Source organism: Haloarcula sp. Atlit-47R (genome assembly GCF_003665985.1).
GTDB lineage: Archaea > Halobacteriota > Halobacteria > Halobacteriales > Haloarculaceae > Haloarcula > Haloarcula taiwanensis.
On the sequence record NZ_QPLQ01000006.1, the window covers coordinates 1 to 57,671 of the forward strand.

Consider the following 57,671-nt stretch of genomic DNA (forward strand, 5'->3'; position numbering starts at 1 on the left):
CCTCCTTCCGTCGGTAGATCAGTGTCGTCTCGTGCCACTCATTCTTCCCGAGATGGAGTTTCCTACCAGTCTCGTATCGGTCCTGACCCCGTTGGAGCAGTCGCTTTGCCTGGGCTCTCTCGCTGGTCTGCATCCGCTTGGGCACGACATACGACAGTCCACGCTGGCTGAGCATCTCCAGAATGTGTTGGCTGTCGAACTCCCGATCCATCAGTACGTTATCGATGTGAACGGCGTCTTGGGCTGAATCCAGCAAATCCTCAACGATCTCTTTCCGTGATTCGCCTCTTCGTACAGGACGAGCATCCAGTACGATTGGGACAGCGTTCCCGACCAGCTGGACTGTCGCCCACTGGTAGGCGTACTCGTCGGTTTTCTCCTTCGTACCGATGATTTCGTCCTTGTGACCAGTACGATCCCCAGTAAACGGGTCGGCTTCCGTAATATCGATAGCGATGATCCCCGCTCGGAAGAACTCCTCCGTCCCTGCGACTTCAGCCAGTAATCGGTTCACGGCCCGTCGGTACATCTCCCGGATCTGTTCAATCGACAAGTCGCGGATGTGCTCGCGATGGGCGTGACCCAGCGGCGTTCGATCCCGGCTCGACTCGTGAACAAAACTGCGAGCCCCCTCGTTAGCAGCCAACCGTTCCCGAAGTCCAAGATACGTCTGCAAGTCCCAGTAAGCGTTCTCGTGGATTTCACAGCCGTTGTCACGATTCAGTGAGAACGCTGGGAAAGCGATGTGGCTGATGTGGTCCGTAATCGATGCCGCTTCATCGAGGAGAGCTTGATTATCTGGGTCTAATTCCTTTTGTTCATCACCGTGAAATGGAAGCTGACGTTCTGGCTCGCGTGGGACAGTAACACCCGCATTCTGGGCTTTGATCAGAATCGTCCGTGCAGATGATTCAATTGTCTCACGAAGCTCTGTAGTGAATCGTTCATGCCAGCTTCGCCACAGCGTCGACTGGTCTGGGACTGTCTCCAAGCCTAGTTGTTCACGGAGGTCTGGATGGTGAGTGAGGTACGTGAGGAGTGCCGTTTCGTGGGTCCAGCCGTGAAGTTCTTTGAGTAGGAACAATCGAAACAGTTGGGCCATCTCGTACCGGGTTGCTCCAGAGTACCGGTCGTGTGGTCCAAACTCGACATACGCTACTGGGTAGTGAGACACGAACTCGTCAACGGAGTGGTGGTCCTCATGGTCGAACCATGTGGACGCAACGGTCCAGATGTCTTCTTCCAGGCCGGCGAGGGAACTCCGGTCATAGAGTGGTGTCGAATCATACGCTGGCCATTCAGCGTATGACTGCTGTGCGATTCGTCGAAAGACAGTGCGTCGTGAATCACAACTCGCAACCACGCGATAGACTGGCCACGATACGCCCAAAAATTCGTCTGACTGGTAATAAAGAAAACAGATAGACTTCTCAATGTCGCTAATCAGTATGAGTGAGCATTAGTCAGTACAGAAGGCGAGTTCAGCAACTCACTGCTCTTCGTTTCATCAATGAGAGAGTGTTTTGCCGATAGGACTGGACTGCGAATCGTTCACCAATCTACTATCGCACTCACTCTAAACTTCACGGGAGATGGCGACCAGCATGGGATCTCCGTTGACCTTCCCTCCAGCGATCACTCGTTCTGGCATGACGAGCGGGCGGTCGTCCATCCGGTTGCCGACCGGCCCACTCCACCGTCGGTCGCCGGTGGCCGCGTCGAGCGCCACAAGGTCGCCGCCCTCGGTACCAACGACGACATCGTTGACGCCGACTCCGGGCGGCCCAGGCGCATCCGGCAGCTCCGTCTGCCATCGCTCGCTCCCGTTGGACAGGTCAACTGCAAGTACACCGGCGGGCGCATCGTCGCGACGGCGTGTGTGACCGTCGAAAGATATGAAAGCGGTCCCGTCAGCGACTGCGAGGCCGGATGTCTCGCTCGGTGTGGAGGCACGCCAGCGGTGAGTCCCGTCGGCTGGATCGACAGCGATAACCGACCCAGCAGCTGCGACGACTAGTTCGCCATCGGTCGCGAGCGCCGGTTCAAGCGAGCCGTGACCACGCCAGTCGTTAGTACCTATGGCCCAGCGGACGGACCCGTCCGAGTCGAGGCCAGCGAACCTACCGATCTCGTCAACTGCGACGCCGCCCTCCCCGACGGAGATAATGTCGCTCACCGAGTGGGTAGTTCCGTTGGGGTTCAGCCAGGGCTCGGGTGTCGTCTCCCACTTCCGCCTGCCATCCCCGGTGTCGATCAGGACAATGGGTGGTTCATATGTGCCGTATTCGTGATAGCCTCCAATGACCGTCCCGTCGCCGAACGCGGCATACGGGCTGAACCAACCATCAACGCGTCGAATCCACGCTCTTGTGCCGCTTGGGTGGTACGCAGCCCGCCGGTCCGGACCCGCGACGACGGCCACACCGTCTGCAATAACCGGACAATTGGTCGACTGCTCGAAGTCCGTTGTACGCCACTGACGGTCCCCCGTTGAAGCATCGAGTGCGTACAGCCGGTTCGATCCCATCGCGAGTACCTCGCTCGAACGATTTACGATAGGGCTCGAAAGAAATCTCTCCCCCTCAAGCACCGTCCGCCACTCTGTCTGGGGCCCACGGAGTCGCCGATCGATGGCTCCGAGACATCCTGCGGCCCCAATGCTCGACATAGCCGCGGCTCCCGCAAGTGCGAGATAGCGGCGTCTACTTGCCGACGTGTTGGACGGCGGATCAGAGGGCATTCACTCCACCGTCAGCTATGTCGAATAATAGGTCTTGTCCCGTCGGTGGTGCTTCCGATTTCTGCACTGTCGCTTTCATGTATTCGGTTTAGCTGACGGTGTCATTGGATACATCGACGAGCAGACTCGTGAGTACTGGCTGAATGAGGCCGAGCATGCATTGTGACGAATACAGGGAAGGTACGTAAGCTCACTTTTGTGAAGTCCACAAGACAGATACTCCCTTGACCTGGAGTTCAGTTATGCCCCGTGATACTATCGTTTCATGGAAAACATTTGTTCTATTCCTCCTCTTTCCGCCTCTTGCCATCATCGCTATTGTACTGTTCCCTCTGACGCTACTCGTCCTATTCTGGCTCTATAATAGGGGAAAGACCCAAGCATTACGTGAAAGAACCCCTTCCGAGCCGGGGTCATCTGTTGATAACTAAGCATCCAGATTGAACAGTTATTCCAGCCAAGATTCCTCTGAATCTCATTTCGTATGCATTGAGAGGACCAGTCTCAACTACTGCGGCAGGGTGGAAGTTGAGACTACAACGGGTTTAGCGGGACTCTGATGCGTGGTTTCGGGCGAATTTTCGAGGCGAAGCTGCTTCGGATCTACTCTCGATAGTCTTCTGGTGTCGTACTACCAACTAGACCAGTGAATTTTCAAGATCCCCGACAGCGTTGCCACTCATGAATCCGTATTGCCCCGGTCAGAGTATCTCTCTATCCGATCCCGGTCTCCTTCTTCAGCAGCGTGAGCGTATTGTCGGCCGTCACAATGGGTGAGTGTTCGTACTCACCCGTCAACTCGACTTGGACGAGCAAATCGACCGCTCGCCAAATCGAGTACAAGAGACACGCGAATGCGAAGTAGAAGAACCGCAGTCCGAAATCCTTCGAGGTGGTCGCAGCCATGAACCGCTTTATCGACCGGTAGCCGCTCTCGATCTCCCACCGATACCCGTACTCTGTGAGGTGACCGCTCCCGCAATTCGTCATGAACACCGAGTACTGCCGGTGGTCGTCATGCTCGGAGTCTTCTTTCCGACGGTAGATCAGCGTCGTCTCGTGCCAGTCGTTCTTGCCGAGGTGGAGTTTCCGGTCGGTCTCGTAGCGGTCTTGATCACGTCGAAGCAATCGCTTGGCCTGGGCTTTCTCGCTGGTCTGCATCCGCTTGGGAACGACGTAGGAGAGCCCGCACTGGCTGATCATCTCCAAGACGTGCTGGCTATCGAACTCCCTGTCCATCAGCACGTTATCGACGTGGACCAACTCTTCAGCCGAATCGAGCAAGTCCTCGACGATTTCCAGTCGTGTCTCCCCCTTTCGGACGGGGCGGGCATCGAGTACCAGCGGGACGGCGTTGCCGACTAACTGGACGGACGCCCACTGGTAAGCATACTCGTCGGTCTTCTCCTTTGTCCCGATGATCTCGTCCTCGTGGCCCGTGCGGTTACCTGTGAACGGGTCAGCTTCGGTAATGTCGATCGCGACGATTCCGGCTCGAAAGAACTGCTCTGTCTCGGCAACTTCGTTCAGGAGCCGAGTGATAGCCTGCCGGTACATCTCTCGCACTTGGTCAATCGAGAGGTCCCGAATCTGCTCCCGATGGGCGTGCCCCAGCGGCGTCCGATCCCGAGTCGACTCGTAGACGAAACTGCGAGCTCCCTCGTTCGCAGCCAGCCGTTCGCGAAGTCCGAGATATGTCTGCAGGCCCCAGTAGGCGTTCTCGTGGATCTCACAGCCCTCGCCACGGTCCAGCGAGAATGCGGGGAAAACGACGCGGCTGACGTGATCGCTGATCTTCGCTGCCTCTTCCAAAACAGTCTGGTCGTCCGGATCGGTCGCCTCAGACTCGTCGTCATGGTACTGGAGCTTCCGTTCCGGGTCACGAGGTACCGCAATACCGGCGTTCTGTGCGTTGATGAGGAGCGTCCGAGCCATTCTCTCGACTGTCTCACGAAGATCAGCGCTGAAGCGCTTGTTCCAACTGCGCCAGAGTGTCGACTGATCGGGAACGGAGTCGAACCCGAGCGAGCGACGGGTACCTGAGTGCTGCCGAAGATACTCGACGAGCGCTGTTTCGTGGTCCCAGCCGTACACCTCTTTCAGCAGGAACGCTCTGAAGAGCTGTGGCATCTCATATCGGGTCGGACCGGAGTACTGGTCGTGGGGATTGAACTCCACGTAGGAAAGTGGATACTGACAGACGAACCCCTCGACCAAGTCGTGGGCGTTGTGCTCGAACCAGATTCCCGAGACGGTCCGGAAATCCTCAATGAGCGCCGTCAGTGAACTCTGGTCGTACAGTGGCGTCGAGTCGTAGGCCGGCCAGTCGAGATACTGTGTTGTCGCTATCGAACGGAAGACATCGCGCCGAGAGACGGCAGTCGGTGCCATCGGGGACACGTCTGCCGTTCTCGGCCAATGATATGACGTTCTCTCCGACGCTCCCGTGGAGACTCAGGCCTCCTCAGTTTCGGGATCGTTCACAGACAGCAATCCAGTCGCCATCAGCCGCCGAGTGATCGCGACCAGCCCGTTGTCGAATCCGCGGCCAAAGACGCCCTGTTCGTGCTCACGACCGTCCGCTCTCGTTTCGGTGAACGAACTCACCAAAATCGCCTCACGGTCGGCTAGTAACAGCCGACTGATTTCGGTATCGTCATCTGGAAGCGGCGACCGGCTCAGCCAGTCCAATCCTGAGACGAATACTTCGACACCAGGCAGGGAATCCTGAATCGTGGCCTGGAGGCCTTCATCGACTGTCCCAATGATGACGTTCACATCGCGTTCCTGAGCCGACTGCAGCTGTTCGGCCAGCTGGTCGGTGAAAATACTCTCGTGGCCGACCACGAGGATCAACTCCTCTGTCGCTCCCTCGATCAACTGCCGCGTCCGGCTCGTAATGCCTTGGTCGCCGGAGATGGACCACACCTCGTGGGTAGCCTCTGTTGACTCTTCCTCGTCGGTCGGTTCAAGCCCGCTCAGGGCACTCCGGAGTGACTCGGCCCGATCGACGTACTCTGACTGGAGGGTGTTGACGGCCTCGTCGATAGAGACCGCTCGAAATATCTGCGGGTTCGAGTGCTGGGTTTCTACCAGCCCCTTTGATTCCAGTACGCGAATCGCGTCATAGACGCGCGTTCGGGGCACATCGGAGGTCTCACTAATGTCCTTGGCCGTTCCGCGCTGGCGGCGTGCGAGCGCGACGAACGACTTGGCTTCGTACTCTTTGAGCCCGAGTTGTTGGAGCAATTCGATCGCTTGGTCATGATTTGAAACATCTTCCATTGGTCCCAACCTCGACCGCTACCTTCTGGTTCGTGCCCCGGATGTTTAGTACGTCGCACTGAGATCTACCGGTGTCACCCAAATTATCACAGAACGACTCCAACTTTGAGGGATTTGAGCGCCTTGAAAACAATACTACTCAGACATTCACCCACTTAATCACAATACTTCTTTGTACGGGTAGCACGGAGAGTAGAGTGGCGTGTAGGCACAGATTTGGTCCCAACCTCTCTGTCACTACACGTCAGAAGCCACCATACACGGTGGTTTTCACGAGATTGGTGACGATTAATGTCCGGCGACTCATCCAACCAAGCACGATCCACGGCTGTCAAACAGCTCAAAGCGCTCGGCCTCAGTACCTACGCCGCCCGGACATTCGTCGCCCTAGTCAGTCTCGGCGAAGGGACTGCGCAGGACGTGAGTGAAGTCGCCGATGTCCCCCGAACACGCGTCTACGACGCAACTGACGAGCTCCAGGACCGCGGTCTTGTCGACGTGAAACAGTCGAGTCCCCAGCGATATTGGGCCATCTCGACAGAGACGGCCGGCCGTCACTTCGAACAGGAATACGACCACCGCGTGACGGTCCTGACAGACGCGCTCGACCAGCTTGCATCAGTGAATCGCAGTACTGAACAGCAGGGCGTCTGGACGGTAACCGGCCGGGACACCGTGACCGAACGCGTCGTGGATTTCATCTCGTCCGCTGATGATGAGGTCGTTTTCATGACTATCGGGGAACTGCTGACCGACGAGGTCGCTGAATGCCTCTCAACCGCCAACGACCATGGGGTCTCGATTCGGCTCGCAGAGATGTCACAATCCGTCGAATCCCGACTCGAACAGGACGTACCTGACGCGCAACTGTTCGAATCGGTGTGGGACTGGTCGGATACCCCTGCTGGTCGCCTCCTTATGGTCGACCAGGAAAAGACGCTCGTGAGTGTGCTTGTCGACGGCAACGGTGAACACCCACCCGAACCGCGTGACGAAACTGCTATCTGGGGCGCAGGTCAGACCAATAGCCTTGTCGTAGTGCTGAAAGCGCTGTTCACCTGGCAGCTCGACAACAATCGCGACTCGCAAAATAAGTAGTAACTCAGATACTCACAACAATCCTATACGGACCCGAGTTCAACATACGGGACCAGAAGCAATGGTAGTTGCCTCCGCTGTCGCTTCTTGCATAACAACTGGTGATCGCTAATGGATGACGACACGAACAGAGTCGAAGACTCGGAGACCTCCGACCAGACCGACAGCACAGATGCGAAACCCCCGACAGTTCGTCATAACTGGACGGAGTCGGATCAGCCCAGTGTGATGGTGGTCGAAGCAGTTGCTGCAGCCACCGACCGGCCCACGACGGAGCTCCCACCGCTGCAGAAAACTCTCGATGCGGATACACTCGACGCACTTCTCAACGGACAGTCCTCGTCAGCAACGGTCTCCTTCCGGTACGCTGACACCGCCGTCTCGGTGAGCGGAAACGGAAGCATAGAAGTCCACGTCGATGGAGGGCCCAGAGAGGAAGACGACTGATAGGTTCTGCGGCCTATCGAGCGAATGAGCGATCAGGAGAGCGTCGGCGAAGTCTCTTCTCGGTGATCGTCGATGACCGCGAGCAGAGCGAGAACATCTTGGAACTCTCGGCCGCGATGCACAGTCCCCTGGTCGGTGTCGTACTCGATCACGTTCGCTTCCTGTAACTTCGGCAGGTGAATGTGGTGAAGCTCGATACCTCGATGTTCTACAGAACCGTTACCGTCCGGTTGGAGTGAATCCGCCCCTCGCAGGTGCTGTGTGAGTTGGTCGACAGTCGTCCCGTCGGGTGTGTCAGCCACCTGGCGGAGGATCTGTTGTCGCTGTTGGTTGGTCAGCAGCTCTAGTGCTGTCTCGGTCGCTATCCGCTGTTCTGAGTTGGTCATGAGTAGTCCCACCATGTCCAGTCGGGACATCGGCTCGCAAGAACATGGACTAGATACTTCACGGACCTAGCGGATACCCGTGTCGTTAACCCGGATCCTCAAAGTACACAGAAGATTCGAGATGTAACTGGCTCACTTTTGAGGAACAGATAATCTCAAAACCGTATGCATTGAGATTGCCAGTCTCAACTTCTGCGGCAGGTTTGGACCACAAGTTCCGAATGTAGAAATCTACAAACCACCAACTGTCCAACAGTATTTGAGACATCACTGGCTCAGAGGAGGCTCAATAGCTCCGCCGAGGCCTCTTTGGTCAGAATGTTGTAGTATTATCGAGAGGACCGATACTAATTGGGCATACAATCACGTGTCTGAAGCATCGAAAAATGTAATTACAAGTCATTACACGTCATAACATATAACTCCCTGCGCGGCGAACGACTCTCTATGAGCGGCTCAAGCTACGATGAAACGATTCAGTTCCGTGCAGGAGCCGAAAAAGAGGCTGCGGAGCTCCTTGATGAGATTCATATCGGCGGCGTCAATGTGAGCGAACTTGCCCGGACAGGGTTAATCGAGATGCTCCGCCGGTCTCTGGACGAGCAAGATGAGATCGCGGTCTACGAACGATACAGCCGTGGTGAGATCGATGAAGGCGTAGCTCGGGTTCTCCTCGGTGAGAAAATCGACCAGATGGAAGCGGAGAAAGAGGCATTCGAGTCGGCGATGGAGCGGGACACCTCAACATTCCTCGCTGATAGCGATGGCGAGTGAACCTCGCCACCCGCTCCTGGCCGATACGAGTTCCCTGATTGCCGTTGCGAACACCGACCAATGGGACGTACTGGCGGAGTCGCTCGCTCTCACAACCACGAATGTCTGCAAGCACGAACTGCACAACCACGTCAACTCGAACACGTACGCACCGGAAGGAAGCCGTGAACAGTATCTGAAACGAGGCAGCCAGCGCGTGCTCGATCACTTAGACGATTCCTCGTCGTGGTCATGTGTGAGTGTCGTTCCGCGCCCACACGGGCCGGATGCGGGTGAGGAATCACTGAAGCAGGAACTGTCCGAACACGGTGACTCTTATCAGGTCGTCTCGCTGCTTGATGGAGCTGCCCGTCGATCGATTCGCCGGTTGGCTAACAACCACGGATACGACGTTGATATTGTGGGTCCGCCGTATCTGCTCTACGTTCTCCTCGATAATGACCTCATTTCGAAAGCCGAGTTCTGTGAGGCGACAGGCCAGATGATTCGAACCGAGGGCTGGACTGGATACGAAGTCATTAAGAATGCGTGGAGCAGCATTCCCGTGGATTGTTCTGCATTCCTTGATGGCGATATCCTTCCACCGTGAAGTACTGTAACGCTCAGTACAGACAAGATACTTACCGGTTCACGATACAGAACGCCCTATGAACCGGCGCAAATTCCTCGGCCTTCTCGGTGCATCTGCTCTTGCTACGTCGGGTTGTCTCGGTTCTGGTATGGCTGACGATGCGGTGGTTAGAACCGTACCTGCTTCTCAATCTCACGATGACACAGCGGTTCAGTATGACACTCTCTCAGAAAATGAACAGGAGATCGTCCAGAAAGCTGTTGAGGAAGAGTTTTATCACGCCTGTCCTGAGCTTCCGGATGCTATCCATTCGTTCGCCAACCGATTTGAAGACTCTGCTTATCTGAGGTATCAGGATACGACCTACGCGCTGTGGATTCGGATCACCGATATGGTATTCGCTTCAACTGCATCGCCTCCGGAAAATGACCCTTCCTGTGGCTTTCTCTGAGTCTACCCAGAGTCAGCTACTGCTCAATACGCAGGCTCACTGAGCAGCCAATTCAATCTGAGCCTTCTGAATGAAAACTATGGTCATACCAAATGCATTGAGACAACCGGTCTCAACTACTGCCGAGACTTGCTTGTTGAAATCCATCGAGTAGGTTCTCAGGATCAAATTGCTTGACTGCGCGGAGGCGGGTGTCCCCGTGGGGACCGTACTCTTTGCCTTGGCGGAACTTGAACCGGGCCGCGCCCTGTGGAGTACCATAGCCGACCATCCCGATGAACGTCTGAAGCTCGAAAAATTGCGTGTCCTCATACGTCGCGTTCTGAGCTCTCTCAGAGTCGAACGGACCGAAGCCGTGCTCACGAGCGAGACGGGGTGTACGGTAGATTTCTTCGTCAGAAAATTCGGTAGTGTCCTCAGCCGAGTCAGTAGTCTCTTCTGATGACTGACTGACTGACTTCCTCCAGTGGCCGGACTTCGGGAACTGAGAGGCTCTCGTTGTGAATCTCCTTGACTAAGCAGTGTGCACTGGCAGTGACATACTCACGACCATCGTCATCAAAGCGATTGCGCCACGTTCGAGAGATGACTGACTCGTTAGGAATTTGATCGAGGCCGAATACGTCAGCAAGTTCTAGATGGCGTGTGAGAGACCGATAGCTGTCGCCAGTGACTTCCAAATAAACAAAGAGTTAGCATCCCGTGAAGCGAGTAGGGAGCAGGATGCCACTCTGAGTATCCATTGTCACGAGTTTTGGGTTGAAGTCTGAGATCGGTGAGTGCTGTACAGAAATTGTGCCCTCACGTAGACGTTGTAGAGTTCGAGGGCAGCGACAAATGCGTCGGTCAACCGTTGGCCACGTTGCTGCATCGATTTGTCTTACCAGTAGATATTCAAACTGCTATTCGTCTGGTTGGTCGTCGAGTATCTCGACAGTACCCTGCGTGCCGTCGACGCGGATGCGCTGACCATCCGTGATACGGTCGGTAGCCTCCAGCACCGAAACTACGGCAGGGAGACCGTATTCGCGGGCGACGAGCGCCCCGTGGGTCAACCGACCTCCGACCTCAGTGACGACCCCGCCCGCGGTTGCGAACAACGGCGTCCAGGCGGGGTCCGAGGACGGACAGACGAGGATGTCGCCGGACTGGAGGTTTGCGTTCGCCGGGTCGTGGACGATTCGGGCTGTGCCCTCGATGATGCCCGAGGAGACGCCCGTTCCGACCAGCGTGTTCGCACCGACGTCCCTGCGCTCGGCGCGGGGAATCTCTCCTTCACTGGTGATGAGGGGTGGCACGTCAATCCGCTTGTGACGCTCGTGGTCCTGTCGACGCACGTCGATATCCGGCAGGTCACCGGATGGATCGTCGATGAGCGCGAGCAGCTCATCCCTGCGGAGGAACCACACGTCGTCGGCTTCGGTTAGCACGCCTTCGGCCACGAGATGTTCGCCTACCCGCTGGAGGGCTTCGTGCCACGCCGCGAACAGGTGTGCCGAGGCGTGCTTTGGTTCATCGCGCAGGTGGATGTGACTCCGGTAGGTCCGAATGAGGTGGCTTGTGAGCGGCCATCGGACTGGGCTGAAGAGCCCACGCCGCGCGTTCGCCTGCAGTTCGTCGATTGCGTCCTGTGCCTGTCGCTTCCGCTCGTGCAGACGCTCGCGATGGGCCCCTTTTTGTTCTCCGATGAGGTTCCCGCGGATGATACCGAGCGGGGTGGCGGGGTCGTCGCGCCACCGGGGGCGACTCGGGTCGAACTCGCCCGCCGCGCGGTGACCGAAGTCGTCGAGAAACGCTTCGAATCCTTCGACGAACGGTCCACTTCCCTCGATTTCGCGAATCTTTTCGTACGGCTGTTCGTCGAGTATCGCTTGCTCGACTGCCGGGGTCTCTCGTGCGATATCCGCAAGGTCACCGAGTGCAAGCGTCATGCGTGTGCCCACTTCCTGTTCGGCTCCTCTCGCGGCCGCGTCGACGAGCGTGGCATCCACACCGGTGAGAACCCGTTTGAGCAGTCCGCCAGCGACCGGGCCGACGATAACCCGCACCGACTTCGGCGACATCTCGAAGAGGAACTCGGCCGGGAACCCCGCGAACACGTTCTCGACTAATTCGTTCGGGCCTTCGGCGTCGAGGACCTGCGCTTCCTGTGCCTTCGCCCACGCATTGAATTCGGCCACGTACTCTTCAGTGCCAGCGGCACCGCGGAAGAAGGGGAGCAACCCCTCTCGAACCATCCCTGGAGTCATCCCCACGACGAGTGGAAGCGCGCCGGCGAGCTTGCGGAGGACGGTTGGCAGGCTCGAAACGAAGAACTCACCGCCGAACTCCTCGCGTCGCTCGTCGAGGAGCCGGACAGTGCCCTCGGCGGCAGACTCGCTCATCACGCTGATGGACTCGACGATGCCGTCGCGTGCCACGCCGAACCCGAGGATTGGTGTGATATCGAGATACACCCGTCCTTCCGTTCTGGTGACCCATGCGCGGTCACCGCCGGTGTAGTCGTTGAACATCCCTCCGTAGACGGTTTCCCAGATGTCGAGCGCCAGCGGTGGCATTGGGTCGGTCATCACCTGTGCGTGACCCATACTCACGTAGACGTGTAACCGGTCGTCGTCGGGACGCGGTTCCGGGAGTGAGACCAAGGAGGTGATGGGCCGGGACTGCAGGATCACGAACTCACCATCCGCGAGTGCCCACTCGATGTCCTGTGGCTCGCCGAACAGCGTCTCGATTCGAGTGCCGATGTCGACGAGCGTGCGAAGTTGTGCATCGGAGAGCACCTGTTCGGGCCGCCGGTCCTTGTTCGTCTCCTCGGTTTCCGTTCCGTCGTCGGTGAGGCGTCGTTCGGTCGCTTTCTCACCGATGTCGTAGTCGAGTATCTCACCCGTCGCCTTGTCGATGCGGGCATTGTCCGTGGTCACCTCACCCGAAACGACCGTCTCACCGAGACCGTAGGTCGCCTCCACGGATGCGACGCCCCGCTTCCCGCTGTCGGGGTCGGCGGTGAACAGGACACCCGCAGCGTCGGCGTCAGCCATCTCTTGGACGACGACCGCCATCTCAACCGCTGAATGAGAGATACCGTTGCGGGCACGGTAGGCGACTGCACGGTCAGTGAAGAGGCTCGCCATACACTCGCGAACGGCGTCGAGGACATCGTTCGTGGACACACCGAGAGATGTGTCGTGTTGGCCCGCGAAACTCGCACTTGGCAGGTCTTCGGCGGTCGCCGACGACCGCACGGCGTATGAGGTATCGGCGGTAAGCACGTTGGCGATCGACCGTTCGATCTCCTCGGAGAACTCCTGCTCACGAACGAGCGAGCGAATCTCCTCGGCCGTCGCCGTGGGGGCCTCGGTGTCGGTTTCGTCGAGCGCCTCCAACTCGGCGATGGCGTCGCGGAGTTCCGATATGTCGATCAGCGAGCGATACGCCTCGGTTGTGACGACAAATCCCGGCGGAACCGGCAAGCCGGCCCCGACGAGTTCGCCCAAGTTCGCGCCTTTTCCGCCCGCAAGCGCGAGGTCATCCCGCCCGAGTTCACCGAAGCGTTTCGTGTACGTAGTTGGGATTCCTGTTGTCATTGATTTAGTTGCTTCCGGTTTCCTCGTCGAGTATCTCGACGGTGCCCCGCGAGCCGTCGATTCGAATCCACTGGCCGGTTTTGATTTTCTCGGTCGCGTTCGGGACGGAAACGACGGCGGGAAGCCCGTACTCGCGGGCGACGAGCGCGCCGTGGCTGACGCGACCACCGACCTCGACGACCATTCCTGCGGCGTTGAGGAACAACGGCGTCCACCCCGGGTCGGCCGAGGGCGCAACGAGAATTTCGCCGCCCTCGACGGTGGCTTCGGTCGGGTCGTGGACCACTCTCGCGGGCCCTTCGACGATCCCCGTCGAAACGCCGGTGCCGAGAAGCGCTCCATCGGGAACGTCCGTCCGATCAATCGCTCCACGGGGCGTCTCACCCTCGCTCGTGAGCAGCGGCGGTTCGTCGAGCGTGTCGTAGAAAGCGACCTCTCGCCGCCGAGCCTCGATATCGACGTCGATGGGGTCGCCGTCGAGCGCGGCGAACAGTTCCTCCTTGCGCAAGAACCAGACGTCCTCGGGACGGTCCAGAACGCCCTCGGTCGCGAGATGACGCCCGCTGTCGAGCAAGGCCTCACGCCAGCTGGCGAAGCCCTCTGCGGCGTAGTGTTTGGGGTACTCACGGGTGTAGATCGTGTCCCGGTAGGTCTCGATGATCTTCCGAGCGACGCGTCTCCTGACCGGCCCGAGGAGTCCGTGATCAGCCCGTGCTTCGAGTTCGTCGGCGGCACGTTCCGCCTCGACGGCTAACTCGCGTACTCGCTCGCGATGCTCGCCAGCGACCTCGTTCGTCAGGTTCGCCCGGACCGTACTGAGCAGCGTCGCCGGGTTCTCGCGCCAGCGCGGTCGGCTCAAGTCGAGTTCGCCCGTCGCCCGATGGCCGAAGTCCTCCAAGAAAGCCTCGAAGGCCGCTTCGAACTCCTCGCCCCCTTCGACGGCGGCGATCTCTTCGAGCGAGGCTCCGTTCCGGAGGGCGTCAGCGACAGCGGGGTGTTCGCGGGCGATGTCCGCGATGTCGCCCAACCCGAGGTTGATTCGAGTCACGACGTCGCGTTCGAAGCCCCTCCCCACCTTGTTCACTGTCTCGGGGTCGTCGGCAAACGTCCGGTTCATCCAGGTGTCGATACCGAAAGCGAGGTACAGCGGCATAGCCCTCGGATACGCTGCGACCATGAAGGACTTGATGTCCCCGAACGTGAACACCGCCCGAGCGCGCTCCGCGGGCGAGTTCGCCGTCGTCACTCCGTCCGGGACGAACGACTCCGCAAAGACGCCCCACGTTTCGTCGAGGTCCTCGACCGTCGGCGGTCCCTGAAACGCGTCGAGTGCTCCGACGGCGAACGCCGGGGCGACCGCAACCGCGAGGCCGCTGACCCGTCGCGTCGTGCCGGCGACCACCGGTAGCGAGGAAAGCGAGAGTCCCTCGCGCTCGAACTCCTCGGGGCGGCGTTCGACCAACTCGCGCAGTCCCGCTGCCGCCGGTTCGCTTACCGCGCCGATTACTCCGAGCAGCGGATCGCGCAGCCGCTTGACCCGGAGTGCGGGGGTGAGGTCGATGTAGATCCGACCGCCGGCGGTCACCACTGGCGTCGGCCAGAACGGACCGAAGCCGAACTGAGAGATGACGCTGTTCATCCAGGTCTTCCAGAAGTCCTGCACCAACTGCGGCATCGCTTCAGACATCGCCTGCATATGGCCCATACTCAGGTAGACGTGCAGGCGGTCGTCCGCCGGCATCGGGTCGGGTAACGGGAACAGCGAGGTGATGGGCCGGGATTGCACTATCTGGAACCCATCGTCCGAAAGTGCCCACTCGATATCCTGTGGCTCGCCGAACAGCGCCTCGATACGGGTGCCGAGGTCGACGAGCGTTCGAAGCTGTGAGTCCGAGAGGACACGACATCCACGACGTTCGGCGCTCGTGCTCGTGGCGTCGGTTCCCGACTCCGCGGCCACGCGCAGTTCGGTCGCCTTCTCACCGACATCGTAGTCGAGCACCTCGCCGGTCTCCTTGTTGACGCGGGCGTTGTCGGCGCTCACCTCGCCGGAGACAACCGTGTCGCCCAGTCCGAAGGTTGCGTCGACCGAGGCGATTTTTCGGCTGTTCGTGTCGGGGTCGGCGGTGAACAACACGCCCGCCGCGTCGGCGTCGACCATCTCCTGAACGACGACCGCCATCTCGACTGTCGAGTGGGCGATGTCGTTGCGGGCACGGTAGGCGACGGCGCGGTCGGTGAACAGGCTCGCCATGCAGTCGCGAATCCTGTCGACGACGTCGTCGGCGGGGACGCCCAGATGAGTGTCGTGTTGGCCGGCGAACGACGCCGTCGGGAGGTCCTCAGCCGTCGCCGACGAACGCACGGCGTAGGTCGTGTCGGCGTCGCTATCGAGCGCATCGGTAATCGCGTGTTCGGCCGGCTCGTCGAACGCGCGATTCTGGATGAGGGTCCGGATTTCGGCCGCTGTCGTCGTCAGTACGTCGGCATCGGTGGCGTCGAGCGAATCAAGTCGCTCGATCAGCTCCTGGATTTCTGTGTCGTCCGTGAGTGCTCGGTACGCGGCGGTCGTCACGACGAACCCCGGCGAGACGGGCAGTCCTGCGTGAACGAGGACGCCGAGATTCGCGCCTTTGCCGCCGGCGAGTGCGGGGTCATTTCTTCCGATCTCCTCGAACCACTGTACGTAACTCTGTATCTGGTGTAGCGTCATCGGGTACTCCGTTCGTCTCTGGTCGACTGGGGCTGTTCTTCGTCTGCCCGCGTCTCGGATGCGTCCGGGATCGGTTTCGAATCGATAGTCAATCCCGAGGCGACGCTCTCGACGAGCGTGTCGCGGACAGCGGGGTAGAGGTCGTCGCCGAACTCCTCCCGGTACAACGCGACGAACGCGGCGGCGTTGACGGCCCCAGTGATCGCTCTGGGGTCACCGTTGATGAGCTGTCCGTCCGCTTGCCACGTCCGGACGTACGGGAGGAGATACCCGAGCTCTTGTTCGCGTTGTTCGGCCAGTTCGTCATCGGAGAACTCCTGAACCAATCGCTCCCAGTCGTCCTCGACGACGAGCTGCTGAATGAGTGGGTTCGTCTCGATCTCCTCGATAGTGAGTCGGAGATACGCGGTAATCCCTTCCTGTGGACCCGACGCGTCGGCGAGCAGATCGTCGACACGGTCGGCGAACGCCGCCTGCTCTCGGGTGAGAATCTCGAGGTAGAGACGCTCTTTCGAGTCGAAGAACTGATAGAACGTCCCGTTGGCGATGCCGACGAGATCGGTGAGGTCCGAGATGGTCGTCTTCTTCAGGCCGTAACGAGCGAACAGCTTCCGGCCGGTATCGAGTAGTTCGCTCCGGATGTAGGCCCGTTTCTCGTCGCTGAAGCCGGCCATCACTTCTGTTCCGGCCCCGTTTCGGGACTTTCGCGCACGTCGCCGTAGTACTTCGTCAGGTCGTCGGTCTGAATCGCTGGCATGGGCATTCTTACTGAACGTTCGTTTAGAAACGATATGAATTTATCGTTCGTTCATTCATCCGTTTTTCACAAGGGGATATCCGGCTCTTTCGGTCGATTCCAGATTCATTTGCAATGGGACGCTACGGCGAGTTCGTTCGATGCCCTCTGAAAGCCGTCAGAGATTTCGATGCTATACCGTTGTGTTGCCCCCCGCTTCGTCAGCGCCTTCCTCGGCTTCGCGGTGCTGACGGCGCTGACCGCCCCCGTCGGCGCGTCGCCCACCTGACGCTCGCGGCTTCTCTGGCCGCTGGCGGTCGGCACGCTCGTCTTCCTCGTCGTCGTCCTCGGGACGCGGACCCTGGAGAAGTTCGTCGGGACCTTCTGAGTCCGTCCTGCAGTCGTACCGTCGGGTCCCGAGTGTTGCTGTCGGGGCGACTACCCGTCCGCGTCTGTAGTGAGACGCTTCATCGTCGGGTGGACGCTCAGCACGTGCATCAGGATAGCGCCGAAACAGAGCAACATTCCGCCAGCGGCAAAGAGCACGGAGACGAGAAGCTGGGAGGCGGCGAGGATCCCGGTGTCAACATACCTGGTCAACAGAAAGACCGTGACCGCGATACCCATCACCGTCGAGAGGACACCGGGGATCCCGACCACCAGCAGCGGTCGGCCGTACTCGACGGTCCAGGCGATGTTCCGGACTAGGTCGTAGCCGTGTGAGAGCGAGCCCTGGGTGCTCGAGTTCTCGACGTCGTAGTATATCGTCGTCGGGACCTCAACGACGGAGAGGCGAGCCTTGTGGGCGTGATAGAGGATGTCCGTACTCGCGCCCATGTTGTTGCCTATCATCGGGTCGGCCGCGAGCGAGCGGACGGCCCGCTGGCTGTAGGACCGGTAGCCGCTCTGGGTGTCGTGGACGAACCCGCTCGGTCGCAGCTTGCCCATGCTCACGTTCGTCAACCCGTTGATGACGGCGAGCCCGATAGACCGGACCAGCGGTATCTTCGTGTCGCGCTCGCCGACGTAGCGGCTGCCGATGACGATGTCGGTCCCATCGCGCTCCTGGGTCTCGACGAGCACCGGGATGTCGGACGGGTCGTGCTGGCCGTCCGCGTCGATGACGACCAGATGCTGGGCGTCCCGGTCGTCGGCCGTCCGAAACAGCGTCTTGAGCGCCCCGCCGTAGCCGCGGTTTATTTGGTGGACGACGACGGACGCCCCGGCCTCGCGGGCCCGGACCGCCGTGTCGTCGCCGCTCCCGTCGTCGACGACGACCACGTCGTCGGCGAAGGCCGCCGCCCGCTCGACGATATCGGCGATGGTCGAGGCGGCGTTGTACGCCGGGATACCTACCACGACACGGGGGTCGGCCGACGGCGTCGACCACGCCTCCGGAATCGCCACGACCTCGTAGTCCGCCCGCTCGTAGGCCGCCGCCGTCCGGTCGTAGTCGATACGGGGGCAGTCACGCGTCTGCAGGACGATACCGGGCAGCCCGCGCTCCCGGGTGACCGCTGAGAGGTGTCTGAGAAGGTCGCTCTGGGTCGCGGCTTCGGACGGCGGGTCGACGACCACGGCACCCAGCGATTCGAGCTTCGACAGCAGTTCCGACTCCCCGGCGCGCTCGTCGCAGGTCACCAGCGCGGCGTAGCCCCGCTGGCTGGCCCGGACGACCGTCCGCAGAGCGGCGTCCTCGTTGCGCGGCGTCAGAACGACGCCGATGGCGGCCCCGGACAGCGACCGCGCTTCGTCTGCCCCATCCACCAGAGCACCGTCCGTCTGTGGACGGTCAGGGAGCGAGAGCAGGGGGAGTCGCAGCTGCGACCGGCCGAACAACTGCTCCGGTCGCAGGGATAGCTGCGTCTCGGTACCCGTCTCGTCCCGTATCGTCGCCCGCAGTCTGTTGTCGGCCTCCGACAACAGCTCCACTTCCGGCTCGGACAGTTCCGTCGCGGTCGGCCCGGAGAGGATGTAGCCAAAGCGCAGCGCCGCCTCGGGCCTGACGGTGCCGGTGACGGTGACCGCATCGCCAGACTCGAACGACTTTTGCCCGTCGGTCGAGGTCAGCGCGTGAGTCGACGGGATTCGGTCGGTGACCCGCACTCCAGTGGGTTCGGTGCCGGTCGTGGTCGCCGTCACGACGGCGAGCTGGCGGTCGTCGCCGATGGCGACCAGCGAGCGAACCACAGCCACATCGCTCGCGGTGACCACCCCATCGGTGGCGGGGTGTCCAAGGTCAGCTGTTGGTTGCTCACTCATGAATACCATGTCCCACTAGGTTACGTACCAGCTATTGAACGACAAGTCAGATATAGATATCGTATCGGATAGTGGCTGCCGGTCGAGTCACGACCCCGGCGTGACGGTGAGCCAGATGTGGACCTGCCGGAGCGGGCTGTCGGTGCCCTGCCGCGGCAACGGTTGGAGCGGGATGGTATAGAAGTTCGCGTCGTGCCAACGGAGAACGGCCGTCTGGACCGCGAGAGCTTCAAAACGGCCGTCAGTGGTGCGGATATGGTGTGTTTCAGTGCGCTCACGTGGACACACGGGACCAAACTACCCGTTGCGGAACTGGTCGATATCGCACATGACGCGGGTGCGTTCGCACTGGTCGACGCCGTACAGGTTCCCGGCCAACTGCCGATGAACGTCTCCGCGTGGGGCGCAGACGCCGTCGCCGCAGCGGGCCACAAGTGGCTGCTCGGGCTCTGGGGAGGTGGGTTCCTCTACGTCAACGGGGACGTTGCCGATTCGCTCCACCCCCGAACCGTCGGCTATCGAAGTGTTGAGACACCGACTGCAGACCCGTTTGAGTACGCGGAAGGCGCGCGAAGGTTCGAGGTCGGGCCTGCAAATCCGCACCACACGTGGCGCTCAGAGAGGCAATCGACACTGTCGAAAATGTTGGCGTCGACCGTATCGAGTCTCGCATCCATGCGCCGGCATCTCGATGTACATCAAAGGTGCCCAGTGAGCGGCTACCGAGTCCGAAAACACCCGAATCAGGCCTCTTAACCGTCGACATCGACGACCAAGAAAAGACCGTCGAGCGTCTGGCCAGTAAGGGTATCGTCGTCCGGTCGTTGCCACAGCCGTCGGCGGTACGAGCGTCGATACACGCCGTCAATACCGAATCAGAGATAGACCGTCTCGCAGCGACCCCAGAAACAACGTTTTAAAATTCTTTGTCAATCATGCTAACGGGAGTGTGAGGGTGACGATAAGTCCTCTTGGCGTGTCGTTCTCGAATTCCACGTCGCCGCCGAGGCCGGTCAGAACCCACTCGATGAGCCATAGACCGATTCCTTCCGTATGGACCAGTGGCGTCTCCTCTCCGGAATCAAGTGCAGCCAGTTGCACGTCAGTAATGCCCGGTCCGTTGTCCCGAATGACCAGAGATGCTTTCGAATGCTCCGGATCGGCAGTGAGTAGAACTGATACCTCCGGTTCGTCTTGATCGCAGTGGACCACAGCGTTCGTCAGGAGTTCGTTGACGGCGACTTCGAGTTCGCCGCCGCCTTCGACATACAGTTCTGATGGTGTCTCGAGCGTTATCGATGCCGCGGAATGCTCTGAGTGTACCGTATCGCGTTCGCGCTGGAGGACTGAAACAAGGTCGATAGTGTGTGTCTCGTCGATTGACTCAAGGGCCGATGTCACCTGCGTGGTCTTCCGGCTCAACGAGTCAAGTTGCGCCGTGGCCTCAGAGATCTCATCGATTGAACCTTCGGCCGGCGTTCCGGTGACTTCCGAACGAAGGAGATCGAGGTGACCGTGGATGACAGTGAGTTTGTTCCGTAGGTTGTGACGGAACAGCCGCTGGAAGACCTGCAACACTTGCTGTTGGATACGCGACTCGGTGATATCTGAGTGGATGGCCACGTACCCCGCCGTCTCGCCATCGCGTGTCTTGTAGGGCGTAATCGTCTGATACGCGTGGTAGAACTCGCCGTTCTTGCGCTGGTCGATGATAGACTCTTCCCAAACCTCCTCTGCCTCCAGTGTTCGATACAGTCGGTCGAAATACTCGTCGTCCATCTGTCCGGAGTTCAGAATCTGGGGCGTAGCGCCAACTGCCTCGTTCCTGTCGTAGCCTGTGATGCGTTCGAATGCTGGATTAACGTACTGTATGACGCTGTCCGTATCAGTGATATACACGCCGGTAGCGGCGTACTCCAACGCCTGGGAGAGACGTCTAAGCTCCCGCTCGTAACTGTCCCGCTCCGTGATATCAAGCATGACACCGATAATCAGGCTCCCCGAAGCGGTCTCGACTCGGCTGCCGTACACCTCGACAACGACTGTGTCGTGCTCCGGGTGCGTCCCACGAAACGTGTAGTGGCTCGACTCTTCGACACCCCGTTCACGGCGACAAATCCGCTCACGGACGCGCTCATGATCCTCAGGGGCCACGACGTCGAAAACCGACGTGCCGGTCAGTGCCTCAGGGGTCGTCCCAAATATCTCTGCCACACGCTCGTTGACGTAGGTGAATTTCCTGTCCTCGACAGTGTAGACACCGATGATATCCTGTTCGACGAGCCGTTCGTACCGCTTGCGAAGTAACTCCGCATCCCCCGAGGCCGGCGAGGCCGCCACCCGGTTGAGACACGGGCATAGACAACGGGGATTGGCTGCCACCGACTCTTTAGCACGGATGTCCGCGAGTGTGCTCAGGTCGATTTCGTCGGCGACGGCGTCGAACGGGCGCTCGTGGAGGAGCACGAGCGGGAGGTCCGGCATCACATCTTTGACCATATCGACGAAGTTCGCAAGCCCGTCTTCGACAGCCCCCTCGGAGAACACGAGACAGGAGATGTCACCTCGGTCGAGGTATGCACGCGCCTCGGACGGCGTCGCTGGCGTCTCGACTGTGGCGTCGACACACGCTGATAGCTCTGCCGCCGTGTCCTTGGCAAACTTTGTCTCAGGAGCTAACAAAAGTACTCGATGGGGTTCCACCGTTCATCATGAGTCTCTCAGACGGCTACTTAACTATGCCCGATAGCATCAAGAGGGCGTATTCGAGCGACGAACAGGCAAGATGACATTGACACCGATATTAGTGTGAATGGTCTGGAGAGCGCTGGTGGGACGCGACAAGAGACACGAAATTGTCGAACACTCCAGATGACTCTCGGGCGGCCGCGACCGACTCGTCTGTAATCGTCGCCAGTACTGACGCTCGCCGGTCCTCAGAGAGGATCTTGTTGCCGATGACCCATTCGGCCGTTTCGCGGTCATACTCAGGGTGGAACTGAACGCCGTAGCGTGTCCCGAGTCTGAAGGCCTGTATACCGTATTCGTTTCTCGCCAGTTCGACACTGCCCGTCGGGAGTTCAGCCACTCTGTCCGAGTGGGTCTGGAATGCGGTAAACGAGGATGGAATATCGGCAAACAACGGATCGTCACCCCGCCGGCGAACGGTTCGGTGCGACGTTCGAACACGGTCGTACCGAGACCGCCACGCTGGACAGCGACCCGATCAGGCTCTCGCTAGCGTCCGGTGAGACGAGACAGACGCAGGCACTCATCGTGGCTACCGGTGCAAGCGCTCGCTGGGTCGGTGCGGAGAACGAAGCAGAGCTGATGGGCTATGGCTTTCAACGTGTGCCACCTGCGACGGGACATTTCACCGCGGGCACGATGTACTCGTCGTCGGCGGTGGCGACTCCGCGATGGAAGAAGCGCTGTTCCTCGCGAAGTTCGCTGATTCGGTCACAGTTGTTCACCGGCGAGAAGAGCTTCGCGCGTCGGATACCATGGCCAGACGCGCACGCGATCACGATGCTATCAGTTTCCGCTGGAACACGGAACTGGAGTCCATCCACGGTTCTCAAGCGGACGGTGTGACGGGCGCGACGCTTATTTCCGACCCCGACGGATATCCAACAAAGCAAGTCGCTGACGGGGCCGATATCAAGCGAGAGAGCGTCGATATACAGGGCGTATTCTACGCTATCGGTCATACGCCGAACACAGAGTTTCTGACAGATACGCCAGTCAAGCTTGACTCGGCGGACTACATCCAAACCCAAACGAACGCAGCAGGACGGATGACAGCCAAGACTGGCGTCGACGGCGTCTTTGCTGCTGGCGACGTCGCAGACCGACGTACCGACAGGCCATAACGGCCGCCGGAACCGGAAGTATGGCAGCTCTTGATGCGGAAACGTTCCTCGGTTCCAAACCTCCGAGCAGGCAGTCGAGTCCGATCACTTGGTTCAGTAATACCTGCTGGGGCAACACCGAATAGGGACCATTGAATAACACCTACTGCTGGTGCGGTGAATCTCATCGCGGACGAGAGCCCGAATTTCTTGCTCTGGGAAGCACGTATCATTGGGAATATCCGGTTCCTCGAGTGGTTCGAGTTCTTGGGCAGCTGCTTGGAGCCGTTCGTCTTCGGCTTCGGCGTAGAAATAGTGCTCACGACGATCATCGTAGAGCGCTCGCAACGTTGATTCGGCAACAGGTGTTCCATCAACTGCTTCAGCGCAGGTGTAGCCTTACTCAACGTGTTCAAGAGCCCGTCGAATAGTCAGGAACTCGTCGGCGTTGACCTAGAGATAGCCGTCTTCGACATCGAACCCAGCTGGGGCCGTCCCGTCCATCGACCAGCCTCTCTCGCAGCGTCGATACCGGATTGAATTCGACGGAGCTTCTGTTTGTGCTCAACCCGGGCGAGGTCGCCCATCGCACCGGCAATCAGCTGGCTAACCGCTCTGTCGGTAAGGTCATCGTCAAGGCTGATGGCGAGTCCGACTTCTAAATCTTGGATGCCCATTTCGTGGCTAAGACAGAATTCGAGGAAGTCGCGGATTTCGCCGGCAGCGAGTCGGGAAAGACGAGAGAGTTCGTGGACGATGACGACATCCAAGATCCCGTCTTCGATATCCGAACGGAGACGTTGGTACTCCTCACCGCGGTCAGTTTCGGTCCCGCTAATGGTGTCTGTGTAGGTATGGAGGTCTGGCTCATCGTACGAGTGCTCAGCGAACTCCCGAAGTTCCTCAAGCTGTCGTTTCGGGTCTTGGTCTGTCGTCGAGACACAGGCGTAAATGCCGATGTCTGGCATACTTCTTGCGCCCTTGACGCAGCGTATAAGTCGTCCACGTTTTGAGGGGTCCGTAGAAATAATTCTATTAAACATCTTATCAATTTTTATATATAATTAATATTGCTTTTAATATCAGACATGATAATCGGTGGTGCAGGAATAAATATCCTTAGCAGGTAGATGGGGTATGTCCAAAGCGACAACCGATGACGCGGGTGCTCTCTCTCGAACAGTACTTTGTGTTGATAAGAGTGACCGAATCGATGCAGTGTCTGAAGCTATCGACGATGAAGAAACGTTGACTGCAGTGGAGGCGACGAGTGTCGAGGCAGCGACTGAAGTCATCGCCGAGGAGCCGGTGATTTGTGTCATCACGGCCTACGACTTGGTCGACGGTAGCGGGATGGACGTAATAAACACAGTCAGAGAACACGCCCCGCAGGTCCCCAGCGTCCTCTTTACCGACCTCCCGCCGAACGAGATAGACACTGCCTCTTTCGAGGAGACTATTGTCGAGTATCTGAACCGTGACCTTCCCGACGCCCACGACCGATTGGGCTTCGTGACGAACGATATTATTGAACACAGCGCCCAAGTCGGATTTCTCCGCCCCGACGACGAGGAAAAACGACTTGCTACACTGTCAGAATACGACATCGAGGAACTGCCCATTGAGGAGAGCTTCGAGCGGCTTACCGACCTCATCGCCAGTCACTTCGATGTCGGAGTTGCGTTTGTCGGCCTCATCGAGGAAGACGAAGAGAACTTCCTCGCCTGTCACGGCGGCGACTTCGACTCGCTAACCCGTGAGGACACAATTTGTACCCACAGCATGTTACAGGATGACGTGATGGTCGTCGAGAACATTGCGACGGACAGCCGCTTCAGTAAGAACGAACAGTTGGAGAATCTTGGTATCGTCTCCTACGCGGGTGCGAACATGACCGCCCCCGACGGACAGGTTATCGGGCAAGTCTGTGCTATCGACTTCGAGGAACGGCACTACGATGCCGAAGAGCGCGCTGAACTGCAGGATTTCGCGGAGATGGCGATGGAAATTCTCGATCTTCGACAATCGCTTCGTTCGGCCCGTAATAAGGGGGCAAAACAGTGAGTCTCGCAAACGACGGATTCGAGACACCGTCACTGTCGCTGCCGCCCATTGATAGCGGGACGAGTATCTTGCTGACCGGCGACGACACCGAGGCGCTGCAGTCCGTGTTTTCTCACCTGATGGCGGCCGATGACGACGAGCGCTCTATCGTCCTCTCAACAAACAACGGCGGTCGTGCGATACAACGCAATCTAAACGATGTCCGTACTGGTGCCGGCTCGCGCGCATCCGTACTCACCTGCGAAGGGCCCGCAGTTGGTGACGACGTCCAGTCGGTTGACGATATCAGCGACCTCACACGGCTCGGGATGGACTTCTCAACGCTCGTGGCGTCGGCACAACAACACTCCGACCGGTTCCGTTCGGGTATCTTGCTGTGTTCAACTATTGCAAGCGAAGTTGACGACACTCGCTCACTGTATCGCTTTCTCAACTCGAATTTCCTCACCGAGTTGCGTCGTGGAGAGGGTATCGGTGTCTGTGCGCTCGACACCAGTGCCGACATCGGAGCGGATATGAATAGCACAATTAAAGGCCTCCAGACCTCCTTTTCGGCACATGTCGAAGTCGAAAAAACCGACCCAAGTCAAGCGACGCTCACTGTTGACGGACTCGACCTGAACGAAGAGACAGTCGACGTGTCTCTGTAACCGAAAGCCGCTTTCCACGTTTTAGAGACGCTTGATGATGTCAAACACTATCCCGGTGGCTCAGTCTCTTCTTCGGATCATTCGGCCAGCGCAAAGGCGGCGCGGTTGGCAATGCTGTGCAGACCGAGACTGTCTAGTAAGTGGCACCTGACGTTCACAGTTGAAAGTTGGGTTTATACGACCTTTCAGTGTTTTTGTGGCGATTTTAAATTGTGCGCCAGTCAATGAATGGGGCTTGTGAGATTAATTTACTTATCTGAGTTTGGTATTTTATGTTATTTTAGATGGCAATAATTGTGTGATTATCAGCTACTATAATTTGAGCAGAGGAGTCAAATCAGTCAGTCAATTATGCTTGGTTGATGATCACTCTTGACGTGTCTCCCGTTTTTTTCATCTACGTATTCGCCTACGGACTGGCTACGCTCGGCTGTGTAGTCGCTCTCAAACGTGCCAGAAAAGTTACAGATACCGACACCCGTAGAGGGTTGGTCGGGTTGCTTGTCGGAAGTGGCAGCTGGGCGGCACTACAACTTGCCTTTCTGGTAGCTCCAACACCTGCATTAGGTTATGGAGCCTATACACTCAGCCTGGTAGTCGGACTGACTACCGTTGGGGCTTGGCTATACTTTGCTTCAGCTTACACTGGACGGTCTTTCCACCGAGACAGAATGTATAGACGTCTCGCGGTAGGACTATATGTCGCTATCGTGGCAGTAAAAGTTACCAACCCTCTCCACGGCTGGTACTTCCAGACAACTTTTGTCACCGTGCCGTTCCCACATTTGACAATAATGCACGGCACGTTCCACTGGGTCGTTACTGGCCTCTCCTACGCGCTTGTTGCGGTTGGCTTCTTTATGCTGTACGAGCTGTTTCTGGAAGCTGATTACGAGACACGGCCGCTAGCTGCACTTGTTGGGATAACCGGCCTCCCTGTAATGTTTGATATCATCGGCTTCGCCAGCGATTTTTTGATTGAGATCAACTACGAGCCGCTTGGTGTCGCTGTCTTCGCAATCGGCGTCCTGTACGTGTTTGAAGAAGAGTTTCTCGCGGTCCAACTCACCGATAACGTCAACGCGCCAGTTATTTATTTAGACCGCAACGAGCGCATCAGTCATTATAATAGACGCGCTGAGCAGCTGTTCCCGGACATAGCTGGAGCAACAGGAGAACCACTGGACGCAGTTATCCCACCAGCAAGCGCAAAGCTCGGTGACCAGAACTGGATTCTTGACCAGACAACCGATGACGAAACCAAACATTATCTGGTCAGCGATACACCGTTTTCGTTGGGCCGGACCGATATCGGTCGGATGGTGCTGTTTACCGATGTGACCCAAACTGAACGACAACGCCGGGAGTTAGAACGGCAGAATGAACAACTGGAAGGGTTCGCTGCCGCAATTCGACATGAGCTACTCAACACACTCCAGATTGTCAGCGCCAGAATCGACATCGCTGGCGACGCGGTCGAAGACGGTGAGGTAGATTTAGCTCGGGATAGTTTGCAGACCGCCTCAGATACCTCTCAACGGATGGCAGATATTGTCGACGATCTGGCGAACCTCGCCCGATACGGCCAAAGCGTCGAAGCCAGCCAGACTGAGACGGTCGATATTGAAAGTATCGCTAAGACCGCATGGGCGACGGCCGATATTGATGATGGTACCCTTTTGATTGAAGAGAATGCAGAACTCACAGCTGATCCCGAACGCCTAGAGGAGATTTTTTTCAATGCGTTTATTTTTGGTACACACAATGGCGCAACCAAGACCATCGTTGCTGTCACCGACAACGGATTTACCATCACTGATGACGGCATGCCGACAGGTGACACTGATCCATCATCATATTTCGAGTACGGCAGCGCGATTCCCGATGCTGAGGCTGGGTTGACACTCCCGAATCTACGGGTGCTTGCCGAAACCCATGACTGGGAGGTGACGCTTGATACGTCGTATCAAGGCGGAATCCGAATTGTCGTCTCGGGTGTTAACACGCTCAGCCAGTAGCTTCACCCCCCCCCCCAACCTGCAAGAATAGTGCCAATTCCGGCGTCAACAATCGTCTTTTACTTCTCGCCGGCCACGACCGCTCGTTAATAGACTGCTGCACAAGAGGTCAAACAATTCTAGACCGGAAGTAGGTCCAGACCGACGCCGTGAGCGTAAGTTGAAAATCAAATTAGAAGTGAGCACAGGTTCACCTAACTTGTTATGTAATGTGTCCATCTCTGTACAACCTATTGTTATAGTCATGTCTCAAAACAGCTCGATTGAGTTTGAGCATGAACAGTTTGGGAACATTGTCGTACAAGACCTGACAGAGTGGAACGGCGAGACGGAGGAAATAAGCGCCGTCGAAAATGAATGGCTTGATATCGCCTCACAGCAGGAAGTAACCGCAACGATCACAGAATTTGGTCCCAAGGTTACTCTCAGCCGCGACACGCAAGAGCACCTTGCAGTTGAGTGGTCAAGCAACGCTCAGGAAGCCGGTGTGGAAAAAATAGCCTTTGTCTCGGAAGGAATCAAAGCCAGAGCCGTGAGTTCAAATCTTGATGTACCCCAAGAAATCAAGACGTTCAGGTCGATCGAAGAGGCTGTCAATTGGGCAAAAATTTGAAGACTGAACTATTTCACCTCTCAACAGTAGTAAAATAACGACCTTATCGATCCCGTGAGTCTGGGGTATCGGTGAATTACGCGAACTAGCCAACCGTAGACGAACTCAGTCGTAATCGTGCCGGAATACTCGGTACACCGTTTCATGGTCTTGTCTATCAAGTGCTGTTCCTCTTCGAGAACCCGTTTTCTTCGCCATCCTTGGTGTCCCGCCACTTTCGAATGGTCGGGGAACGGTTCCATCATGTGCAGAAGGGTTCGTTCTTCGGGAAATCGTGTGACAACGTATGCAAAAGCGGGTCGTGATTCATTCGAGCTATTGACTGGCACGGCACTGTCTAGTTTTGAATGATCTCAACTGACGTTCTTCCATCAAGCGTCTAGTTCGGCCGTTCGTGGTTGTAGTGGTGTTGCCTTGTTGAACTTCTCTCAAAGATCATGACGGTGGCGACTTTGCCTCTGCTACCACTGCGCTCAGTCGATAGTCAACGGATATGCCTGAGGCGGAAGATTGTCGGTGTGTACTTGGACTGGTCGTTTCTCAGGCACTCCGTTTGGCGATTAGCACTGGCACGTCAACCGTTCGAAGTACGGTTGAGGCAACGCTTCCGAGCAGTTGACGGCGAAGATTCGACCGACCGTGAGACCCCATGACAACGAGGTTGATCTGGTTGTTGTCGACGTATTCACAGATGCCGGCAGCGGCCCCCTCGAATGAGTTTGTCCGTTCGACAGCAGTCAGTATATTGATGTCAGGACTGGTGTCTTCTATTTCCGTTACGACCCGATCGACAGCTTCCTGTCCTTGCGTATCGAGTCGTTCAATGAATTCTTTCTCGAGGCCGCCTGCGTTAAACGCCCCTCCTGCAGCCTGTAAGTCGACGACGTTCAGCACGTGAACGTCTGAATCGTAGGGCTGGGCAATCGCCGCACCGTATTGCGTCACCTCCTCGGCATTTTCACTCCCGTCCGTCGGAATAAGCATCCGACCGTATTCGGTTATCTCCCCACTCACACGATCACCATCAGGAATGACAAACACCGGCACATCACTCTGGTGGAGAACCTGCTCGGTGACGCCGCCGAGGAGACGTTTACCCAGCCCAGTCATTCCCTGACGCCCGATGGCGATAAGGTCAGCGTCCTGGTCGGCTGCGTACTCACTGATTCGTGCGGCCGGTTTGCCTTCGGACAGTGTTGTCGTAATGGGATAGTCACGGTCTGACGCAAGCTCCTCGATTTCAGAGAGAACAGCCTCACCGCGATCTCGAACCCGTGCCTTCTCGTCCGCTGTTTGCGTGAGCCGGAGTGACTTCCGTGGGACAACGTGAAGTACATCTACACTGGCGTCGACAATCTGTGCGAGGTCAATACCTCGTCTCGCGGCGTGCTTGGCTTCGTCGCTCCCATCGACCGCAATGAGGATTCGGTCAAACATTCTTCTGGATCCCTGTTTCAACCCCGTCCCCTTCACCGTTACCGGAGCGACTCCAGCGGACAAGCGATTATGTCGGAGGGGCTCGAATCACTACGATGGGAAATGCTATGAACTTGGACGGATTCACAAGTAAGGTACAACACCATCTCGAACTCCTTGACGGCGGTGAGGGTGTCCGTGCGATTCGAGCAACACTCATGACTCTGGGTCAGCCAATCTCCAAGAGAAACGCTGAGGATCTCGCCACCTCAATTCCGATGGCGGTCATGTGGTTTCTGACGGGGGCTGTCCACGAACACGGGAAGCACTTCGACTGGAACAAATTCGTTACGTGCGGCAGCGAGATCGAAGGTAGACAGCGACCTGCACACACTCCTTCCGGACTTCGCCACTATGTATGACCAGATACTATTCCCGACGGACGGAAGCGAGCCGGCCGATTCGATCCTCGACTATGCACTCGAGATTGCAGCCGAACACGAGGCGACGATCCACATTCTCAACGTCGCAGACACCAGTCAAGACAACCTCACTCGGATACGCGGAGAGGTCATCGACGTGCTAGAGCAAGAAGGAGAACAGATCGTTGAGAACGCAGCACAGCGTGCGACGGCACAGGGAGTTTCCGTCGTCCCGGAGGTACGCCAAGGTGACCCATCGACGTCGATTGTCGAGTACAGCGACCAATCAGACACCGACTTGATCGTGATGCCCACCCACGGGCGGCGTGGTCTCAAGCGGTTTCTCCTCGGAAGTGTCACGGAACGCGTCATCAACACCGCTGAAGTGCCCGTGGTTGCGGTCAATCCTAACAGGGAGCGTCCGCTCACCTATCCGTGCCAGGATCTCCTCGTTCCAACGGATGGAAGCCGCGGTGCCGAACTCGCATTGACCGAAGGAATCGCCGTAGCGAAAGCCACCGGTGCAACGCTACATCTGCTGCACGTCGTCGAGACAGGGAGCCTGGGCCCCGACGCTCGATCCGTCCTGAAAGAGGAGGAATTGACGGAGCGAGCGAACGAGATTGTGACAGCTGCCACTGAGACCGCGGAGGCGGCGTCACTCGAAGCTATCGAGACCGAGATCGGGTTCGGCGTCCCGTCAAAGGAAATCCGGAACTACATCGAAGGGAACGCGGTCAACCTCGCTATTCTGGGTACGCACGGGGAGACCGATTTCAGTCGCTACATGATGGGTGGCGTGAGCGCGAAAATCGTTCGCACGTCACCAGTTCCGGTGATGTGGGTTCGTGAGCCGGAATCGAGTGGGTGACAAACCATTTGGACGTGATTCCCATAGTTACTCACAGTACGTATGTACGAGGACATTTTGCTCCCGTTCGATGGAAGCGATGGGGCCGCGGAGGCACTACATCACGCTACTGAGATCGCCCACTGGGCCGATGCTACGATCCACGTCCTCTTCGTCGCGGATACGACACGCGATAGCGTCACCGTCGTCGAAACTCAGGTCGTCGACGCACTCGTCCAAGAGGGGGAGGACATCGTTGAGGACGCAGAGAAGACACTGCGCACGCTTGGGGCGGACTACGATTCTGATGTTGTCCAGGGGAATCCAGCGCCGACAATCGTCGAGTACGCCGAGCGATACGACCACGACCTCGTCGTGCTGCCGACGCACGGCCGGGGGGAGTGTCACGATACCTCGTCGGAAGCGTCACCGAGAAAGTCGTCCGCCTCTCTTCCGTTCCCGTCCTTACGGCGCGGATGCAGCCCGACGAGCAACTGGCGTTCCCCTACGAGAACATCCTCGTCCCAACCGATGGGAGTACTGGAGCGACCCACGCTGCTGAGCACGGTCTCTCCCTTGCAGCGGATCTTGATGCGACCGTTCACGCGCTGTCTGTCGTGGATGAGACCTCGCTCGGGCTGGACGTTCGCTCAACGATCTCGGGGCGGGAGCAAGAACAGGCTGCGAGCGATGCCGTTGACGATCTTGTATCCGAGGCAGAAACGTACGGGGTCGCGAACACAGTCCGGCACATCGAACACGGGACACCGAATGAGGTCATACTCGACATGGTCGAATCGAGCGATATCCACGCCGTCGTGATGGGGACGACGGGGAGACGCGGGACTGATCGAATCCTGCTCGGGAGCGTCGCTGAAAAGACCGTCCGCTCTGCACCCATACCCGTTATCACCGTTGGGCACGGCGAGTAGCGGTTCCGTGAACTCCCTCGGAACTATCGGTCTTCCTTGCTTATCGACCACTTCGAGGCCCTGAACTCAGGTGAGCTGTCGTTCGCTGAGATCGCAGCACCACCGATGACGCTGGCGGTAGCGACAAACGTCAGCGATGCGTTCGACCAGTTTCAAGCAGGAGATCAAGAATTAGCGCTCGTCATCCGAGATGACGAGATCGTCGGGCTTCTCACCGCAACCGACGCCCTCGAAGCGTAATGGGCGACCTCGAAGATCCGCTCGATTAATACCCGACAACCATCTCGTCGTCTGTACTATGGGTGGACACCTACGTCTTCGATTCGGATGTACGGACTGTCAGCACTGGAATTGGTGATGTCCGAACGAGAGACTCAGTGACACTTCCCAGAACGTATCGATCGAAACCGGTCCGGCCGTGAGTACCGACGACGACGAGATCGATGTCGTGTTCCTCGATATAGGTGAGGATTGCTTTGTGAATCGAGGGGCCGTACTGGACCGATTTCGATGCGACTTCGACGCCCGCGTTGTCCGCGAACGTTACGGCTTCATCGAGGAGTTCGTTGGCACTTTCATCTAGCATCTCCGTCTGGATATCGGTACGGACGTCAACTCCCAACGCTGCGATATCGACTGCGGAGAGGAGATGCAGTGCTGCGCCCTCGGCTTCTGTGAGGTCAGTACCGAGAGCGAGCGCTTGATTTGCGCAGTCACTTCCATCAGTGGGGATAAGGATATCTTGGTAGGGATGAGCGACTCGGACATCGTCGTCAGGTCGAATCGTAAGTACGGGGACGTCTGCTCGACGGACAACCCGTTCGCTGGTGCTGCCAAGCAGAAACCGTTCGAGTCCTCGGCGTCCGTGCGTTGGCATGACAACAAGATCGAGTTCGTGTTCTTCGGCGTAGTCGATAATCTCGCGATATGGTTCTCCCTGAAGGACTTTGGTGGCGGTGTCAACACCACGTTGGTGTGCCTGCTCGGTTGCCCCACGGACGATTTTGTTACCCTCCTGTTTGAGGGCATCAACATCGTCATCTCGAAGTGTTAGAATATTATTCTGCGTTGTTTCTGCGACGTGGATGATATGGACCGTTGCGTTGTGGTGGGCTGCAAGATTTAACACATGATCGAACGCAACCGATGCCCCACCGCTTCCATCCGTCGGAAAGAGAATTTGTTCAAGCATAGATCAGATAACAGCACGGACGCAGAAAAAATCAGTCCCGGGAGAGCGCCGACCAGTTCCCTCCGGTCCGAGCCTGGGTACCCTGTTCTGACAGGAATTCGAAGACCATCAATAAGTGTCTAATCTGTGCGTTCGGGCCGTTTCACGGCTAAGAGGCAGGCGCCAACAGCCGAATGATTATCAGTCCACTAGGACAACCTTTGAGTATGGATTCAAATGCGACCGGCGATAAGAGCACTCCAAAGATACCGATAGGCGTCCCAAGTATCGATAGTCGTCTTCGTGGAGGTATTCGACCAGGAACCACCCTCCTCGCGATGGGACCGTTTGGAACAGGGTATCACGAGTTCCTTCGAACGATTGCGATACTACACGGAAACTGGCAGGCTGAGTCGGACCTCTTTGAATTGGCATATGGGGAGGTAAGTAACAATGTTCGACAGCCATCACAGGTTCGGTATTTATCAATCAATGATTCGGAGACGCGATTCCAGAGAAATCTTCACGATACCGGGAGTTCAGAGTGGGTGGATACGGCACTTGAGCACATCAGTTTCCATAGTCTCGCCGATGACGTAGCGGATCTCGGGCCAGTCAAGCCAGCCGAAAACGGGACGGGATTCACATATGAATCAAAGGAAGAGCGACCTAGCGAGAAGTATCAGCAAGTGTTTCGCCGGTTTGACGACCTGATTGAGGAGGTTCCAGGCGAGATTGCGATAGTTGACTCGATTTCTGACTTCCTCCCAATCACCTCGAAGTTTCTTGACCCGATGGATCTGTATTTCATCTCGCAGACGCTTTGTCACGTAGCCGCTGAGTCGAATAGTATTCTCATCGCCGGTGCCGATTCTGAGCTTCTTACTGAGAGAGAACGAGCGCTTCTCAAGCGAACCTTCGAGGGAGTTCTGAACTTCGGATGGTTTGGGCAGGGGAGTCAGCAACGACGAACGATGACGGTTACAAAATTCCCCGAGTTCTGGCGCGAAGCGGATCCAGATGGCCGTATCACGTTCGATCTCGATATTGACCGCGACCGCTTTGGAATTTCAAGCACGGAGAAGATTCCCCCATCAAAATTATGACCATCAATAACATGTGCTCGGAGCCGTGGACATCGCACCGGTGTGAACTCAATACGACGGTTGCTGGTCTTTTGCGGAGGTTATGTCGAAAGCGATACCGACGAAATGGGATACATCTCCACCCTGGTTTCGGACCAGTCCCGCCTGAGTTTGTATCCAGAGCACGTTACCATCAGAGTGCACAACGCGGTACTCAAGCTCACACTCGGTTTCGTTTGCAATAGCCACCTCTAGGTTCTCTTCTATTCGGTCTCGATCTTCTGGATGCACTATCGCCTCAATATCACGGATCGTCAGAGAGCCTTCTTTGGGCAGATCGAACATCTTGCGGAGTTCATCCGAGCAGTGCACCTCATCACTAGCGAGTTTCCAATCAAGGATACCGAAGTGGCCGATCTTTTGTGCTTGTTTGAGACGAGTCTCGTACTTTCTGGCCTGTTTCGCTGTTCGGTCGTATGCGACCGTCTGTTCGATCGCGTCAGCAAGTATCCCAAACTGTGTCTGAGGATCACCGCCCTTCTGGAGATAGCGGGTCGCTCCGAGATTTAACGCCTCAATTGCGACTTCTTCGCGGCTGTTGCCCGTGAAGATAATGAATGGAGTTGTTGAGTTGAGATTCGTTCGGATGCGATTCAGGAATTCCAGTCCATCGACGTTTGGCATCTGGTAGTCCGAGACGATGCAATCAAACGACTCGTTTTCATATCGATCAAGTGCGGTGGTTGCACAGGAGGCAGTCTCAACACGCAAGTTTGGGCGTCGTTCCAGATACGTCTTTGTGAGGTCTAGCAGTCCCTGATCGTCATCCACGTAGAGGACACGAATCCTCTCGTCCGAAACGATACCATCACCTCCCATCACATACCCTACAGCCCGACGCTATATGTACTGCACTGCTGGGTTTACTAACATCTGCGCTTCGAAATCAGACTTCATCCTACCGGGATGAAGCTCGAGTAGTAGCGATTGGTGAAACTCGGATATTCTGGGCTACAAATCAGGAACGCTTACCGGTAAGCCCCACTCACATGATGACGGAGGGGAATTGTCACACGCTTCCCTCCCCCCTGATTACAGAAAGTAGTATGTACGGTGCGAATAATCTGGCCGTGTCCATCAGACGCCTCTCAGGCCGAGACCTATACGCACCGGTTTGCAGTGACCATTCAGGAAACAATCAGCTGGAAACAACCGGCCAACAGTAGTGTCACTCTCGACGCGTTCGGCGTCACGGACGACCGTTCTAAGGACTACGGATGTGACAAACCCCCTCATAAATGATCTCTGCAATCCCTGCGTGCGGAACGGTTAGCACGATATATACCGGAGATGTGGGTCATCGGCGATAACACCGTGTCATGAACCACCAACCCTATATTTGTATGGCCCTGTGGCACTAACAGCGATGCGCGGTGCCGAGGTGAATGTATGACTAACTTCGAGAACCATGGCCCAACAGATAGCGAAGGACACGACCCAGACACCGAGACGTATCATGTTCAGTTTGATGCCTCGCGTGACGGCGGAGCGAGCTACGCTGTCGTCACGGCTCTGAGCGCTGTTACCGACAAAGAACCTACCGGGATAGAACCACTATATGGCGTGCTTGACCCGGACGCGCTGGACGCACTCTTTCAGCACGGTTCCGGCAACTCGAAAAGTGATATAGCTGTTTCATTTGAGCTCGACGGTTCTGACGTGACGGTCTATTCGACTGGAGAAGTTATAGCTAGGATGTCAGAAGGGGGGGATGCCCGGCGAAAGCGGGCATAAGTAGGAACGAGTTCAGCGTAGCGGCTGGTCGCTCTCGGTGAGTGTCCCGACACTGCCATCGTACCGACGCGAATCCCGTTACTGTTACTCGTCCTCGTTCAGTTGCCGACAGAACCGCTCGTAGTCGTTCGGTTCTGCGAGTTGGGCAAAGCGAAGGTACGGCGCGATGGGATTAAATTTGTCGGTGGCAGTGACTTTCTCCGTGTCGAGGTCGAAGGTGATCAGGCCACAGTCTGCGAGTTTCGGCAGGTCGGCGTGATAGAGAGCGGTGTAGACGCGGCATTTTTTTTTTTTTCGGTGACATTTCCAGCAGCCGTGGTGGCCCTGGACGCCGCCAACTGGTCTGCGATATCAGTGAGCGTCCCTCGCCCGTCTTCTTGCTGCAGGTAGTAGAGTGCGTATCGCTTCCACACATCGGCCAGCACCTCAAAGAGACGGTCCGGCGAGCATGGCACCTCTGCTACCTCTTCAGGTTCAATCACACGAGGGGGTGGTGGCTGTTCGTTAGCACTATCTTCGTTCTCTTGGGTGTCGTTGGATGAGGGCATTGTTGAGTCTTGTCCGGAATCGAGAGATTCTATTTGACGCCTGTATCCAAGAACGACACTACCGACACTAATAAGTCCTTGTTAAAATATGACACACAGGGGCAGCGGTAAAGCGTGTGTTCGCACTCGGACGATGTACCTGTACACGTCCGGAATAGTGAGCCGTAAGCGGGTCCACAAAGTGGTTGACGTGAGTCAGGATATCTCTGTCTGGTTATTGTGGTGTACAATCTCACCGCCTATGGGCACGGTTTCGCCCAAGGTTCCCAGCTGGGGGTAGCCGAACGCGCCGATAGCGACAAGTAGATTCACATCACAGGATAGCATCACTACGAAGACTGATTGAATCACACCCCACAAAAGGTGGGAATCCGGAGTAGTGCCATGGACATCGGGCTTACTGTCGGCGATTCGGTGGACCGATTAGAAGCAACAGCAGGAGATTTCGCGTTCGCAGAACTCTCGATTGGCGAATCCGCATATAACCCGAGCGAAACCGACGACACCCGCCTTCAGAACGCGCTGGCGGATACGGACGCTAACCCATGCGTCCACCTCCCGTTCGATCAAGTCGTCGCGACGCAAGTCCCTCAACTCAACGACGCGATCGTGGACTATCTTGGCGAGTTACTCTCGTGGGCAGGCACTATCGACGCACAGAAGGCGGTACTCCACGGGACGATGCGCGACCCTCACGACACTGACCAGCGACCGACGTTTGCACGTCAGTTGTCGGCAATCGCTGACGCTGGCGAAGAAGCTGGCGTCGAGGTGGTCGTCGAGAACGTCGGTCACCAAGCTCGCGGGCTCCCGCTGTCCGTCCTCGGTGAAATCGCCCAGGAGAATGGGATACCAGTCTGCCTCGATGTCGGACACGCCTATATGGAGGATGGCGACGATGGGATCGAGCGCTTCCTCAAAGAGTATGCAGATCTTGTCTCGCACCTCCACGTCCACGACGTCCGCAGTCGCGGGGACACGCACCTTCCGATCGGTGCGGGCGAAATCGAATACGAACAATTAGCTGAGTACCTGCCCCGCTTCGACGGGACCGTCGCCGTCGAGGTCTTCACCGATGACAGCCCGTTACTTCGAGATACCGCCCGTCGGATATCCGAACATCTCGACTCCACCGCTTGACTCCTCCCGTGCCCGAAGGAGGAGTACGGACTATGTGGTCTCGATAGACCGAGGCAGTGAACCTAACACGTTGAGAACGACTACACGATCGGGGTAGACGGATCTTTGGAAGCGCCTGAAAGTCCATCTCGAAGGGAGCGTTACTACGATTCTATACCGCTCCGAACTGGTAGGACAGGTACCTGTGAAGACCTCCTATTAGACACGAAGGGAGAGAAGCACCCCATCACTTAACGTCCGAGCTCGTCGCGCGGGTGAGCAGGAAGACCGCGACAGCACCGAGTACCAGATCGAGGACTGCGAGAACCACAATTGCCGGAATCAGTGTGTTCCAGATGCCGCTGAATTGCGTGACCTCAACGACCGTCATCACGTCTTGGTCAAGCATCAGCGACCGGGCGGCATCGACCCCGTATGTAACGGGGTTGAACCGAGCGAACGTTTGAATCCACTCTGGGAGGGCGTCTAGCGGCAGGAACGCCGACGAGAGGAACAACAGCGGAAACTGGAGTAGGTTCGCCGCGATGATCGTCGACTCCTGGTCTTTCGTGATGACGGCAGCCGCGTTCGAGAGGGCGATGAACCACAGCGAAAACAGCAGGCCGATGAGCATGATACCGACCGCACCAACGAAACCGGTGGCGATCTCCGCACCGAGCAGTACCCCGAGGCCAAGAATGATCCCGACCTGTACCACGATCCGGAGTACTTCTGCGGCCGTCTTTCCGACGAACACTGCCGTCCGGTTCATCGGCGTCGCCAAGATTTTCTCGAACATTCCCTCCTCGATGTCGTTCACGAGGCCGATGCCAGAGGTGATGGCCGCCGCCAGCGATACCTGGATTGCGATTGCCGGAACTAGATACGTCTCGTAACTGATGCCGGCGCCGCCACCGCGATTGATCGCCCCGCCAGCGATCTGCCCGAACACCTCTGTGAACAACAGCAGGAAGATGATCGGCTGGACGAGCGAGACGACCAACACGAATGGGTTGCGGACGGCTTTCAGGTTCCAGCGTTTGAAATTCGTCCACACGTCACCGACGAAAGAGTTGCTCGCCCGATGAACGTCGGCGTCGGCCCCCGTCGTGGAATCCGTCGGCGGCGTACTCATCGTTCGATCCCCGCGGCAGTTGCTGCCTCGTCACCCGTCACTGCTTGGTCGTCATCCATCTCGTCGCCAGTGATAGCGAGGAAAACGTCGTCCAGGGTCGGGGCACGAATGTTGAACCCGGTCATTATCAATCCTTCATCTCGGAGGGCAACAAGCAGGTCCGTGCCACGCTCGCGAGCGTTCTCGGAGGTGACGCTGATGCCGTCTTCGGTCACCTCGACCGTCGCTTCCGAGTCGAAGATATCCGTCTCCCGAACGACGGTAGCTGCGCGGTCGCTCGCGTCTTCCCCGTCTTCCAGATCGACATCAAGGATTTCGCCGCCGACACGTCGTTTCAGATCGGTCGGCGGGCCGGTCGCGACGATCTCCCCGTCAAGGATGACTGAGAGACGATCACAGAGCTGGTCGGCCTCTTCGAGGTACTGGGTCGTGAGGAAGATGGTGGTCCCCTGGTCGTTGATTCGTTGGAAGTACTCCCACAGCCGGTTGCGGGCTTTTGGATCGAGGCCGGTCGTTGGTTCGTCGAGGAAGACGAGGGGCGGCTGGTGAACGAGTGCCATCGCAGCGTCGAGACGCTTTTTCATGCCTCCAGAGAACTCTTCGGCCTGCTTGTCGCTAACATCGGCGAGGTCAACGAGATCAAGTAGTTCGTCGATACGGTCACCACGCGCCGACCGCGGGACGCCATAGGCTTCACACGCGAATCGAATATTCTCTCTGGCAGTGAGTTCGGAGTCAACGCTCGTCTCCTGAGCCATGTAACCGACTGACTCGCGAACGGCCCGCGGGTCCGTCCGAACGTCGAACCCGTTGACGGTGATTTTCCCATCAGTAGGCGACAGGAGTGTAACCAACGTTTTGATCGTGGTCGTCTTTCCGGCGCCGTTTGGGCCGAGAAAGCCGAAGAATTCTCCCTCGGGAATCTGGATGTCGACACCGTTCACGGCTTGAGTTCCATCACTGTAGGTCAACTGGACGTTCTGTGCGTCAATCGCGTAGCGAGGCGTCTTGGTACCATCGCCACCTGGATTCGTGTTGTCGTGTGTATTCATCGTGGACTCAGTTGCTACTTCAATTGGACCGCTAGTTCCGCTGCTGGCAGGGATCTGTGTCGCTGCTGCAATCGGTTGGACTATGGATTTCGTAGTCAAATACTTGCGAGTCCGAAGTTGCTAATTCACTTCAGAAGTTGAAGTTATATCCGTGTCTGTCGATTCGAGTGCGAAATCGGCAGCCCATCGATGAAAGTGGCCGAACGCGGGAAACAGTGCTTCAGCCTTCTCCGTCGGCTCATATTCCACGCGAGGCGGGATTTCGTCGTAGGACTCTCGAACGAGCAACCCTGTTGCGACGAGTTCCTTCAGTCGCTCCGAGAGGGTGTTCGGTGAGATACCCAGCTCGGTTTCGAGGTCGGAGAATCTGAGCGGTCCCGCAGAAAACGCGAATTCACGGAGAATCGCCATCGTGTGCGCTTTTCCTAAGAGGTCAAGCAACTCCGAGACGGTCTGTTCAACCCGTTCGCGCTCGGCCGGCGACATCGATTTCCGCCGGTCACGAGCGGCTTCACGTCCCTGGGGCGTATCGTCCATACAGTTCAATATGAGCCCCAGCGCCAAGAACATTCGAGTGTGAATTCGGCAACATAGCGATGTGTGGCGGCCATTACTACGAAACTCCGAAGTCACAAGTATATCACTCCGCCTGTCGTAGTAGCGGGTATGAAAATCGCGGTGTTCGGGGCTACCGGACGAACCGGAGTCCCCCTCGTCGAACAGGCACTCGAACGCGGCCACGACGTCGTCGCGTTCGCCCGCAACGCGAATGATATCCCCGCCTCGCTTCGCAGCCACGATGCACTCGTCATCGTAGAGGGCGATGCCTACACCGGTGCTGGCGTCGCTGACGCCGTCGCCGGCGGAGACGACGATGACGAAGCCAGCGCGGTCGATGCGGTCATCTACGTTCTCGGCCAAACCTCGTCGGGCCCCGACGACCTCCTAACCGAAGCTGGACGGCACATCCTCGATGCGATGGACGAATCCGGTGTCGAACGCATCGTGACACTGGTTGGGGCTGGCGTTCGGGAAGACGGCGAGTCGGTGAGTCTCGGCGGGAAGGTGATGGGCTCACTCCTGAAAGTGATGGCTGGCGGCGTCCTCGAAGACGCGAAAGCCCACGCGGAGATGCTCCGAGCGAGCAACGCCCAGTGGACGATCGTCCGTGGCCCACGACTCACAGAGGGTGAACACACGGGGCAGTTCCTCCACGGAACGGAACTCCAGCTGGGGCTACGCGATAGTGCCGCCCGGGCCAACGTCGCCCAGTTCATCCTCGACTGCATAGAAGACGACCTGTACGTCGAACAACTACCGAAAATCACCGACCAATGAAACGCATCCTCGTTACCGGAGCCACTGGCACCGTGGGGAGCCACGTCGTTAGCCAACTCACCCAGAACGACGTCACCGTCCGAGCGGGGGTCCGTGATCCCGAACGGGCCCGCGGGCAGTTCGTGAGTGACGTCGAGTGCGTCGCATTCGATTTCCACAAACCAGAGACGTGGGGCACGGCGTTCGCGGATGTCGACGCGATGTTTCTCATCCGACCGCCATCAGTGAGTCGCGTGAAGCGCCATCTCACGCCGGCCGTCGACGCTGCGGCTCGGGTCGGTGTCGACCATATCGTCTACCTCTCGGTACTCGGGGCCGAAAAGAATCCGCTCTTACCCCATCACCGCATCGAGGATGCGCTTCGTGAGACCGACGTGACCTACACGTTCTTGCGAGCGTCGTTTTTCATGCAGAATCTATCCGGGGTCCATCGAGAAGACATCGTTGACCGTGATGAGATATTCGTTCCCGCGGGTGACGGAACTACGAGTTTCGTCGATGCCAGGGATATCGCCGCCGTCGCAGTGGCAGCTCTCACCGAACCGGGCCACGAGAATCGCGCATATGACGTGACTGGGGCGGAGGCACTGACGTACGACGACGTGGCCGCAATCTTCTCCGAGGTCTTGGATCGGGAAATCGAATATACCCGACCCGGCCCAATCGAGTTCACTACGACGATGTACCGCCGCGGCTCACCGCTTCCGTTCGTCATCGTGATGCTGGGCATCTATACGACAGCCCGACTTGGGCTGGCAGGCCGAGTAGCTGACGACGTTGCAGACGTGCTTGGACGCCCGCCTCGGACGATGCCAGCGTTCGTCGAAGATCACACAGACGTGTTCCAGCAGGAAGCCAGCCACGCAGATGAACGACAGAAAGCCGATCACTAACCACTGACGGATCAGAGACCGAATACGCCAACACGACACGAAACCATGCAAACGAAAGCCCAGCACTCACCGATTGATCCACGAACGCTTGCAATACGTGGTGGAATCGCGCTCGGCCTCTCGCTCGTCGTGAACGGGCTCATCGTCGGGGTCGTCACAGCCACAGATGCGGTCCAGTCGTTTCAACCGCTCGCATTCCCGCCTGTCCTGGTTCTCTCTGCGGTCGGGGCAGTCGGTGCTACCATCGTATACGGCCTCCTCCAGTGGCGATCAGCACGCCCGAATCGACTTTTCGCGGTGATTACCGGGGTTGTGTTGCTCCTATCGTTCGTTCCGGACGTGACGTTTCTCCCGGGGCGTCCGGGAGCCACAACCGCAGGGATTCTCGTGCTGATGGTGATGCACGTGACTGTCGCGGGGATCTGCTACGCGGTACTCACCCGGTAGCCCCATAAGTACGAGTCGTTCAGGCCTATGAGAGAGCGACAAACGCTGCATCAGTTCGATCCCTGGGTAGCACAGCGATTAGGCGTCTTCATGGCCGATATGGGTTCCTTCGGCCTGCAGGGGGGCAGGAAGTTCATCCGCTAGCCGGGATTGGATCTGTGATTCGATACGGACGAGAGCTGGGCCGGCCTCAACGAAGTCGTCTACTTGGTGGTACTCGACAAAATCAGCTGCTCGTAACGCAGGGAGATGGTCATGATACAGCGACATGTAGATCCGGAGCCGGTCTCTGTCGTCGGGATCGGACGGTTCAGGGTCCTCCCAGAGCGTGAGTTGGTCAGCTATCTCTGGCAGTGTCAGTGATGTTGGAGAGAGACGGAGACAATAGAGCAGATGTCGTCGTCGGTGAATCGCAAAACCGCGTCAACATCTTCACTCAACGAGGACTCTGGCATATCAGTAGTCGAAAGTGCTTCGTCGCCTGTTGACATATTTGTATCTGGCTTCTCACACTGGTTGGTTCTTGGCGTGCTCGACGATACACTTGAGGAGGGGACGGAGCTCCTCGAATCGTGGCCCTTTGGTGACTTCGTGGGTGTCTCGGTCCCATTGGATGAAGCCGTAGTCTTCGAGTTTCGGGAGATGCGTGTGATACATCTCGATTCCCCGACGATGGTTGGTTTCTAGTTCCCCAGTATCGTCACCCGCAGGGAGTTCAACAGCTACTTCCTGCGGATTCTCCTCAAGCAGGTCGACGAGGAGCGTTCTGCGGTGTTCGTTTGCCAGCGCGTTGAAGGCGGTGTCGTTCATAGTGTCTCTGAAGACGCCCACCCTGAAGGTCAACAGCTTCCTTCGGTGGTCACATCCTTCTAGAATAATGAACCCAGCGAGCGGATAACGCTGTTGTGACTGTAAATTGATATATTGTACATCCCACACATGTATGGATATTCTCCTGCGGTTTCTGGCAGCTTGATATGTTAATACCTTGTGTATATGGCTCTTAGATTGCGGAAAGTAGTATAACAATCAGAATCCTGTTACTTGGTTATTCTTCGTCTTCACGAATCATCTGCGCGCGCGTCCATGTCTTCGGTGCCCTGAAGAAAGAAGTGATTGAAGGGTTGGACGTGGCGCCGGCGCATCATGTCTGATGATTCGATTTCAACACCCAGCTCGTGAATCGCATCGGTAATTCGGGTGATATCGCTCGTGCTCGTGCCGACGACATCGACGTGGATATTCCGTCGGCCAGTGAGCATCTCACGGACATCGATCACACCCTGAATGCTCCGAATCTGCTCGGAGAATTCGGGGAGTTTGGTGGGCTTCGCCGAAATGACGAACGTCACTTGCAACGGTAGATTGGCTTCCTCGTAGTCGATCTCTGGGTGGTAGCCTTTGATAATGCCGTCTTCTTCGAGGTGGTCAATGCGGTTGCGAACCGTACTGGCCGACACGCCCGTCGTGTCGGCGATTTCTTGAGCAGTGCTGTTACGAGCATCCTGCTGGAGTAGGTAGAGGATGCTCCGGTCAACGTCGTCTAAATCGCGTCCCATATAGTAGAGTAGACCACGAGAGACACTAACAAATTTCCCCACTGAACCGATGTCAAGTACATCGGGTGTCGACCCCCAACAACGAAGAGGCTCTCCAAGAAACAGCTGACTCCGTCTAGCAGAAGGAAATAGCGGATATTCTAGCTGAGATTTCTAGTATCCTTACAACTGTTTATTAACGGGTGAGTCGTACATACGAGACTGTACGATGGCTTCGATTCTCCTCGGATACGGAACTGGCGAAGGGCAGACTGCGAAAATCGTGAATCGAGCCAGTGAGTGCCTCGTCGACCGCGGTCATGAGACCACCGTGAAGAATCTCGATGAACTGCCACCAGACTTCACAATTGAGGAATTCGATGCCGTTTGTATCGGTGCGTCGATTCATATGGGACAGCATCAACCAGCAGTGAATGAGTTTGTTCAGACCCATCGTAACGACTTGGAGCAACTACCAACGGCGTTCTTCCAAGTCTCTTTGTCGAGTGCCTCAACTGATCCATCCAACCGAGCTGAAGCTGCAGGATACGTTGACTCGTTCCTCGAAGAAACCGGGTGGCACCCCGACCGGATTGGACTGTTCGGTGGTGCACTCCGCTATTCGAAGTACGGTTTTCTCAAGCGCTTGATGATGAAACAGATCGCGAAGGAAGCGACCGGCGACACCGACGCGTCCCAAGATTACGAGTATACCGACTGGCAAGAAGTCGAAGCCTTCGCCGCTGACTTCGGAACCTTCGTCGAAGGACGTCTCGGTCTCACAAGGTCTGTCGAAAACGACGAATGAGTGAACTGAGACAAAGCGGATATGAAGACTTCGACACTCTCCGTGGGTAACAACTACAAGATCTTCAGTTGAACTGCCGCTGACAAAATAATGCCACAATCAGAAGAAGCGGTTCCTCGGTCGTATCGTCTCGCGTCGATTGCGACGCTGATCTTGACGGTCATCGCAACGGTCGTTGGACTGTTCGTGCCCGAATTCTACCGCGATGCCCCACCGTTGCTTCCACAGGTCTACGGACAGGACATCATAACGCTTGTCGTAGCTGTCCCCGCGTTTGCAATTGCTTTGTACTACGCCTCTCGTGGGTCATTGCGGGGATATACCGTCTGGCTAGGAGTGGCAGGGTATTTACTCTACACCTATGCCTCCTACGCGTTCATGACGGCCTTCAACGAACTGTACCTGGTGTATATTGTGTTGCTCTGGTTAACACTGGTCATCTTTGTTGGCGGGATGGTTCGGTTAGATGCTGGCGCACTGAAACAGGCAGTCGGTGAACAGTCGGTCCGACCGTACATCACATTTCACGTGCTACTTGGAGTGCTAATCACGTTCCTATGGGGTGCCGAGATCCTCCCGGCGACACTGGCTGGGACGACGCCACCGAGCATCGCCGAAGCGGGGCTACCCACGTCAGTCATCTACTCACTCGACCTGGGCATTCTTGTGCCAGCGTTCTTCCTGACAGCGTACTGGCTCCGAGAGGGGGAGCCGTGGGGGTATGCGTTCACAGCTGTGCTGCTCGTGAAGGTTGCAACGCTAGGCGGGGCAGTGCTTTCGATGGCTGTCTTCATGATTCGGGGCGGGGAGCCAGTTCCCTTTCCACAGATCATCATTTTCGGGTTCTTGACTCTCACAAGCATCTTTCTCATGAGTCGTTTTCTCCGATCAATCCAGCTAGAATCAAGAGAAACACCAGTACAGATGGGCACAAGTATAGAAGGCCAAGGTAGAACGTAAACGTCCGTTTAAGTCGGTCACTCTGAATGCGCCCCCGTACTGGACATCCGGTGGTTTCTATCGCCGCACAGTCGCTTTTCAATTTTTGTATGCGACGAGCCCATGGTTCAAAACCGTTTGTTGTGTAGTCTACAGTCACCCAGTGCCTGAAGATGAGAAGGAGATGTAGTGTTATTTAGTGCCTTGACAAATAAACGACTAGTAGTGATAAGCAGTGGTAGCAAAGATACATATGGCCCTCATCGACCCGGACAAAACAATTCGCGAAGCCGTCTCAACAGCATTAGAACGACGAGACGACCAACTCGCTACCACCACATTCACTAATTCAGAGACCCTCGTCAATCGAGTCGGAAACGGTGAGTCGATCGACTGTATCGTCAGTAGTCAGAACCTCCCGCAGATGTCCGGGTTGGAGCTGCTTCGCGCCATTCGAGACGACCATCCCGAGCTCCCATTTATTTTGTTTACAGATCAGGAATCCGCATCAGCTGCAAAGCGAGCCTTTGCGGAGGATGTCTCCGATTTCTGTATCTCACGGGGCACGACGGGAGAGTACGATGTGCTGGCACACCGAATTCAGAATGCCGTGCGCGAGCAGCGGCTACGACAGGAACTCAATCAGACCCGAGAACGGTATGAAATAGCTGTGCGAGCTGCCTCCGATATCATTTGGGAGCGCCAGACCGACACCGATTGGATTACCGTCTCAGAAGGAATCGAGGAAACGTTCGGCTATTCTGCCGATAAAGAGTACGCGTTCGAATGGTGGCAAGAACACACCCATCCCGACGACCAAGAGCGACTGGAGACACGCCTTCAGCGCACATTTGAGGCACAACAAGAACGGCTCTGCCAAGAATACCGATTCAAGCGAGCTGACGGATCGTACGCCTACGTCGAGGACACCTGCCACATCAGCTATGACACAGACGGAACGCCCACCCGGATGATCGGTGCTATCCGCGATATCACCGAACAGAAAGAATACGAACAGCAACTCGAACGACAAAACGAGCGGCTCAACGAGTTCGCGAGCGTCGTCTCACACGATATCCGAAACCCACTGAGTGTCGCAGTCGGTAACCTCGAACTGGCAGCAGACGAATGTGACAGCGAGTTCCTCGACAACGCCGCGACCGCTCTCACACGAATCGAGTACCTGACGGGGGACCTCTTGGCACTCGCTCGATCCGGGAAGGCTGTTGGCGAGACGACACCCGTTCAATTACAAACGATTGCCAAGAGCGCATGGGGGAACGTCGAAACGGCAACGGCGACTCTCGACCTCGGTACTGATGACACCATCGTTGAGGCCGACCGCGATCGACTGGAAGAAGCCTTCGAGAACCTCTTTCGGAACGCCATCGAACACGGTGGCGAAGACATCACTGTCCGAGTGGGGACGATCAACAACGGATTCTACGTCGAAGATTCAGGTGACGGGATCCCCGACGATGCTCGTGATCAGGTGTTCGATCACGGCTACTCGACGGGCGAGGAAGGTACCGGATTCGGCCTCTCGATCGTCCGGAGTATCATCGAGGGACACGGATGGTCAATCACTGCAACGGACGCGATCTCTGGCGGAGCCCGCTTCGAGATCACTGACGTTCAGCTCTCCTCGTAGAATCCCGATTCGAGTGTCATCCTAACTTGTCGCCCGTCTACACGAATGAGTATGCGATGCCGATGTGGATATGGTTATAGTCCGTGCTTTCAAATGCTATACCAGAACTTTTAACATGAGTACTGGGGATCCGATTTCAGTCCTTCACGTCGACGATGAGCCGAGTCTTTCGGAGCTAACCGCGGAAATGCTCGAGCGAGAAGACGATCGGTTCAGTGTGGAAACGACTACCAGCGCCGCCGACGGCCTTGGGCGAGTCGCGACGGGGGACATCGACTGCATTATTTCGGACTACCAGATGCCTGGGATGGATGGCATCGAATTTCTCGAGGCCATCCGTGAGGACTACCCCGATTTGCCGTTCATTCTCTTCACGGGAAAAGGGAGTGAAGCAGTCGCCAGCGACGCGATTGCGGCGGGCGTCACGGACTATCTTCAGAAGCAATCTGGCTCGGAACAGTACGAACTGCTCGCCAACCGGATTCAGAACGCAGTCGAACAGTATCGTGCAACTCAACGTGCGACCAACCTAGATCGAATCCGAACGCTCGTCAACACCGTCAACCAGGCGTTGGTTCGCGCATCGAGTCGTTCGGAAATCGAAACCCGTGTCTGTGAGTGCATCACCGAGGCCGAACCGTATGTATTCGCGTGGATTGGTGAGTACGACCTGGAGACACAGACGGTTGCGGCACGAACGGAAGCAGGTGTCGAACAGGGGTATCTGGAGGGGATTGATATCACAGCCGATGAAAGCGCAACGGGGCAGGGCCCAACCGGACGAGCAGTTCGAACTCGCGAGATGGTGGTGATGCAGAATATTATCGAGAGCGACGAGTACGAACCGTGGCGTGACGCCGCGCTCGAACGAGGGTATCGCTCCAGCGCAGCAGTTCCCCTCGTCTATGACGACACGCTCTACGGGATACTGAATGTCTATGCAGATCGCGTCGGTGCATTCGACGACCAAGAACGCGAGTTACTCACTGAACTGGCCGACGATATCACGCACGCACTGCGCCACCAGGAAGTGAGACGCGACCTCCGCCGCGAGCGTGACCGCTTCCAGTATCTCGTCGATGGGATCAAACATTACGCGATATTTATGATGGACGCAGACGGGGAGGTAGCGACCTGGAACAGTGGCGCCGAGCGGATCAAGGGATACACGAGCGAAGAGATTCACGGCGAACACTACAGTATCTTCTTCCCTGACGACGCAGTCGCAGACGGAAGACCGGAGGAGTTGCTTACTCGCGCTAAGACAGAGGGGGCAGTCGAGGGAGAAGGCTGGCGCGTTCGTAAGGACGGAAACCAGTTTCTTGCGGATTTCACTCTCACGGCGATTTTCGATGACGCGGGCGAGCTTCGTGGGTTTGCGAAGGTGACTCGCGACCGAACTGACGAACACTAAAACTGAACAGGAACAAAGAGACGCTCAGACGCTCACGGGAGCGATCAATGCGGCCGCACTTGTCGCCCTCCATCGTGAGGACTTCGGTGACGAACTCTATCCCGCAGTCCGGGACACGCTCATCGAGAGCGTCGCCGCAGGACTGACCACAGGGCGTGAGGCTGATAGCTCGACTCCCGGAGAACAAGCTGGCCCATAGGGATTCGAGTGGGAAAAACAGCCGAACACTGACTAGATGAGTTTCGACACGACGGTCAAATAGCAACAGGAACCAAATACGAGAGTTTCAGCTTCGGCCTCGTTTAAAGCTGCAGTTGCAACGTCACCCGGCTCACTCACCTCGATATGCGAGTACCGCTCACGAACCATCTCCTCGGAGTTGTCGAGTTATCGAGCTGCGACCGTATAGCCGAACGCACGAACAAGCACCTCCCCCAATTCCTCGTCGACCTCCATGAGGAGCGAGATAGTCGTGCTTTGGATAGTCGATATCAATCTCTGCGCCCTCTGAGAGGCGTTGGAGAATCGACTGTGCACCGTCCGTCGTAATCGACGGCGACCGAATATCCTCCTCAAGCGCTAGCAGGAGGTCCCGAGCGTATTCTTCACGGCGCTCAGGAATTGTCTCTGAGGTTCCCTCTGCCGGCGAATTCATTTTCCAACGAGCCCCGCAAGCGTTCCTTGGTCGAACGTCGGGAACACTGGCCAGCGTTCGGTTGGTGGATCAATCAGCCCCCGGTAGCTCCGCAGCGGCGAGATCACCGGGTCGGGGAGGCTCGCAGCGTTCCACTGAACGTCACGCCGTCATGGGTTGTTCGGATCCGCAGGAGTTCCCTGACACGGACAGCGGTGTACGCGAGGACGAACACGAGCGAGCGGTCATGGGCCTCCTACAGTATCTTGTAGCGCGCTCGCTGCTTGTCGAGGGGGGTCAGCATCCTCCGGGGAGTGTCGTGTACGTCTCGATGGTGTCCCGTGCCAGCTCATTCGACGTATCGAGTGAATACGTGGCGCTGCTCGGACGTCGAGGCCTGCTGGTTGCCGGGCTTGCGGCCGTCGTCTTCGGGGAGCGGCGCCATCGCACTCGCCCACTGGGCGTAGTGCGCTCCGACATAGCCTTCGTTGACGCACCAACTACACCAAGGGAAGTTGAGACTACACGGGGTTTAGCGGAGCTGTGATGGGTGTATTCAACTGAGTTGAGGAACAGAAACTGAGTCAGATCGCTGGTCAAACAGATCGTTTTGTCGTACTCCCCGCTAGCCAAGACAGAGTGTCTCACTACCCGCTTCCAGTTCTCTTCTTCGGAAGTGTGAGCGGGTTACCAGCCGTCACCAATAGAAATTTTACAGCAGTGTAGCCAAGTGTCACCCCCAACACACTTATTATATAGCCAGAATATACAGAGGACGTGGAGACGAGTTTCTTATGAATTGGCAATATACCCCATATACACTCTGGTTAGGGGGGACCGGGATTTTTCTCGTGCTATTTGCTGGGTACGTCTGGCGGTCTGATTCGGACCAAGCGGTTCGTGGACGATATCTTGCGACTATGCTCTTGATTACAGCCGCAGGATACAATTTTGCATATCTATTGACTCTTTCGCAGACTGCTCTCGATATAAAACTCGCGTTGAATCACATCGAACTCGTTATGCTTCTGCCGTTGACCTGGACTTGGTTGGCATACGTCCAGTGGTACACGCGACGCGATTCCAACCCCTCTCGTCGACTTGTTCGGGTGGCTGGACTCATTTCGATTGGTTTGATCGGGATGGCGATAACGAATCCAGTTCATAGGTTGGTCTATGAATCTGCAACACTCGAACAGGTCGGATCATTCGTCGCCTTGGACCTCGTCGTTGGGCCTGGCTTCCGTCTGTATCAAGGATATGTATATATATTACTGCTCGGAAGTCTCGCGCTGCTCACGACGGCTGTCATTCAGACGAGAGGGGTGATTCGGCGACAGGCAGTGTCTCTTCTGATTCTTTCGCTCATTCCAGGAATCGCCGGGGGAGCCGATATCCTGGGTTTGACACCCTACACTAGCCTCAATCTCGCTGCGCTCTCGAGTACCATTTCGGCCGCAGCGATTGTCGTGACGGTCCGTCGCTTCCGGTGGCTCGATTTGGCCCCTGTAAGCCGTGACAACCTATTCGACGCAGTTGAGGACCCTATTGTTGTGATCAATGGGCAGTACCTCATACTTGATTCGAACGCCCAGTTCGACAACATCGTAAGACACCCTTCAGATACAGTTGTCGGCGAGAAGCTCGTCGATGTCGTCCCAGAACTTGAGCAGCTATTCATCGAAGGGACTGAGCCCGAAGTCTCTGAAGATATCGAGATTGAAAGGGGGGAGACCACTCGAATATATGATGCTCGAAGCTCACCGCTCGTCCCAACTAATCAAGAACGACTGGGGTGGCTTGTTGTCTTCCGAGATATCACCCCGCGTAAAGTTGCAGAACAACAGCTTATCCAGGAGCGCGATCGGCTGGACGAATTTGCCAGTATGGTTTCTCATGACCTGCGAAATCCGCTGAACGTTGCACACGGGAACGTTGAGCTCGCTCTTCAGGAGACAGGTAATGAGCATCTGGAACACGCACAGCAGGCCATCTCTCGGATGGACGAATTAATCGACGATATGCTGGTTCTCGCACGCGAGGGGCAATCGATCGGTGAAAAATCACTAATCAGTGCCGAAGCAGTCGTCTCGGAGAGCTGGGGTACGGTTGACGCACCGGATGCAAGCCTCGTTATTGAAGGTCCGTTACCCGAATTGAGAGCAGACAAAGGGCGTGTGCGGCAACTTCTGGAGAATCTCTTTCGAAACGCTGTCGAACACAGCGAAGGAAGTGTGACCATTACTGTTGGTTCGGACGAAAACGGGTTTTTTGTGGCAGATGATGGGCCAGGGATACCCCCAGACGAGAGGGAATCGGTTTTTGAGCCAGGCTATTCGACAAATCGAAACGGGACCGGATTTGGCTTAGCGATAGTTGAACAAATCGCAAAAGCCCACGATTGGTCACTCACAATCGAAGAGAGCCGAAGTAACGGGGCCTCCTTCCACATTCAGACGGGTGAATAAAGCATGACAGGAACCACTACAGTATTATTTATTGATGGAGGAAATGCGACCGAACCACTGAAGTCTGCCTACGTCAGCAAAACCGGTGGCAGTACTCTCACCACCTCCTCAGTCGCGGCAGGCATCCAACACGTAGACGCACGTGACGAGCCAGTTCATACTATTGTAATTTCGACGATCAGTTTAGCGGTTTCGAGTGAGGAAATCACCACCCAAATTAGAGAGAACCATCCAGAAATACCGATCATTCTCATTCTGAATTCACAGCACACATCCAGTGTCACGCAGACGATACCCACGGACTGTACTGACTACGAATATCAGGACCGGGTAGCTGAGTCGAAAGAACGCTGGGCGAGGCGGCTCCACAACTACGCCCGCGGATATCAGGCCGAACGAGAGGCAGAAATAGCAAAGTCACGTCTCGAATTGGCGGCAGGAGCTAGTTCTGACGTAATATGGGAGCGTGAGGCAGGAGCAGATGTCGTCTCGGTCTCCGAGGGATTCAACGAAACATTCGGTTATGACAGGGAAGGATCAATCCAATTTGAATGGTGGATGGATAAGATACATCCCGATGACCAAGCGCGAATCAATTCGGACCTCGAACAATCGATAGCGAACCAAGAACAGCTAGTCGAGTCACAGTACCGATTTCAACGAGCGGACGGGTCGTATGCATATGTTAAAGACCAAGCCCGAATCGTGTACAACGAGGGCGGGGACCCTGCCAGGCTAGTCGGCGCAATCTCCGATATCACAACACGCAAAACACAGCGTGAAGAACTCGAACGGCGTTCGAAAGCTATCGAAGCCGCGGTCGATGGAATCGCAATTCTTGATGAGAATGGCCAATATCAGTATATGAATGCTGCCCACGCGGAGCTATATGGCTACGACGAGCCAGCAGATCTCATCGGCGAGTCGTGGCGCGAGTTGTATCAAGACCAAGAAATCGAACGGTTCGAATCCACGATTCTTCCGGAAATAAGAGAGACCGGCTCGTGGCGTGGCGAAGCTGTCGGTACCCGTTGCACTGGCGAGACGTTTCCACAGACCGTGTCACTAACCAAGCTCGCCGATGATGGGCTCGTGTGTATCGTACGCGATATCTCCGAACAGAAAGAACGAGAGCGTGAGCTCAGCGAACAACGAGCGTTCATCGAAAGCCTCCTCGATGCCCTGCCAGACATCTTCTACGTCCTCGATCGGAACGGTGAATTCGTGGAATGGAACGATCGGGTTCCGGAGATACTGGGGTATACAGATCAAGAATCAGTACTTCACAAAGCCGGTTAGTTGAGAGGTCTGCTTGCTGAAGTGTGCCTAAGACCCCGCAAGCAGACGGTAAAATCCACGAGGACCAGCTCCTTAACTTCCTCGTCAACACGCTTGACGAGGAAGTTTCACTCAGTCTCGGCGCTAATGCTGAAATCGATGCTGAGGATATCTACGAGGTCCTCGTCGGCGCTTGCGCCGACGGGACCTCGATATCTGAACTCTGCGAGACCAGTGAAGATTCTCCTCATCAGAACACGATTCTGTATCACCTCCGCGAGAAGTTCGATCTAACGTCGGTTGAACGAGTCGGGAACGCACTCCTGAAAAAGGATGTTCTAGAGGTTCTTCCCGAGCAGGTGGAGGTCGTCGCAGACCTCCACCTGCGGCCCTACTACGGCGACGAGGACGAGACAGATGGCCTCTATCACTCAGAAGCAAAGCGTGGAACTACCGCGTTCCACGCCTATGCGACACTCTACGCGCGTGTGAAGAATAAGCGATACACGCTGGCGGTGCGCCGTCTCGTCGACGGCGACACCGCCAGCAGTGTCCTTGCTGAGTTTCTTGGCCTCCTTGACGGCCTTGACCTCAGCGTCAGGGCCGTCTATCTTGACCGCGAATTCTACGATAGCAAGTGTCTCACTCTCCTCCAGGCACACAACTACGCGTACGTGATGCCGACCGTCCGGTGGGGAAAGACGATCAAGCAGGAACTCTCGGAAGGATGGAGCCGCGTCATCCAACACGAACTGACAGGGAAACTCGACGGTCACAGCTGGACCGTCGAGTTTCCCGTCTACATCGACTGTACCTACCAAAACGGGCGATACGACGAACACGGAGTGGCGCGTCACGGCTACGCCGCTGACGCGCCGTTCATTGAAACACCACGAGATGCTCGATACCACTACGCGAAACGCTTCGGTATCGAGGCCAGCTACCGACTCTCCGAACAAAGCATTGTAACGACCACGACACAGAATCCGGTTGTACGGCTGCTTTACGTCGTGGTTAGTCTACTCTTGCAGAATGTATGGCGGTATCTCCATTGGGAGTATGTGGCGACGCCCCGCCGTGGCGGGCGTCGCCTCTGGTCCTGGTCATTCGAGGAGTTCATCAACATGCTGTGTCGGGCAGCGTGGACGGCCCTCGCGGTGCGTCGGGCCGTCCCCGCGAACCGGCCACCGGACGACCGGTTCCACCGGTAATCACTGACTGAGGACGCTGCCTCGTGAGTGGCAACGCTGCCGCGTCGGCGGCTGATCGCCGCCGACAGCGGCAGCTCGGCCTTCGATTAGCGTTCTTCGACCACCATCGACGACTGATCCCAATAGAACAGGTGACTTAACTCAGGTCAACTGGCGATGCTTTGTGAGGTACTGAGAATTAGCAGGGATGCCGGCGGTCGATGTAGTTCCTAACGATGATATCCAGATGATTATGGAAGCAATGTCAAACGTATTCACGGAACAAGTACAAGAACAACGAGAGAGTGAACTCATCACGAAATCCGGGGAACGAATTCCATACCAACTTAATGGGGCACCGTTAGTCGACGAAGAGAACAATGTAACGGGGCTTGTTGGAACCGGGCAGAATATTTCCGAACGAGTCTTGCGAGAGGAACGCTTGGATGTCGTGAGTCGTGTGTTGCGCCATAACCTTCGGAACGACATGAATAGCATCCTTGGTCACGCGCAGGCAATTGATGAAAGTGTAGCGGATTTAACCGTTCAACAATCAGTCGATCACATAATTGATACCGCACGCGCGCTGAGTAGTCTGGCAGAAAATGCGAACCGTATCCAGAGAGCGCTTTCTGACAACCCACTACAGCAACCAGTCAATCTTGAAGATGCGGTCGATACAGCGGTAGGTACTCTCGAAGAGACGGAAACAGCGGCCGATATTGCAGTCGATATTCCTGAGGAGACGTGGATTCAGGCGATTGATGATGTGACAGCCGCCATTACCGAAGCAGTTGAAAATAGCGTTCAACACACGACTCAATCGAGTACACAGATCCGAATTGTTGCCGATATAGATTCCACTGGCGAGTGGGTAACACTCCGAATCGCGGATAGTGGAGATATAATTCCCCCAGAAGAGCGACGGGTGTTAGTTGATGGAGAGAACCCTCTCGAGCATGGAAGTGGACTCGGTCTCTGGCTCATTAATTGGGTTGTAGTGGCATCAGGTGGAGAGCTCGGGTTCGCTGAGAGTGATCTGGGAGGAAGCGAAGTTCAGATGCAATTCAAGCGATGCGATCAGCCCCCCCCCAGTCTCCCAACGAATAATTGAGAGATATGAAGGTGACAAACCGGATGTGGATAATGAATCGTACTCACGGTGAGTCGGTTTTACTAAGTAAATCCTTGGAGATAGTGTCGGAACCTGTCTTTTCGATCACTTTTGTTAGCTCAGCCTCAAGTTCGCTGAGACGGGCTTGCAGTTGGGCCTGCTCGGGACTATTATTGCGATCCTCAGATGTAGTCCCTGCCTCAAGAGCCACCATTTTTTGAGCGACGGCAAATACTTCACGCTGTCGATCAGGACAGTCAGCTATCAGTAGAAGCTGTTCAACAGAATCGCGAAGTTGTTCCTGCTCAATCGGCTTGCGAACATAAGCATCGAGGGATATTTTGGCAATGTCGAACTCTGGTGTAACAGCCGAAACCATCGCCACTGGACACTCGTAACCACGGTTACGCATTGTGGACAAAACCTCGTCCCCAGACAGCCCTGGCATCCGTCGATCAAGGAGCACGACATCAATGGAATCGTCCATCGCTTCAAGAGCATCTTCCCCAGAATTCGCAACAACAACGTCATATTGATCGTTCAGCCAGAGCCGATAGAGATCTGCAAGCCCTTGCTCGTCCTCTACGAGAAGGACAGTATCTGGCTGTGGCATGAAACTTATCCCCAATTATTAGTCCAGTAAATAAAAAATACTAGGGTCAGAATAACCTATCGTGTTCAGATTAGCTGGTTCCATGCGAAGCTGAACGATCTGAGCCAATCGTCAGCTGTTTCTGCTTCGGCGTTGCTGAAACAGTTTGAGAGACAGATAGTTCGCCGTTTTACTTCTCTGAAGACACGTTCGACAGCGTTTCGATTTCCATGTTTTTCGTATCTGAAATCGAATCCATGTCGGTGACACGCAGCTTGTAACGATTTGGAGCCATCGACGAGAAACACGGCGTCGCCGACGTCGTGTTTCTCGTCCAGTTCTGTGAGAAATGAATGAGCGAGAACCTTCGTTATGGTCGTTCCAAGCTTTGTATGAAGCAATTTGTTCGTTTGTGGATCGACAGCAGCATACAGCCAGTACCGCTCACCATTGAGTTGGATCACGGTCTCGTCAACCGCAATGTGATCCGGTGACTGACCATCTTTGGGCTGTAAGTCAGCTTTGTGAACCCAATTATGAACGGTAGATCGAGTACGTTCGACAACAGATATCTCAAGAACTGAAACGGTATTCGAAAGGGCACTGTCTAGTTCTGGATGATCTCAGCTGGCGTTTTTCCACCGAGCGCTTGGTTCGGTCGTTCGTGGTTGTAGTGGTATCTGAAGCGTCGTAACCACTGTTTCGCGCTGGATTGACTGCCCCTCCAAAACGTGTGAAAGCGGTCGATTCGCATGGTCACAGTCTGGAACCACTTTTCGATGTGGTTCCGGATTCGATAGTCGAGCCGACCGCTCAAATCGTGGCGTGAGAGGGCAGTCAGATAGCCGCCAGCATCGACGAGAAACACTGAATCGGCGACATCGTGTTTCTGAGTCAGCCGATGCAGGAATGCCGCCGCGGGGTCGGTCCCGCGGCGGCTGAACACGTCGACCTCTAGCAACAACTTCGAATCAACGTCGAGGGCGGCGTAGAGCCACTTCTTTTCGCCGTCAACCTCGATTTGTTTCTCGTCGACCGCGACCCGCGACGGCTCCGCCGTCGGCGGGTCGCTCTGTTCTTCCGATAGCGTGTGAACCCAGTTCCAGACCGCTCCGTGAGAGCGATCGACACCCAGCAAGTCTAAGATTGCGACCGTCTCCCTGATCGACAGCCCCGCCGTATGGAGACGCACCCCAAATCGACGGACGGGTGTCGGAGTGCGCTCGTTCTCCCAAACGTCTTGACTATCCTCGTCTAACGTTTCTCCGAGGAGGTCTGCGAGCTTCATGGACAGAACTCACTAAGACCTCCTCGCTTCTCAAACTCGCTCAACTAGACAGTGCCGTTCAAAGCCGTTTGTTGTGTAGTCTACAGTCACCCAGTGCCTGAAGATGAGAATGAGATGTAGTGTTACTTAGTGCCTTGACAAATAGTTACTTGTCTACACAAACATGCCGTTGATGCCGATGTGCATATCGTTCTACCCTGGCATTACAAATTGTCTATCAGAACGTTTGGGATGAATACTGGGAACCCGATTCCAGTCCTTCAGGTTGATGATACGATAGCTACGGGTGTCACGGATTATCTCCAGAAA

Annotated in this window: 47 protein-coding genes and 7 pseudogenes; 29 read left to right on the forward strand and 25 right to left on the reverse strand. The window is 56.6% G+C overall.

Features of this window, described 5'->3' with window-relative positions:
- The 4 genes from DVK00_RS18070 to DVK00_RS18090 form a co-directional block, all read right to left on the reverse strand.
- Positions 1-1,363: transposase (locus DVK00_RS18070; RefSeq protein WP_147435892.1), on the reverse strand; the 1,363-nt coding region annotated here is incomplete at its 3' end.
- 213 nt (positions 1,364-1,576) lie between these two features.
- Positions 1,577-2,740 carry a PQQ-binding-like beta-propeller repeat protein gene (locus DVK00_RS18075; protein ID WP_121578140.1) on the reverse strand — a complete coding sequence of 388 codons (1,164 nt, stop codon included), beginning with the start codon at positions 2,738-2,740 and terminating at the stop codon, positions 1,577-1,579.
- A 714-nt stretch (positions 2,741-3,454) separates the two neighbouring features.
- Complete coding sequence (locus DVK00_RS18085) at positions 3,455-5,131, reverse strand: transposase (RefSeq protein WP_121578142.1); 1,677 nt, start codon at positions 5,129-5,131, stop codon at positions 3,455-3,457.
- Between the two features lie 63 nt (positions 5,132-5,194).
- Entirely contained in the window at positions 5,195-6,025 is an 831-nt protein-coding gene (locus tag DVK00_RS18090; RefSeq protein ID WP_199722481.1) for a TrmB family transcriptional regulator, read from the reverse strand.
- A gap of 291 nt (positions 6,026-6,316) precedes the next feature.
- Here DVK00_RS18090 and DVK00_RS18095 point away from each other — a divergent pair, with 291 nt between their 5' ends.
- Complete coding sequence (locus tag DVK00_RS18095; protein WP_121578143.1) at positions 6,317-7,123, forward strand: TrmB family transcriptional regulator; 807 nt, start codon at positions 6,317-6,319, stop codon at positions 7,121-7,123.
- A gap of 111 nt (positions 7,124-7,234) precedes the next feature.
- Positions 7,235-7,570: a HalOD1 output domain-containing protein gene (locus tag DVK00_RS18100; RefSeq protein WP_121578144.1), complete on the forward strand. Its 336-nt coding sequence runs from the start codon at positions 7,235-7,237 to the stop codon at positions 7,568-7,570.
- A 32-nt stretch (positions 7,571-7,602) separates the two neighbouring features.
- Here DVK00_RS18100 and DVK00_RS18105 read toward each other — a convergent pair whose 3' ends face one another.
- Complete coding sequence (locus DVK00_RS18105) at positions 7,603-7,956, reverse strand: hypothetical protein (RefSeq protein ID WP_233560831.1); 354 nt, start codon at positions 7,954-7,956, stop codon at positions 7,603-7,605.
- Between the two features lie 447 nt (positions 7,957-8,403).
- On the opposite strand from DVK00_RS18105, the gene DVK00_RS18110 reads away from it, so the two are divergent.
- The 3 genes from DVK00_RS18110 to DVK00_RS21195 are packed head-to-tail and all read left to right on the forward strand — an operon-like array spanning position 8,404 to position 9,752.
- Positions 8,404-8,730: a hypothetical protein gene (locus tag DVK00_RS18110; protein WP_121578145.1), complete on the forward strand. Its 327-nt coding sequence runs from the start codon at positions 8,404-8,406 to the stop codon at positions 8,728-8,730.
- Positions 8,720-9,319, forward strand: a complete 600-nt coding sequence (locus DVK00_RS18115) for a hypothetical protein (protein ID WP_121578146.1) — start codon at positions 8,720-8,722, stop codon at positions 9,317-9,319. Before DVK00_RS18110 ends, DVK00_RS18115 begins: the two co-directional genes overlap by 11 nt.
- A 58-nt stretch (positions 9,320-9,377) precedes the next feature.
- Positions 9,378-9,752, forward strand: coding sequence for a hypothetical protein (locus DVK00_RS21195; RefSeq protein ID WP_147435893.1), 375 nt, complete (start codon positions 9,378-9,380; stop codon positions 9,750-9,752).
- 902 nt (positions 9,753-10,654) lie between these two features.
- Here the strand turns inward: DVK00_RS21195 and DVK00_RS18125 are convergent.
- From DVK00_RS18125 to DVK00_RS18140, 4 genes are all read right to left on the reverse strand, one after another.
- Positions 10,655-13,339: a PEP/pyruvate-binding domain-containing protein gene (locus tag DVK00_RS18125; RefSeq protein WP_121578147.1), complete on the reverse strand. Its 2,685-nt coding sequence runs from the start codon at positions 13,337-13,339 to the stop codon at positions 10,655-10,657.
- A gap of 4 nt (positions 13,340-13,343) precedes the next feature.
- Entirely contained in the window at positions 13,344-16,052 is a 2,709-nt protein-coding gene (locus DVK00_RS18130; protein WP_121578148.1) for a PEP/pyruvate-binding domain-containing protein, read from the reverse strand.
- Complete coding sequence (locus tag DVK00_RS18135; RefSeq protein WP_121578149.1) at positions 16,049-16,726, reverse strand: TetR/AcrR family transcriptional regulator; 678 nt, start codon at positions 16,724-16,726, stop codon at positions 16,049-16,051. The genes DVK00_RS18130 and DVK00_RS18135 overlap by 4 nt, the downstream gene beginning before the upstream one ends.
- A 500-nt stretch (positions 16,727-17,226) precedes the next feature.
- Positions 17,227-19,050 carry a glycosyltransferase family 2 protein gene (locus DVK00_RS18140; protein ID WP_158598822.1) on the reverse strand — a complete coding sequence of 608 codons (1,824 nt, stop codon included), beginning with the start codon at positions 19,048-19,050 and terminating at the stop codon, positions 17,227-17,229.
- A gap of 129 nt (positions 19,051-19,179) precedes the next feature.
- Here DVK00_RS18140 and DVK00_RS18145 point away from each other — a divergent pair.
- A pseudogene (locus DVK00_RS18145) lies at positions 19,180-19,970 on the forward strand (aminotransferase class V-fold PLP-dependent enzyme); the annotation flags it as partial.
- Between the two features lie 13 nt (positions 19,971-19,983).
- Here DVK00_RS18145 and DVK00_RS18150 read toward each other — a convergent pair.
- Both DVK00_RS18150 and DVK00_RS18155 read right to left on the reverse strand, forming a co-directional pair.
- A complete protein-coding gene (locus tag DVK00_RS18150; RefSeq protein ID WP_147435894.1) occupies positions 19,984-21,753 on the reverse strand; it encodes a PAS domain-containing sensor histidine kinase in 1,770 nt (589 codons plus the stop codon).
- 100 nt (positions 21,754-21,853) lie between these two features.
- Positions 21,854-22,225, reverse strand: a pseudogene (locus DVK00_RS18155) (type 1 glutamine amidotransferase); the annotation flags it as partial.
- Here DVK00_RS18155 and DVK00_RS18160 point away from each other — a divergent pair.
- Positions 22,213-23,047 (forward strand): annotated as a pseudogene (locus DVK00_RS18160) (NAD(P)/FAD-dependent oxidoreductase); the annotation flags it as partial. The pseudogenes DVK00_RS18155 and DVK00_RS18160 overlap by 13 nt on opposite strands.
- A gap of 285 nt (positions 23,048-23,332) precedes the next feature.
- On the opposite strand, the gene DVK00_RS22065 reads toward DVK00_RS18160, so the two are convergent.
- Positions 23,333-23,869 (reverse strand): recombinase family protein, encoded by a 537-nt coding sequence (locus DVK00_RS22065; RefSeq protein WP_233560833.1) that lies wholly within the window; start codon positions 23,867-23,869, stop codon positions 23,333-23,335.
- Between the two features lie 169 nt (positions 23,870-24,038).
- Between DVK00_RS22065 and DVK00_RS18170 the strand changes: the two genes are divergently transcribed.
- From DVK00_RS18170 to DVK00_RS18185, 4 genes are all read left to right on the forward strand, one after another.
- Positions 24,039-24,965: a GAF domain-containing protein gene (locus DVK00_RS18170; RefSeq protein ID WP_121578152.1), complete on the forward strand. Its 927-nt coding sequence runs from the start codon at positions 24,039-24,041 to the stop codon at positions 24,963-24,965.
- Entirely contained in the window at positions 24,962-25,615 is a 654-nt protein-coding gene (locus tag DVK00_RS18175) for a hypothetical protein (RefSeq protein WP_121578153.1), read from the forward strand. The genes DVK00_RS18170 and DVK00_RS18175 overlap by 4 nt, the downstream gene beginning before the upstream one ends.
- Positions 25,616-25,977: 362 nt before the next feature.
- Positions 25,978-27,633 (forward strand): histidine kinase N-terminal 7TM domain-containing protein, encoded by a 1,656-nt coding sequence (locus DVK00_RS18180; RefSeq protein ID WP_121578154.1) that lies wholly within the window; start codon positions 25,978-25,980, stop codon positions 27,631-27,633.
- A gap of 244 nt (positions 27,634-27,877) precedes the next feature.
- On the forward strand, positions 27,878-28,246 hold the full coding sequence (locus DVK00_RS18185; protein WP_121578155.1) for a hypothetical protein: 369 nt from the start codon (positions 27,878-27,880) through the stop codon (positions 28,244-28,246).
- Positions 28,247-28,786: 540 nt separating this feature from the next.
- Here the strand turns inward: DVK00_RS18185 and DVK00_RS18190 are convergent.
- Complete coding sequence (locus DVK00_RS18190; protein WP_121578156.1) at positions 28,787-29,683, reverse strand: universal stress protein; 897 nt, start codon at positions 29,681-29,683, stop codon at positions 28,787-28,789.
- A 95-nt stretch (positions 29,684-29,778) separates the two neighbouring features.
- Between DVK00_RS18190 and DVK00_RS18195 the strand changes: the two genes are divergently transcribed.
- The 4 genes and pseudogenes from DVK00_RS18195 to DVK00_RS22485 form a co-directional block, all read left to right on the forward strand.
- Positions 29,779-30,084: a DUF2267 domain-containing protein gene (locus tag DVK00_RS18195; protein WP_199722483.1), complete on the forward strand. Its 306-nt coding sequence runs from the start codon at positions 29,779-29,781 to the stop codon at positions 30,082-30,084.
- Positions 30,077-30,955, forward strand: a complete 879-nt coding sequence (locus tag DVK00_RS18200; RefSeq protein WP_121578157.1) for a universal stress protein — start codon at positions 30,077-30,079, stop codon at positions 30,953-30,955. The genes DVK00_RS18195 and DVK00_RS18200 overlap by 8 nt, the downstream gene beginning before the upstream one ends.
- A 42-nt stretch (positions 30,956-30,997) precedes the next feature.
- A pseudogene (locus DVK00_RS22480) lies at positions 30,998-31,866 on the forward strand (universal stress protein).
- A gap of 39 nt (positions 31,867-31,905) precedes the next feature.
- Positions 31,906-32,135: pseudogene (locus DVK00_RS22485) on the forward strand (CBS domain-containing protein); the annotation flags it as partial.
- Positions 32,136-32,176: 41 nt separating this feature from the next.
- On the opposite strand, the gene DVK00_RS18215 reads toward DVK00_RS22485, so the two are convergent.
- Positions 32,177-33,058 carry a universal stress protein gene (locus DVK00_RS18215; RefSeq protein WP_121578158.1) on the reverse strand — a complete coding sequence of 294 codons (882 nt, stop codon included), beginning with the start codon at positions 33,056-33,058 and terminating at the stop codon, positions 32,177-32,179.
- Between the two features lie 206 nt (positions 33,059-33,264).
- On the opposite strand from DVK00_RS18215, the gene DVK00_RS18220 reads away from it, so the two are divergent.
- The gene (locus tag DVK00_RS18220) at positions 33,265-34,143 is read left to right on the forward strand and encodes a hypothetical protein (protein WP_147435895.1); all 879 of its coding nucleotides are present in this window, start codon (positions 33,265-33,267) and stop codon (positions 34,141-34,143) included.
- A gap of 48 nt (positions 34,144-34,191) precedes the next feature.
- Here the strand turns inward: DVK00_RS18220 and DVK00_RS18225 are convergent, their stop codons facing one another.
- A complete protein-coding gene (locus DVK00_RS18225; protein ID WP_121578160.1) occupies positions 34,192-35,001 on the reverse strand; it encodes a response regulator in 810 nt (269 codons plus the stop codon).
- Between the two features lie 570 nt (positions 35,002-35,571).
- On the opposite strand from DVK00_RS18225, the gene DVK00_RS21200 reads away from it, so the two are divergent.
- The gene (locus DVK00_RS21200; protein WP_147435896.1) at positions 35,572-35,916 is read left to right on the forward strand and encodes a HalOD1 output domain-containing protein; all 345 of its coding nucleotides are present in this window, start codon (positions 35,572-35,574) and stop codon (positions 35,914-35,916) included.
- Between the two features lie 221 nt (positions 35,917-36,137).
- Here the strand turns inward: DVK00_RS21200 and DVK00_RS21205 are convergent, their stop codons facing one another.
- On the reverse strand, positions 36,138-36,464 hold the full coding sequence (locus DVK00_RS21205) for a hypothetical protein (RefSeq protein WP_147435897.1): 327 nt from the start codon (positions 36,462-36,464) through the stop codon (positions 36,138-36,140).
- A 384-nt stretch (positions 36,465-36,848) separates the two neighbouring features.
- Between DVK00_RS21205 and DVK00_RS18230 the strand changes: the two genes are divergently transcribed.
- Complete coding sequence (locus DVK00_RS18230) at positions 36,849-37,604, forward strand: sugar phosphate isomerase/epimerase (protein ID WP_121578161.1); 756 nt, start codon at positions 36,849-36,851, stop codon at positions 37,602-37,604.
- Between the two features lie 226 nt (positions 37,605-37,830).
- On the opposite strand, the gene DVK00_RS18235 is transcribed toward DVK00_RS18230, so the two are convergent.
- The 3 genes from DVK00_RS18235 to DVK00_RS18245 form a co-directional block, all read right to left on the reverse strand.
- A complete protein-coding gene (locus DVK00_RS18235; protein ID WP_121578162.1) occupies positions 37,831-38,718 on the reverse strand; it encodes an ABC transporter permease in 888 nt (295 codons plus the stop codon).
- A complete protein-coding gene (locus tag DVK00_RS18240) occupies positions 38,715-39,770 on the reverse strand; it encodes an ATP-binding cassette domain-containing protein (RefSeq protein ID WP_121578163.1) in 1,056 nt (351 codons plus the stop codon). The genes DVK00_RS18235 and DVK00_RS18240 overlap by 4 nt, the downstream gene beginning before the upstream one ends.
- 120 nt (positions 39,771-39,890) lie before the next feature.
- Positions 39,891-40,307: a helix-turn-helix domain-containing protein gene (locus DVK00_RS18245; protein WP_233560835.1), complete on the reverse strand. Its 417-nt coding sequence runs from the start codon at positions 40,305-40,307 to the stop codon at positions 39,891-39,893.
- 129 nt (positions 40,308-40,436) lie between these two features.
- Between DVK00_RS18245 and DVK00_RS18250 the strand changes: the two genes are divergently transcribed.
- From DVK00_RS18250 to DVK00_RS18260, 3 genes are read left to right on the forward strand one after another with little or no spacing between them, the layout of a single operon-like run.
- On the forward strand, positions 40,437-41,108 hold the full coding sequence (locus tag DVK00_RS18250) for an NAD(P)-dependent oxidoreductase (RefSeq protein WP_121578165.1): 672 nt from the start codon (positions 40,437-40,439) through the stop codon (positions 41,106-41,108).
- Positions 41,105-42,001 carry an SDR family oxidoreductase gene (locus DVK00_RS18255; RefSeq protein WP_121578166.1) on the forward strand — a complete coding sequence of 299 codons (897 nt, stop codon included), beginning with the start codon at positions 41,105-41,107 and terminating at the stop codon, positions 41,999-42,001. Before DVK00_RS18250 ends, DVK00_RS18255 begins: the two co-directional genes overlap by 4 nt.
- A gap of 45 nt (positions 42,002-42,046) precedes the next feature.
- Positions 42,047-42,448 (forward strand): DUF6069 family protein, encoded by a 402-nt coding sequence (locus tag DVK00_RS18260; protein WP_121578167.1) that lies wholly within the window; start codon positions 42,047-42,049, stop codon positions 42,446-42,448.
- Between the two features lie 507 nt (positions 42,449-42,955).
- On the opposite strand, the gene DVK00_RS18270 is transcribed toward DVK00_RS18260, so the two are convergent.
- Both DVK00_RS18270 and DVK00_RS18275 read right to left on the reverse strand, forming a co-directional pair.
- On the reverse strand, positions 42,956-43,258 hold the full coding sequence (locus DVK00_RS18270) for an ArsR family transcriptional regulator (RefSeq protein ID WP_121578169.1): 303 nt from the start codon (positions 43,256-43,258) through the stop codon (positions 42,956-42,958).
- A 251-nt stretch (positions 43,259-43,509) separates the two neighbouring features.
- On the reverse strand, positions 43,510-44,007 hold the full coding sequence (locus DVK00_RS18275) for an Lrp/AsnC family transcriptional regulator (protein WP_121578170.1): 498 nt from the start codon (positions 44,005-44,007) through the stop codon (positions 43,510-43,512).
- A 208-nt stretch (positions 44,008-44,215) separates the two neighbouring features.
- Between DVK00_RS18275 and hemG the strand changes: the two genes are divergently transcribed.
- The 4 genes from hemG to DVK00_RS18295 all read left to right on the forward strand — a co-directional run bounded on the left by hemG (position 44,216) and on the right by DVK00_RS18295 (position 48,798).
- On the forward strand, positions 44,216-44,794 hold the full coding sequence (gene hemG / locus DVK00_RS18280; protein ID WP_121578171.1) for a menaquinone-dependent protoporphyrinogen IX dehydrogenase: 579 nt from the start codon (positions 44,216-44,218) through the stop codon (positions 44,792-44,794).
- A 90-nt stretch (positions 44,795-44,884) separates the two neighbouring features.
- Positions 44,885-45,754: a hypothetical protein gene (locus DVK00_RS18285; RefSeq protein WP_121578172.1), complete on the forward strand. Its 870-nt coding sequence runs from the start codon at positions 44,885-44,887 to the stop codon at positions 45,752-45,754.
- A gap of 232 nt (positions 45,755-45,986) precedes the next feature.
- On the forward strand, positions 45,987-47,384 hold the full coding sequence (locus DVK00_RS18290) for a hybrid sensor histidine kinase/response regulator (RefSeq protein WP_121578173.1): 1,398 nt from the start codon (positions 45,987-45,989) through the stop codon (positions 47,382-47,384).
- 115 nt (positions 47,385-47,499) lie between these two features.
- The gene (locus DVK00_RS18295; protein ID WP_121578174.1) at positions 47,500-48,798 is read left to right on the forward strand and encodes a response regulator; all 1,299 of its coding nucleotides are present in this window, start codon (positions 47,500-47,502) and stop codon (positions 48,796-48,798) included.
- Positions 48,799-49,029: 231 nt separating this feature from the next.
- Here the strand turns inward: DVK00_RS18295 and DVK00_RS18300 are convergent.
- A pseudogene (locus tag DVK00_RS18300) lies at positions 49,030-49,940 on the reverse strand (site-specific integrase); the annotation flags it as partial.
- A 286-nt stretch (positions 49,941-50,226) separates the two neighbouring features.
- Between DVK00_RS18300 and DVK00_RS18305 the strand changes: the two are divergent.
- From DVK00_RS18305 to DVK00_RS18320, 4 genes are all read left to right on the forward strand, one after another.
- The gene (locus DVK00_RS18305; RefSeq protein ID WP_121578175.1) at positions 50,227-51,900 is read left to right on the forward strand and encodes a histidine kinase N-terminal 7TM domain-containing protein; all 1,674 of its coding nucleotides are present in this window, start codon (positions 50,227-50,229) and stop codon (positions 51,898-51,900) included.
- A gap of 3 nt (positions 51,901-51,903) precedes the next feature.
- Positions 51,904-53,199, forward strand: a complete 1,296-nt coding sequence (locus DVK00_RS18310; RefSeq protein WP_121578176.1) for a PAS domain S-box protein — start codon at positions 51,904-51,906, stop codon at positions 53,197-53,199.
- 23 nt (positions 53,200-53,222) lie between these two features.
- Positions 53,223-54,389 carry an ISH3 family transposase gene (locus DVK00_RS18315; protein WP_121578177.1) on the forward strand — a complete coding sequence of 389 codons (1,167 nt, stop codon included), beginning with the start codon at positions 53,223-53,225 and terminating at the stop codon, positions 54,387-54,389.
- Positions 54,390-54,576: 187 nt separating this feature from the next.
- Complete coding sequence (locus DVK00_RS18320) at positions 54,577-55,482, forward strand: HAMP domain-containing sensor histidine kinase (RefSeq protein ID WP_121578178.1); 906 nt, start codon at positions 54,577-54,579, stop codon at positions 55,480-55,482.
- 43 nt (positions 55,483-55,525) lie between these two features.
- Here DVK00_RS18320 and DVK00_RS18325 read toward each other — a convergent pair whose 3' ends face one another.
- The 3 genes and pseudogenes from DVK00_RS18325 to DVK00_RS18335 all read right to left on the reverse strand — a co-directional run bounded on the left by DVK00_RS18325 (position 55,526) and on the right by DVK00_RS18335 (position 57,362).
- Positions 55,526-56,095 (reverse strand): response regulator, encoded by a 570-nt coding sequence (locus tag DVK00_RS18325; protein WP_121578179.1) that lies wholly within the window; start codon positions 56,093-56,095, stop codon positions 55,526-55,528.
- A 65-nt stretch (positions 56,096-56,160) separates the two neighbouring features.
- Positions 56,161-56,676: pseudogene (locus tag DVK00_RS18330) on the reverse strand (IS6 family transposase); the annotation flags it as partial.
- 5 nt (positions 56,677-56,681) lie between these two features.
- Positions 56,682-57,362 carry an IS6 family transposase gene (locus tag DVK00_RS18335; RefSeq protein ID WP_121578180.1) on the reverse strand — a complete coding sequence of 227 codons (681 nt, stop codon included), beginning with the start codon at positions 57,360-57,362 and terminating at the stop codon, positions 56,682-56,684.
- Between the last annotated feature and the right edge of the window lie 309 nt (positions 57,363-57,671).

Coding starts and splice junctions, on each gene's coding strand:
- DVK00_RS18230 (WP_121578161.1), top strand. CDS start 36,849: ATGGACATCGGGCTTACTGTCGGCGATTCGGTGGACCGATTAGAAGCA.
- DVK00_RS18335 (WP_121578180.1), bottom strand. CDS start 57,362: ATGAAGCTCGCAGACCTCCTCGGAGAAACGTTAGACGAGGATAGTCAA.
- DVK00_RS18245 (WP_233560835.1), bottom strand. CDS start 40,307: ATGGACGATACGCCCCAGGGACGTGAAGCCGCTCGTGACCGGCGGAAA.
- DVK00_RS21200 (WP_147435896.1), top strand. CDS start 35,572: ATGACTAACTTCGAGAACCATGGCCCAACAGATAGCGAAGGACACGAC.
- DVK00_RS18190 (WP_121578156.1), bottom strand. CDS start 29,683: ATGTTTGACCGAATCCTCATTGCGGTCGATGGGAGCGACGAAGCCAAG.
- DVK00_RS22065 (WP_233560833.1), bottom strand. CDS start 23,869: ATGCCAGACATCGGCATTTACGCCTGTGTCTCGACGACAGACCAAGAC.
- DVK00_RS18195 (WP_199722483.1), top strand. CDS start 29,779: ATGGGAAATGCTATGAACTTGGACGGATTCACAAGTAAGGTACAACAC.
- DVK00_RS18270 (WP_121578169.1), bottom strand. CDS start 43,258: ATGAACGACACCGCCTTCAACGCGCTGGCAAACGAACACCGCAGAACG.
- DVK00_RS18125 (WP_121578147.1), bottom strand. CDS start 13,339: ATGACAACAGGAATCCCAACTACGTACACGAAACGCTTCGGTGAACTC.
- DVK00_RS18185 (WP_121578155.1), top strand. CDS start 27,878: ATGTCTCAAAACAGCTCGATTGAGTTTGAGCATGAACAGTTTGGGAAC.
- DVK00_RS18215 (WP_121578158.1), bottom strand. CDS start 33,058: ATGCTTGAACAAATTCTCTTTCCGACGGATGGAAGCGGTGGGGCATCG.
- DVK00_RS18090 (WP_199722481.1), bottom strand. CDS start 6,025: ATGGAAGATGTTTCAAATCATGACCAAGCGATCGAATTGCTCCAACAA.
- DVK00_RS18235 (WP_121578162.1), bottom strand. CDS start 38,718: ATGAGTACGCCGCCGACGGATTCCACGACGGGGGCCGACGCCGACGTT.
- DVK00_RS18085 (WP_121578142.1), bottom strand. CDS start 5,131: ATGGCACCGACTGCCGTCTCTCGGCGCGATGTCTTCCGTTCGATAGCG.
- DVK00_RS18100 (WP_121578144.1), top strand. CDS start 7,235: ATGGATGACGACACGAACAGAGTCGAAGACTCGGAGACCTCCGACCAG.
- DVK00_RS18255 (WP_121578166.1), top strand. CDS start 41,105: ATGAAACGCATCCTCGTTACCGGAGCCACTGGCACCGTGGGGAGCCAC.
- DVK00_RS18250 (WP_121578165.1), top strand. CDS start 40,437: ATGAAAATCGCGGTGTTCGGGGCTACCGGACGAACCGGAGTCCCCCTC.
- DVK00_RS18295 (WP_121578174.1), top strand. CDS start 47,500: ATGAGTACTGGGGATCCGATTTCAGTCCTTCACGTCGACGATGAGCCG.
- DVK00_RS18320 (WP_121578178.1), top strand. CDS start 54,577: ATGCCGGCGGTCGATGTAGTTCCTAACGATGATATCCAGATGATTATG.
- DVK00_RS18285 (WP_121578172.1), top strand. CDS start 44,885: ATGCCACAATCAGAAGAAGCGGTTCCTCGGTCGTATCGTCTCGCGTCG.
- DVK00_RS18105 (WP_233560831.1), bottom strand. CDS start 7,956: ATGACCAACTCAGAACAGCGGATAGCGACCGAGACAGCACTAGAGCTG.
- DVK00_RS18075 (WP_121578140.1), bottom strand. CDS start 2,740: ATGCCCTCTGATCCGCCGTCCAACACGTCGGCAAGTAGACGCCGCTAT.
- DVK00_RS18140 (WP_158598822.1), bottom strand. CDS start 19,050: ATGAGTGAGCAACCAACAGCTGACCTTGGACACCCCGCCACCGATGGG.
- DVK00_RS18305 (WP_121578175.1), top strand. CDS start 50,227: ATGAATTGGCAATATACCCCATATACACTCTGGTTAGGGGGGACCGGG.
- DVK00_RS18325 (WP_121578179.1), bottom strand. CDS start 56,095: ATGCCACAGCCAGATACTGTCCTTCTCGTAGAGGACGAGCAAGGGCTT.
- DVK00_RS18260 (WP_121578167.1), top strand. CDS start 42,047: ATGCAAACGAAAGCCCAGCACTCACCGATTGATCCACGAACGCTTGCA.
- DVK00_RS18310 (WP_121578176.1), top strand. CDS start 51,904: ATGACAGGAACCACTACAGTATTATTTATTGATGGAGGAAATGCGACC.
- DVK00_RS18275 (WP_121578170.1), bottom strand. CDS start 44,007: ATGGGACGCGATTTAGACGACGTTGACCGGAGCATCCTCTACCTACTC.
- DVK00_RS18220 (WP_147435895.1), top strand. CDS start 33,265: ATGGATTCAAATGCGACCGGCGATAAGAGCACTCCAAAGATACCGATA.
- DVK00_RS18240 (WP_121578163.1), bottom strand. CDS start 39,770: ATGAATACACACGACAACACGAATCCAGGTGGCGATGGTACCAAGACG.
- DVK00_RS18170 (WP_121578152.1), top strand. CDS start 24,039: ATGTCCAAAGCGACAACCGATGACGCGGGTGCTCTCTCTCGAACAGTA.
- DVK00_RS18290 (WP_121578173.1), top strand. CDS start 45,987: ATGGCCCTCATCGACCCGGACAAAACAATTCGCGAAGCCGTCTCAACA.
- DVK00_RS18200 (WP_121578157.1), top strand. CDS start 30,077: ATGTATGACCAGATACTATTCCCGACGGACGGAAGCGAGCCGGCCGAT.
- DVK00_RS18130 (WP_121578148.1), bottom strand. CDS start 16,052: ATGACGCTACACCAGATACAGAGTTACGTACAGTGGTTCGAGGAGATC.
- DVK00_RS21205 (WP_147435897.1), bottom strand. CDS start 36,464: ATGCCCTCATCCAACGACACCCAAGAGAACGAAGATAGTGCTAACGAA.
- DVK00_RS18095 (WP_121578143.1), top strand. CDS start 6,317: ATGTCCGGCGACTCATCCAACCAAGCACGATCCACGGCTGTCAAACAG.
- DVK00_RS18115 (WP_121578146.1), top strand. CDS start 8,720: ATGGCGAGTGAACCTCGCCACCCGCTCCTGGCCGATACGAGTTCCCTG.
- DVK00_RS18135 (WP_121578149.1), bottom strand. CDS start 16,726: ATGGCCGGCTTCAGCGACGAGAAACGGGCCTACATCCGGAGCGAACTA.
- DVK00_RS18225 (WP_121578160.1), bottom strand. CDS start 35,001: ATGGGAGGTGATGGTATCGTTTCGGACGAGAGGATTCGTGTCCTCTAC.
- hemG (WP_121578171.1), top strand. CDS start 44,216: ATGGCTTCGATTCTCCTCGGATACGGAACTGGCGAAGGGCAGACTGCG.
- DVK00_RS18180 (WP_121578154.1), top strand. CDS start 25,978: ATGATCACTCTTGACGTGTCTCCCGTTTTTTTCATCTACGTATTCGCC.
- DVK00_RS21195 (WP_147435893.1), top strand. CDS start 9,378: ATGAACCGGCGCAAATTCCTCGGCCTTCTCGGTGCATCTGCTCTTGCT.
- DVK00_RS18110 (WP_121578145.1), top strand. CDS start 8,404: ATGAGCGGCTCAAGCTACGATGAAACGATTCAGTTCCGTGCAGGAGCC.